52 protein-coding genes and 6 pseudogenes (2 of these 58 only partly in view) are annotated in these 56,768 nt (G+C 57.8%); 28 read left to right on the top strand and 30 right to left on the bottom strand.

What is annotated here, in order from left to right; genetic code table 11:
- The 6 genes from ACYQ1P_RS04115 to ACYQ1P_RS04140 form a co-directional block, all read left to right on the top strand.
- Positions 1-4,293 carry the 3' portion of a FecR domain-containing protein gene (locus ACYQ1P_RS04115; RefSeq protein ID WP_460019101.1) on the top strand. 1,581 nt of this gene lie to the left of the window's left edge, so only the last 4,293 of its 5,874 coding nucleotides appear in the window; the start codon falls outside the window, past its left edge; it ends in the stop codon at positions 4,291-4,293.
- Positions 4,294-4,481: 188 nt separating this feature from the next.
- A complete protein-coding gene (rplU, locus tag ACYQ1P_RS04120) occupies positions 4,482-4,799 on the top strand; it encodes a 50S ribosomal protein L21 (protein WP_460019102.1) in 318 nt (105 codons plus the stop codon).
- A 26-nt stretch (positions 4,800-4,825) separates the two neighbouring features.
- A complete protein-coding gene (rpmA, locus tag ACYQ1P_RS04125; RefSeq protein ID WP_460019103.1) occupies positions 4,826-5,089 on the top strand; it encodes a 50S ribosomal protein L27 in 264 nt (87 codons plus the stop codon).
- An 81-nt stretch (positions 5,090-5,170) separates the two neighbouring features.
- Entirely contained in the window at positions 5,171-6,208 is a 1,038-nt protein-coding gene (gene obgE, locus ACYQ1P_RS04130; protein ID WP_460019104.1) for a GTPase ObgE, read from the top strand.
- Positions 6,205-7,338: a glutamate 5-kinase gene (gene proB / locus ACYQ1P_RS04135; protein ID WP_460019105.1), complete on the top strand. Its 1,134-nt coding sequence runs from the start codon at positions 6,205-6,207 to the stop codon at positions 7,336-7,338. The genes obgE and proB overlap by 4 nt, the downstream gene beginning before the upstream one ends.
- A gap of 80 nt (positions 7,339-7,418) precedes the next feature.
- A complete protein-coding gene (locus ACYQ1P_RS04140; protein ID WP_460019106.1) occupies positions 7,419-8,144 on the top strand; it encodes an MlaC/ttg2D family ABC transporter substrate-binding protein in 726 nt (241 codons plus the stop codon).
- A gap of 50 nt (positions 8,145-8,194) precedes the next feature.
- Here the strand turns inward: ACYQ1P_RS04140 and ACYQ1P_RS04145 are convergent, their stop codons facing one another.
- The 4 genes from ACYQ1P_RS04145 to ACYQ1P_RS04160 all read right to left on the bottom strand — a co-directional run bounded on the left by ACYQ1P_RS04145 (position 8,195) and on the right by ACYQ1P_RS04160 (position 13,451).
- Complete coding sequence (locus ACYQ1P_RS04145; RefSeq protein WP_460019107.1) at positions 8,195-9,022, bottom strand: lysophospholipid acyltransferase family protein; 828 nt, start codon at positions 9,020-9,022, stop codon at positions 8,195-8,197.
- The gene (locus tag ACYQ1P_RS04150; RefSeq protein ID WP_460019108.1) at positions 9,019-9,801 is read right to left on the bottom strand and encodes a GNAT family N-acetyltransferase; all 783 of its coding nucleotides are present in this window, start codon (positions 9,799-9,801) and stop codon (positions 9,019-9,021) included. Before ACYQ1P_RS04150 ends, ACYQ1P_RS04145 begins: the two co-directional genes overlap by 4 nt.
- A 186-nt stretch (positions 9,802-9,987) precedes the next feature.
- Positions 9,988-10,461 (bottom strand): thioredoxin-dependent thiol peroxidase, encoded by a 474-nt coding sequence (gene bcp, locus ACYQ1P_RS04155; protein WP_460019109.1) that lies wholly within the window; start codon positions 10,459-10,461, stop codon positions 9,988-9,990.
- Positions 10,458-13,451, bottom strand: a complete 2,994-nt coding sequence (locus ACYQ1P_RS04160) for a bifunctional [glutamine synthetase] adenylyltransferase/[glutamine synthetase]-adenylyl-L-tyrosine phosphorylase (RefSeq protein ID WP_460019110.1) — start codon at positions 13,449-13,451, stop codon at positions 10,458-10,460. The genes bcp and ACYQ1P_RS04160 overlap by 4 nt, the downstream gene beginning before the upstream one ends.
- 76 nt (positions 13,452-13,527) lie before the next feature.
- Between ACYQ1P_RS04160 and ACYQ1P_RS04165 the strand changes: the two genes are divergently transcribed.
- The gene (locus ACYQ1P_RS04165) at positions 13,528-16,809 is read left to right on the top strand and encodes a YhdP family protein (RefSeq protein WP_460019111.1); all 3,282 of its coding nucleotides are present in this window, start codon (positions 13,528-13,530) and stop codon (positions 16,807-16,809) included.
- A gap of 3 nt (positions 16,810-16,812) precedes the next feature.
- On the opposite strand, the gene paaK is transcribed toward ACYQ1P_RS04165, so the two are convergent.
- Positions 16,813-18,123 carry a phenylacetate--CoA ligase PaaK gene (gene paaK / locus ACYQ1P_RS04170; protein ID WP_460019112.1) on the bottom strand — a complete coding sequence of 437 codons (1,311 nt, stop codon included), beginning with the start codon at positions 18,121-18,123 and terminating at the stop codon, positions 16,813-16,815.
- A gap of 73 nt (positions 18,124-18,196) precedes the next feature.
- A complete protein-coding gene (locus tag ACYQ1P_RS04175) occupies positions 18,197-18,625 on the bottom strand; it encodes a BLUF domain-containing protein (protein WP_460019113.1) in 429 nt (142 codons plus the stop codon).
- A 157-nt stretch (positions 18,626-18,782) separates the two neighbouring features.
- Between ACYQ1P_RS04175 and ACYQ1P_RS04180 the strand changes: the two genes are divergently transcribed.
- Positions 18,783-20,732, top strand: coding sequence for an acetoacetate--CoA ligase (locus ACYQ1P_RS04180; RefSeq protein WP_460019114.1), 1,950 nt, complete (start codon positions 18,783-18,785; stop codon positions 20,730-20,732).
- An 88-nt stretch (positions 20,733-20,820) separates the two neighbouring features.
- On the opposite strand, the gene ACYQ1P_RS04185 is transcribed toward ACYQ1P_RS04180, so the two are convergent.
- On the bottom strand, positions 20,821-21,240 hold the full coding sequence (locus ACYQ1P_RS04185) for a hypothetical protein (RefSeq protein WP_460019115.1): 420 nt from the start codon (positions 21,238-21,240) through the stop codon (positions 20,821-20,823).
- Positions 21,241-21,296: 56 nt separating this feature from the next.
- On the opposite strand from ACYQ1P_RS04185, the gene ACYQ1P_RS04190 reads away from it, so the two are divergent.
- A complete protein-coding gene (locus ACYQ1P_RS04190) occupies positions 21,297-22,187 on the top strand; it encodes a hypothetical protein (RefSeq protein WP_460019116.1) in 891 nt (296 codons plus the stop codon).
- Positions 22,188-22,189: 2 nt separating this feature from the next.
- On the opposite strand, the gene ACYQ1P_RS04195 is transcribed toward ACYQ1P_RS04190, so the two are convergent.
- A protein-coding gene (locus tag ACYQ1P_RS04195) for an IS630 family transposase (protein ID WP_460018340.1) occupies positions 22,190-23,135 on the bottom strand; the annotation gives its coding sequence in 2 pieces (ribosomal slippage) (positions 22,190-22,795 and positions 22,797-23,135; 945 coding nt in all).
- A 444-nt stretch (positions 23,136-23,579) separates the two neighbouring features.
- Entirely contained in the window at positions 23,580-24,926 is a 1,347-nt protein-coding gene (locus ACYQ1P_RS04200) for a glycosyl hydrolase 108 family protein (RefSeq protein ID WP_460019117.1), read from the bottom strand.
- Here ACYQ1P_RS04200 and ACYQ1P_RS04205 point away from each other — a divergent pair, their 5' ends adjacent.
- From ACYQ1P_RS04205 to istB (ACYQ1P_RS04230), 6 genes are all read left to right on the top strand, one after another.
- Positions 24,927-25,082 carry a hypothetical protein gene (locus ACYQ1P_RS04205; RefSeq protein ID WP_460019118.1) on the top strand — a complete coding sequence of 52 codons (156 nt, stop codon included), beginning with the start codon at positions 24,927-24,929 and terminating at the stop codon, positions 25,080-25,082.
- 163 nt (positions 25,083-25,245) lie between these two features.
- Positions 25,246-25,410, top strand: a complete 165-nt coding sequence (locus ACYQ1P_RS04210) for a helix-turn-helix domain-containing protein (protein WP_460019119.1) — start codon at positions 25,246-25,248, stop codon at positions 25,408-25,410.
- Between the two features lie 83 nt (positions 25,411-25,493).
- The gene (locus ACYQ1P_RS04215) at positions 25,494-26,909 is read left to right on the top strand and encodes an IS4 family transposase (RefSeq protein WP_460018917.1); all 1,416 of its coding nucleotides are present in this window, start codon (positions 25,494-25,496) and stop codon (positions 26,907-26,909) included.
- A 55-nt stretch (positions 26,910-26,964) separates the two neighbouring features.
- Entirely contained in the window at positions 26,965-27,324 is a 360-nt protein-coding gene (locus ACYQ1P_RS04220) for a hypothetical protein (RefSeq protein ID WP_460019120.1), read from the top strand.
- Between the two features lie 15 nt (positions 27,325-27,339).
- Positions 27,340-28,302, top strand: a complete 963-nt coding sequence (gene istA / locus ACYQ1P_RS04225) for an IS21 family transposase (RefSeq protein WP_460020130.1) — start codon at positions 27,340-27,342, stop codon at positions 28,300-28,302.
- 14 nt (positions 28,303-28,316) lie between these two features.
- Entirely contained in the window at positions 28,317-29,069 is a 753-nt protein-coding gene (gene istB / locus ACYQ1P_RS04230; RefSeq protein WP_460019056.1) for an IS21-like element helper ATPase IstB, read from the top strand.
- A gap of 174 nt (positions 29,070-29,243) precedes the next feature.
- On the opposite strand, the gene ACYQ1P_RS04235 is transcribed toward istB (ACYQ1P_RS04230), so the two are convergent.
- Together ACYQ1P_RS04235 and ACYQ1P_RS04240 are read right to left on the bottom strand one after the other, a co-directional pair.
- Positions 29,244-29,453 carry a hypothetical protein gene (locus tag ACYQ1P_RS04235; RefSeq protein ID WP_460019121.1) on the bottom strand — a complete coding sequence of 70 codons (210 nt, stop codon included), beginning with the start codon at positions 29,451-29,453 and terminating at the stop codon, positions 29,244-29,246.
- A gap of 158 nt (positions 29,454-29,611) precedes the next feature.
- Positions 29,612-29,851: pseudogene (locus ACYQ1P_RS04240) on the bottom strand (ATP-binding protein); the annotation flags it as partial.
- A 39-nt stretch (positions 29,852-29,890) separates the two neighbouring features.
- Between ACYQ1P_RS04240 and ACYQ1P_RS04245 the strand changes: the two are divergent.
- Positions 29,891-30,022 carry a hypothetical protein gene (locus ACYQ1P_RS04245; RefSeq protein ID WP_460019122.1) on the top strand — a complete coding sequence of 44 codons (132 nt, stop codon included), beginning with the start codon at positions 29,891-29,893 and terminating at the stop codon, positions 30,020-30,022.
- Between the two features lie 398 nt (positions 30,023-30,420).
- Here the strand turns inward: ACYQ1P_RS04245 and ACYQ1P_RS04250 are convergent, their stop codons facing one another.
- From ACYQ1P_RS04250 to ACYQ1P_RS04265, 4 genes are all read right to left on the bottom strand, one after another.
- Complete coding sequence (locus ACYQ1P_RS04250) at positions 30,421-31,077, bottom strand: nucleotidyltransferase family protein (RefSeq protein WP_460019123.1); 657 nt, start codon at positions 31,075-31,077, stop codon at positions 30,421-30,423.
- Positions 31,078-31,825: 748 nt separating this feature from the next.
- Positions 31,826-32,176: a type II toxin-antitoxin system HicB family antitoxin gene (locus tag ACYQ1P_RS04255; protein ID WP_460019124.1), complete on the bottom strand. Its 351-nt coding sequence runs from the start codon at positions 32,174-32,176 to the stop codon at positions 31,826-31,828.
- Entirely contained in the window at positions 32,173-32,427 is a 255-nt protein-coding gene (locus tag ACYQ1P_RS04260) for a type II toxin-antitoxin system HicA family toxin (protein WP_460019125.1), read from the bottom strand. Before ACYQ1P_RS04260 ends, ACYQ1P_RS04255 begins: the two co-directional genes overlap by 4 nt.
- Complete coding sequence (locus ACYQ1P_RS04265; protein WP_460020151.1) at positions 32,424-32,594, bottom strand: hypothetical protein; 171 nt, start codon at positions 32,592-32,594, stop codon at positions 32,424-32,426. The genes ACYQ1P_RS04260 and ACYQ1P_RS04265 overlap by 4 nt, the downstream gene beginning before the upstream one ends.
- Here ACYQ1P_RS04265 and ACYQ1P_RS04270 point away from each other — a divergent pair.
- From ACYQ1P_RS04270 to tnpC (ACYQ1P_RS04280), 3 genes and pseudogenes are all read left to right on the top strand, one after another.
- Positions 32,529-32,738: pseudogene (locus ACYQ1P_RS04270) on the top strand (hypothetical protein); the annotation flags it as partial. The gene ACYQ1P_RS04265 and the pseudogene ACYQ1P_RS04270 sit on opposite strands and share 66 nt — an antisense overlap.
- A gap of 364 nt (positions 32,739-33,102) precedes the next feature.
- The gene (gene tnpB / locus ACYQ1P_RS04275) at positions 33,103-33,453 is read left to right on the top strand and encodes an IS66 family insertion sequence element accessory protein TnpB (RefSeq protein WP_460019126.1); all 351 of its coding nucleotides are present in this window, start codon (positions 33,103-33,105) and stop codon (positions 33,451-33,453) included.
- 57 nt (positions 33,454-33,510) lie between these two features.
- A complete protein-coding gene (tnpC, locus tag ACYQ1P_RS04280; protein WP_460019127.1) occupies positions 33,511-35,067 on the top strand; it encodes an IS66 family transposase in 1,557 nt (518 codons plus the stop codon).
- 393 nt (positions 35,068-35,460) lie between these two features.
- On the opposite strand, the gene istB (ACYQ1P_RS04285) is transcribed toward tnpC (ACYQ1P_RS04280), so the two are convergent.
- The 8 genes and pseudogenes from istB (ACYQ1P_RS04285) to tnpA (ACYQ1P_RS04320) all read right to left on the bottom strand — a co-directional run bounded on the left by istB (ACYQ1P_RS04285) (position 35,461) and on the right by tnpA (ACYQ1P_RS04320) (position 43,014).
- Entirely contained in the window at positions 35,461-36,213 is a 753-nt protein-coding gene (istB, locus tag ACYQ1P_RS04285) for an IS21-like element helper ATPase IstB (RefSeq protein ID WP_460019056.1), read from the bottom strand.
- Positions 36,214-36,227: 14 nt separating this feature from the next.
- Positions 36,228-37,742, bottom strand: a pseudogene (gene istA, locus ACYQ1P_RS04290) (IS21 family transposase).
- Positions 37,743-37,941: 199 nt separating this feature from the next.
- Positions 37,942-39,498 carry an IS66 family transposase gene (gene tnpC / locus ACYQ1P_RS04295; RefSeq protein WP_460019128.1) on the bottom strand — a complete coding sequence of 519 codons (1,557 nt, stop codon included), beginning with the start codon at positions 39,496-39,498 and terminating at the stop codon, positions 37,942-37,944.
- A 57-nt stretch (positions 39,499-39,555) separates the two neighbouring features.
- Positions 39,556-39,906, bottom strand: a complete 351-nt coding sequence (gene tnpB, locus ACYQ1P_RS04300; protein ID WP_460019126.1) for an IS66 family insertion sequence element accessory protein TnpB — start codon at positions 39,904-39,906, stop codon at positions 39,556-39,558.
- Positions 39,903-40,325: an IS66-like element accessory protein TnpA gene (tnpA, locus tag ACYQ1P_RS04305; protein ID WP_460019129.1), complete on the bottom strand. Its 423-nt coding sequence runs from the start codon at positions 40,323-40,325 to the stop codon at positions 39,903-39,905. The genes tnpB (ACYQ1P_RS04300) and tnpA (ACYQ1P_RS04305) overlap by 4 nt, the downstream gene beginning before the upstream one ends.
- A gap of 305 nt (positions 40,326-40,630) precedes the next feature.
- Positions 40,631-42,187: an IS66 family transposase gene (gene tnpC, locus ACYQ1P_RS04310; RefSeq protein WP_460019128.1), complete on the bottom strand. Its 1,557-nt coding sequence runs from the start codon at positions 42,185-42,187 to the stop codon at positions 40,631-40,633.
- A 57-nt stretch (positions 42,188-42,244) separates the two neighbouring features.
- Entirely contained in the window at positions 42,245-42,595 is a 351-nt protein-coding gene (tnpB, locus tag ACYQ1P_RS04315; RefSeq protein WP_460019126.1) for an IS66 family insertion sequence element accessory protein TnpB, read from the bottom strand.
- The gene (gene tnpA / locus ACYQ1P_RS04320; protein ID WP_460019129.1) at positions 42,592-43,014 is read right to left on the bottom strand and encodes an IS66-like element accessory protein TnpA; all 423 of its coding nucleotides are present in this window, start codon (positions 43,012-43,014) and stop codon (positions 42,592-42,594) included. Before tnpA (ACYQ1P_RS04320) ends, tnpB (ACYQ1P_RS04315) begins: the two co-directional genes overlap by 4 nt.
- A 294-nt stretch (positions 43,015-43,308) precedes the next feature.
- Here tnpA (ACYQ1P_RS04320) and ACYQ1P_RS04325 point away from each other — a divergent pair, with 294 nt between their 5' ends.
- Positions 43,309-44,592: a site-specific integrase gene (locus ACYQ1P_RS04325; protein WP_460019130.1), complete on the top strand. Its 1,284-nt coding sequence runs from the start codon at positions 43,309-43,311 to the stop codon at positions 44,590-44,592.
- Between the two features lie 399 nt (positions 44,593-44,991).
- Here ACYQ1P_RS04325 and ACYQ1P_RS04330 read toward each other — a convergent pair whose 3' ends face one another.
- A complete protein-coding gene (locus ACYQ1P_RS04330) occupies positions 44,992-45,969 on the bottom strand; it encodes a GSU2403 family nucleotidyltransferase fold protein (protein ID WP_460019131.1) in 978 nt (325 codons plus the stop codon).
- 464 nt (positions 45,970-46,433) lie between these two features.
- Between ACYQ1P_RS04330 and ACYQ1P_RS04335 the strand changes: the two genes are divergently transcribed.
- Positions 46,434-46,868, top strand: a complete 435-nt coding sequence (locus ACYQ1P_RS04335) for a hypothetical protein (protein WP_460019132.1) — start codon at positions 46,434-46,436, stop codon at positions 46,866-46,868.
- 217 nt (positions 46,869-47,085) lie between these two features.
- Here the strand turns inward: ACYQ1P_RS04335 and ACYQ1P_RS04340 are convergent, their stop codons facing one another.
- Complete coding sequence (locus ACYQ1P_RS04340) at positions 47,086-47,784, bottom strand: hypothetical protein (RefSeq protein WP_460019133.1); 699 nt, start codon at positions 47,782-47,784, stop codon at positions 47,086-47,088.
- 126 nt (positions 47,785-47,910) lie between these two features.
- Between ACYQ1P_RS04340 and ACYQ1P_RS04345 the strand changes: the two genes are divergently transcribed.
- Positions 47,911-48,861 carry a helix-turn-helix transcriptional regulator gene (locus ACYQ1P_RS04345; protein ID WP_460019134.1) on the top strand — a complete coding sequence of 317 codons (951 nt, stop codon included), beginning with the start codon at positions 47,911-47,913 and terminating at the stop codon, positions 48,859-48,861.
- Positions 48,862-48,934: 73 nt separating this feature from the next.
- On the opposite strand, the gene ACYQ1P_RS04350 is transcribed toward ACYQ1P_RS04345, so the two are convergent.
- Positions 48,935-49,432: a DUF1643 domain-containing protein gene (locus ACYQ1P_RS04350; RefSeq protein ID WP_460019135.1), complete on the bottom strand. Its 498-nt coding sequence runs from the start codon at positions 49,430-49,432 to the stop codon at positions 48,935-48,937.
- A 127-nt stretch (positions 49,433-49,559) separates the two neighbouring features.
- Entirely contained in the window at positions 49,560-49,934 is a 375-nt protein-coding gene (locus ACYQ1P_RS04355) for a hypothetical protein (RefSeq protein ID WP_460019003.1), read from the bottom strand.
- 157 nt (positions 49,935-50,091) lie between these two features.
- Between ACYQ1P_RS04355 and ACYQ1P_RS04360 the strand changes: the two genes are divergently transcribed.
- From ACYQ1P_RS04360 to ACYQ1P_RS04385, 6 genes and pseudogenes are all read left to right on the top strand, one after another.
- A complete protein-coding gene (locus ACYQ1P_RS04360) occupies positions 50,092-50,802 on the top strand; it encodes a hypothetical protein (RefSeq protein ID WP_460019136.1) in 711 nt (236 codons plus the stop codon).
- A gap of 81 nt (positions 50,803-50,883) precedes the next feature.
- Positions 50,884-51,049, top strand: a pseudogene (locus ACYQ1P_RS04365) (transposase); the annotation flags it as partial.
- Positions 51,050-51,065: 16 nt separating this feature from the next.
- Positions 51,066-51,251 (top strand): annotated as a pseudogene (locus ACYQ1P_RS04370) (IS5/IS1182 family transposase); the annotation flags it as partial.
- 363 nt (positions 51,252-51,614) lie between these two features.
- Complete coding sequence (locus ACYQ1P_RS04375) at positions 51,615-52,622, top strand: DnaB-like helicase C-terminal domain-containing protein (protein ID WP_460019005.1); 1,008 nt, start codon at positions 51,615-51,617, stop codon at positions 52,620-52,622.
- Between the two features lie 117 nt (positions 52,623-52,739).
- Positions 52,740-53,551 (top strand): annotated as a pseudogene (locus ACYQ1P_RS04380) (IS1380 family transposase); the annotation flags it as partial.
- Positions 53,552-53,731: 180 nt separating this feature from the next.
- The gene (locus ACYQ1P_RS04385) at positions 53,732-54,640 is read left to right on the top strand and encodes a hypothetical protein (RefSeq protein ID WP_460019137.1); all 909 of its coding nucleotides are present in this window, start codon (positions 53,732-53,734) and stop codon (positions 54,638-54,640) included.
- On the opposite strand, the gene ACYQ1P_RS04390 is transcribed toward ACYQ1P_RS04385, so the two are convergent.
- The 3 genes from ACYQ1P_RS04390 to tnpB (ACYQ1P_RS04400) form a co-directional block, all read right to left on the bottom strand.
- The gene (locus ACYQ1P_RS04390; protein ID WP_460020131.1) at positions 54,623-54,952 is read right to left on the bottom strand and encodes an ATP-binding protein; all 330 of its coding nucleotides are present in this window, start codon (positions 54,950-54,952) and stop codon (positions 54,623-54,625) included. The two genes, ACYQ1P_RS04385 and ACYQ1P_RS04390, sit on opposite strands and share 18 nt — an antisense overlap.
- Before the next feature lie 67 nt (positions 54,953-55,019).
- Positions 55,020-56,576, bottom strand: coding sequence for an IS66 family transposase (gene tnpC, locus ACYQ1P_RS04395; RefSeq protein WP_460019127.1), 1,557 nt, complete (start codon positions 56,574-56,576; stop codon positions 55,020-55,022).
- A gap of 57 nt (positions 56,577-56,633) precedes the next feature.
- Positions 56,634-56,768, bottom strand: the final stretch of a protein-coding gene (gene tnpB, locus ACYQ1P_RS04400) for an IS66 family insertion sequence element accessory protein TnpB (protein ID WP_460019126.1). The gene runs 216 nt beyond the window's last position; the window shows 135 of its 351 coding nt (coding positions 217-351); its start codon lies beyond the right edge, outside the window; the stop codon is at positions 56,634-56,636.

The raw sequence follows: 56,768 nt of genomic DNA on the forward strand, positions 1-56,768 counted from the left end.
TCCGGAAATTTCAATCTGTCCACGACCCAGACAGGCGTGCTGACCACCTCCGGCGGCACCGATATCGAAACCGGGCTTGATTTCACCGGGACCCTGACCGCGCCCTCGGGCTCGACGGTCATCACCCCGCTGACCACCCTGATCCAGAATCAGGTGGCGGCCGGTGCCGATGCGGCCACCGCCGAGGCCAATGTGGCGGCCTCCCTGGGGCTGGAGGGTTATGACCTGCTGAACGCCGACCCGCAGGCGCTGGCCGAGGCGGGTGATGTGGAACTGATGCGGCAATCGGTGATGGTCGCCAATATGGTGACCCAGGTGGCCGGGGCCTTGCAGGGGCAGGGCGTCAGCACCGCCGAGGCCATGGCGCAGGCGTTCGAGGCCCTTACCGGTCTGACCGATGGCGGCACGTTGGACTTGACCGATGCGGCCAACATGGAAACCCTGGTCAGCGATGCGGCCGCCGGGGCCGGGGTCCAGGTGGACGCCCAGGCCATCGGCGGCGTGCTGGCCAATGCCAACCAGGCCATCGAGAACATCGATCTGAGCGGTGGCGCGGCGGCCTTCATGGATTCCCTGGCCGCCACCTCCTCCTACATCCAAGGCGAACTGGCGCAGGCCATTCAGGATGTGTCGAGCGGCGCGTCGCAGGTGGATCTGTCCGCCCTGTCCAATCCGACCGCCATGGCCGATGCGGCCGGCCGTACCGGCACCGGCGGGGACGATGTGCTGAACGGCACTTCGGGCGACGACGTAATGAGCGGCAAAGCTGGCGATGATGAAATCTACGGCAACGACGGCAACGACACCCTGAACGGCGGGGCCGACAACGACCATCTGTTCGGCGGGGCCGGGAACGATACCCTGACCGGCGGCACCGGCGAGAACGACATCGACGGCGGCGACGGCGACGATACGGCGGTGTTCAGCGGCCAACTCTCCGACTACACCATCACGGCCACGGAGGACGGCCTGTCGGTGGTCCGCAACGACGGCACCAGCAGCGATCTCCTCACCAACGTGGAGAATTTCACCTTCGAAGGCGACGAGGCGACCTACACCCTCGACCAGTTGATTTCCGATGACCTGATCGGCAGCAGTGGCGATGACGTGATCTATGGCACCGTCGATGATGACGTGATCATGGGAATGGGCGGCAGCGACACCCTGTACGGCTCCGAGGGCGACGACACCATCTACGGAGACGGTTTCAGTGAGGACGGCAACCCGACCCTTCTGGAAGCGGGCGGCAACAATTCCCTGGGCACGGCGCAGAATATCGATGGGGCCTTTGGCCTGTTCAGCGATGAGTTGGTCGATGGCTCCGACACGCTGGCCCATGCCTCCATCTACGGCACCGGCGACGGCAATACCCGTGACTGGTACAGCTTCACCGTGGCCGACGGCGGCGTGACGATGAATTTCGACATCGATTTCGGTCGCGACGACCTGAACACCCTGGGCGAAAATGATGACTTCGATCCCTACATCTACCTCTATGACGCCAATGGCAACCTATTGGCTTCCGACGATGATGCGGACTATGACCCGGGAACTTACGACAGCTATGACAGCAACCTGACCTATACCTTCAGCTCCGGCGGTACCTATTACATTGAGATCGAGGACTATTACGACGATCCGATTCCCGCCAATTCCGATTACCTGATGCAGGTGACGACCACCGGCGCGGTGGCGGGGGCCTTGCTGGACAGTGCACTCGACGGCAACAACTCTGGCAACGACACCCTCGACGGCGGCGCGGGCAGCGACACCCTGTACGGCGGGGCTGGCGATGACGACCTGTTCGGCGGCGACGGCGGATATTCCGAGGAATGGTCGGAAGAGAATGTTTGGGGCGAGGATTCGGAAACGGATTATGGCCAGGAATTCAATAATTTCACCGAAAGCTGGAACGAGAACACCCTGTACGGTGGCTCTGGAAACGATACGTTGACGGGCGGAACGGGCGACAACAGCCTGTTCGGCGGCGACGGAGACGACGCCATTTTCGGTGGCACGGATATGAATACCTACACCGAATACAATACCGGCGACGTCGATCAGGAAAGGTTCTCTCACCAGGAGGGCTCTGATGACGGATACACCTATGTCTACGAAAGCAACTGGCTGAACTGGGATTATGCCTACAGCTTTGCCAATCAAATTATTGATGGCGGGGCCGGAAACGATGTGGTGACCGGCGGGGCCGGTGAAGTGGTCATCTTTGGCGGCGATGGTGCCGATACCCTGACCGGTGCGTCGGAGAGCAACCAGTACAGCGAACTCAATGAGTGGTGGGATTACTCCGCCGGGATCTATGACAACAACGCCTATCAAGGATATGAAAACCTCAGTTATCATTTGGATGACTGGACAGCCACCTATCCCGTGGACCTGTATGGGACCTCCTATGACAGCGGGGATTTCTCCGGTTTCGGCAGCGTCATCTACGGTGACTCGGTCTATTCCTCCGGCGAAGGTGGCTACGACTACGGCTACTATAACGGCGAGGGCGAGGGTGGCTACGGCTACTATATCGGCGAGGGCGAAGGTGGTGATAATGACGTCATCTTCGGCGGCGTGGGCGACAATCTCGTCTACGGCGAAGGCGGCGACGATCAGATCACCATGGGCACCGAAGCCAATACCGGTTCATGGAGCGAGATCGACCTGGACGTTGACGCTGAAGGCGATGGGGAATCCGGTGCCTGGATCAGCATGAGCCTTTCCTTCGCGGGCGAACTCACACAGGAATTCACTGGGGAATTTATCGCCCCCAACGAAGTGGGCTGGGCCTATCAGGAAGCCTGGGGCGGCGACGGAAATGATGTGATCACTGGCGGAATCGGTGACAATCGTCTGTACGGCGATTGGGGCGATGATGTCATCAGCGGTTCCCTGGGCTTCAATTGGAATATCGAGAGCGGCGCGGAACTTCGTGCCGATGTCTACGTGGACGGTTATCAGATGGCCGGTCCGCCCAGTGGGTTCGAAGGCACTTATGAGGAATACAGCGGTCTGTTGCTCGGCGATATTTTCAGCTTCGTAGGTGAAAGCGGGTCCGCCACACTCTACAGCATGGAGGAGTATTTCGCCTACAATCAGTTGGATGGCGGATACGGCGATGACACCCTTTACGGCGGTGTTGGCGACAACGAGATCTACGGTGGTGACGGCAATGACCAACTTTTCGGGTCCACGGCCCTGAATACCATCGAGGCTCATCAGATGGTCACCGACATCTACGGGGACTACACCTCTGATTACACCATCGAACATGCCTACTCCGCCCTGGATGGCGGGTATGGGGATGACACCCTGACCGGCGGCGTGGGCGACAACATTCTGTACGGCGGCGATGGGGACGACATCCTGACCGGCGGCAGCGAGGGCTACAACTACGCCAATCTCTCCGACTCCGATTGGTGGTGGTATGAGGGCGGCGAAGCTTCGGTCGAAACCTCCTGGGCCTACAACTACATGGATGGCGGCTCTGGGGATGACACCCTGACCGGCGGCGACGGCTTCAACCTGCTGATGGGCGGCGACGGGGCCGACACTCTCATCGCGGGCAATAGCAATGACTCCTCGCTGGACGGCGACTTCGACTACCTGATGTACCAAGCCTATAATCTGGGCGAAGACTTCGGCGGCAACAATGGTTACAATGGCGAAGGCGAAGGTTTCGACGGCCTGGACATTGGCAACGACAACATGGGTGGCCCGGACTACACCTCTTTCAGCGAAAACTTCTTCGACAATTACACTCAGTTTGTCTCAGGCAGTGGCGACTTCGCCAGTGGCGAGGGGGTTTACGACAACGTGCTCTACGGCGGAGCCGGGGCCGACACCATGACCGGCGGGTCGGGCGACGACCTGTTCCGTTATGTGTTGGACGACCTGGACTTTGAGGGCGGTAGTCACGATACCATCTTTGACTTCGACGCCTTCAACGACATGCTTCAGTTCGGGGCGAGCTTCTCCTTCCTGAGCTACTCCTCCAGCAGCAGCTCAGGCTTTGGCAGCGGTGCCATGTTCTACAACGCCGGGGCCAGCGTGACCAACGTGGGCAGCGCCTTCAACCAGGCAACGGGCTATGGAGACTTTTCGGGGCAGGTCTTCCTGTTCTTCAGCACCGACGAATCCGGGGATCAGGGACAGCTCTATTACGGCGACTCCAACTCCTATTCCCAGGTCGCGACCATCAACTTCGCCGACGGTTCCTCGGCCAGTGATTTCAGCGGCTCGAATATGGAGGTGGACGGCAGCACTCTGGGAAGGGATGTCGTGTAATACCGACCCGTTTTGCACTCTCTGCGGCGGCCTTTCGGGGTCGCCGTTTTTTTAGGGGCGATTTGGTCGATTGGCGGCCCGAAAGCGGGGATTTGGCGTTGACATCCGCCTTGGTGCGGTTATAGTGCCGCCTCTTCGCGACGCCTTGAAGTGTCGCGTGTTTTTTTCGTTTGATACGGTGAGAAAAAATGTTCGCAGTCATCCAGACCGGCGGTAAGCAATATAAAGTCGCTGAAGGTGATAAGATCACCGTCGAAAAGCTCGAAGGGGAAGCCGGTGGCGCCGTCGAGATCGACAAGGTATTGATGATCGGCCAGGACGGCCAGGCCCCGACCGTCGGGTCGCCGCTCCTGGAGAGCGCCAAGGTCTCCGCCGAAGTGGTCGAGCAGACCCGTGGCCCCAAGATCATTGTTTTCAAGAAGCAGCGTCGGCAGAACCACCGTCGCAAGAAAGGCCACCGCCAGGACCTGACCGTCCTGCGCATCACCGGCATCACCGCTGGCTGAACCGGCCTTGCTGAGGAGAGACAGAAATGGCACATAAAAAAGCAGGCGGCAGCTCCCGCAACGGTCGCGATACCGAAGGCAAGCGCCTCGGGCTGAAGAAGTTCGGCGGCGAAAAGGTCATCCCGGGCAACATCCTGGTCCGTCAACGCGGCACCAAGTGGCATCCCGGCGAGAACGTCGGCATGGGTCGCGACTACACCATCTTCGCCAAGGTCGAAGGCGAGGTGTCGTTCAAGCGGCGCGCCAACAACAAGGTTTTCGTGAGTGTGGACCCGGCGAACCAGGCCTGAGCCCGGTCGCACCCACTGACGTGACAGTTTGGAAAAGGGAGTGGCCGGGCCATTCCCTTTTTTTCGTTCGGAGAGTCGGACATGAAGTTTCTGGATCAGGCCAAGATCTTTCTCAAATCCGGTGACGGCGGCTCCGGCTGCGTCAGTTTCCGGCGCGAGAAATTCATCGAGTTCGGCGGCCCCGACGGCGGTAACGGCGGGCGCGGCGGCCATGTGATCTTCGAGGCGGTGGCCAATCTCAACACCTTGATCGACTTCCGCTATCAGCAGCATTTCAAGGCCAAGACCGGCGGCCATGGCATGGGCCGGGACCGCTCTGGAAAATCCGCCCCCGATATCCTGATCAAGGTGCCCATCGGCACCCAGATCCTGGACGAGGACAAGGAAACCGTGCTCGCCGACATGATGACGCCGGGGCAAAAGGTCGTGCTCTGCCGGGGCGGCGACGGCGGCCAGGGCAACGCCAATTTCAAGACCTCGACCAATCAGGCCCCGCGCAAGTCCACCCCCGGATGGCCGGGCGAGGAACGCTGGGTCTGGCTTCGGCTCAAGCTGATTGCCGACGCCGGACTGGTTGGCCTGCCCAATGCGGGCAAGTCCACCTTTCTCGCTGCGGTCACCCATGCCCGCCCGAAGATCGCCGATTATCCGTTCACCACCCTGCATCCCAATCTGGGCGTGGCGCAGGTCGGCGACGAGGAATTCGTGCTGGCCGACGTGCCGGGGCTGATCGAGGGGGCGCATGAAGGCCACGGCATCGGCGACCGCTTTCTGGGCCATATCGAACGCTGCGGCGTGTTGCTGCATCTGGTCGACGGCACCGAGGAGGACGTGGCCGGCGCCTATCGCACCGTGCGTGGCGAATTGGATGCCTATGGTCAGGGGCTGGTCGGCAAGCGCGAACTGGTGGCGCTGAACAAATGCGACGCCCTGAGCGCCGATCAGGTGAGCGAACGCCAGGCCGCCCTGGCCGCCGCCTGCGGTCATCCGGTCCATGTGATTTCCGCCGTCTCCGGACGCGGGGTCAAGGCGGTTCTGGGCTTGCTGATGGACGCCGTTCATGCGGCGCGCGCGCAAGCGGAAGAAGCCGAAAATCCGGCCAAGGACTGGCAACCATGAACGCCGCCCAACGGGCCAAGAGCGGGCTCGACAGTGCCCAGCGGATCGTCGTCAAGATCGGCTCGGCGTTGCTGGTGGATGAATCCAAGGGCGTACTTCGCCGTCGCTGGCTGGAGGCTCTGGCCGAGGATTTGGTAGCCCTGCACAAGCAAGGGCGCGACGTGATCATCGTGTCGTCCGGCTCCATCGCCGTCGGACGACGCTATCTCTCCCTGGGTTCCCGCGCCCTGCGCCTGGACGAGAAACAGGCCGCCGCCGCCGCCGGCATGATTCGCCTCGCCCATGCCTATCAGGAGACCCTGGGGCATCACGATCTGATTGTGGCCCAGGTGCTGCTGACCCTGGACGACACCGAAAGCCGCCGCCGCTACATCAACGCCCGCAATACCCTCGGCACCCTGCTCGACATGCGCGCCGTGCCGCTGATCAACGAAAACGACACTGTGGCTACCGACGAAATCCGCTTTGGCGACAACGACCGTCTGGCGGCCCGGGTCGCCGCCATGATCAGCGCCGATACCCTGGTGCTGCTGTCCGATATCGACGGCCTCTATACCGCCGACCCGCACCATGACGACAAGGCCCAATTGCTGACCGAAGTGCATGAGATCACCCCGGAGATCGAGGCCATGGCCGGGGACCCGGTGACCGCCCATGGCTCCGGCGGCATGGTGACCAAACTGGCGGCGGCGCGCATCTGCCTCGGGGCGGGCTGTCGCATGGTCATCACCAAGGGGCACGACGACCATCCGCTGAAACGCCTTGCCGAGGGCGCACGGGCCACCTGGTTCCTGCCCCAGGCCACACCGGCCCGCGCCCGCAAGCAATGGATCGCCGGCAGCCTCAAGCCGGTCGGCACCTTGTGGCTCGACCCCGGCGCGGTCAAGGCGCTGCACCAGGGAAAAAGCCTGCTCCCGGCGGGGGTGACCAAGGTGGAGGGCACTTTCGAGCGCGGGGCCGCCGTCATCATCCGCTCGCCGGAGGGGCATGAAATGGCCCGGGGTTTGATGACCTATCCTTCTGCCGACGCCCGCAGGATCGCCGGGCACAAAACGGCCCAGATTGAGCAACTCCTCGGCTACCGGGGTCCCGATGAAATGATCCATCGGGATGATTTGGTTCTGCTGTAGGAGATCTATCGTTTCATGCCTGCTCGAGAGCGTTTAAACTGCGCCCGAGACTCACAATCGTCCATGGGAGGACCGTTCAAATGATCAAGACCCTCGCCGCCGCTCTGGCTGTTCTGACCCTGACCGCCGCTGCCGCGCAGGCCCAATACCCCGGCCCGACCGGCCCCTATGGGCCGCAGGGAGCCCCCGGCAGCTACGCCGGAAAATATCCCGGCACCTATGCGCCGCGCACCATGGGGCCGCGCATGCCGCAACGCCCGCAACGGCCGCAACGGCCGGCCAGAGCTGAGACCGAAACCCTTGTCGAGGAGGGTATCGGCAAACTGCGCAGCTTCGTGATGCAGAACCGGGAAGCCGACAAGACCGCCATGCTCGGTTTCGTGACCTCCGAAATCGCCCCCTATTTCGACTTCAATCACATGACCAAATGGGCCATGGGCCCGCGCTGGTCGGAAATGAACGAGGCCGAACGGGCCAAGGCCGGAGGCTGGCTGACCGAGAATTTTCTCGAAGCCCTGGTCCGCCATATGGGCGTTTACCAAGGGGCCCGGACGCAAATTCAGCGGGCCTACGAAGGCCGCGACGGTCGCGCCACCACCTCCACCGTGCCGGTCACCGTGGAAACCCGGAACGGCAACGTCACCAATCTGGAATTCCGTTTCTACAAGAGCAAGGACGGCTGGAAAGTCTACGACGTGAAGGCCAACGGCCAGAGCGCGCTGATGTTCTACCGCAACGCCTTCAACAGCCGTCAGGGCAACAACCGCCCCCTGCCCCGCCCGATGCCGCAGCAGTTGCGGCGCTAATCCAAATTACCATAGACATGGAAACGGCGGCTCTCGGGCCGCCGTTTTTGTTATGCCGCGCGGGAACGGGCCAGACCCGCCGCGACCTGTTGCTGACATTGAGCGGCCAGCGCCTTGCGGTCGCCCGCCGCCGACGCCGACAGCGGCGGATGGAAGGTCACCTCCACCCGGGCCCCGGGCAGGCCCATCACCGCCTTCAGGTGTGGCCCCAGATCCATGTCCCCGTACCAGCCATAGAGGGCCTGCAACACGCCCTCCAGGGGCCGACCGTCGGCCAGACTCACATAGGCGATGGTCACCGGCTGAATCAGCAGGTCGGCAGACTCCGGCAGCACCTGGGCGACGCCGAACAGCGCCGACTTGAAGGGCAGCACCTCGGCTCCCCGGGAACTAGTGCCCTCGGGAAACAGGATCAACGGTTCACCGCCGAGCAGCCGGTCCGCCAGTTGCTGACGCTGCACCTTGGCCCGTGCCGGATTGCGTTCGATGAACACGGTGTCGGCAATGCGGGCCAGAAACCCGAACACCGGCCACCCGGCCACATCGGCCTTGGAGATGAAACTGGCATCGGTGACCGCACCGAGCAGCGGGATATCCAGATAGGATACGTGGTTGGACACCAGCAGCAGCGGTCGCCCGCTCGCCTGTTGCCCCCGCACCACCAATCGCAGGCGGCAGATGCGACAGGCCAAACCGAACCAGAACCGGCTGAACGGTCGCCGGACCCGTCGTCCGAAAGGATAGAGCAGCAGATAAACCGGCAGACAAACCGCCAGCGACAGGGCGAACAGGCCCATGCGCAGCCGGGAACCGTTCCCGGACGGCGGCAGATCCGTCAAGGCCTGGGCATGTTCGGCCATCGCCGAGGCAGGGGTCATGCGGCTACCAGCATATCCTTGTAATGGCGGCGGTACTTTTCAGTCACCAGATCGGTTTTTACCACAACACAGATGTCCGTGGTATTGAACTGATGATCGACCACCGCGCCGTCGCCGACAAAGCCGCCCAACCGGAGATAGCCCTTGATCAGCGGCGGCAGGCCGCTCATGGCCATGGGCGGACCGGCCTCGACGCCAGAAGCCTGTCGCATGTCCACATACAACCCGTCCAGGGCGCGCGGACGCAGGCCCTCGGGAGCCAGGTGATTTTGATACAGGTAGGACAGGGCATCGGTCAGCACCTCGGGCTGGGTGCCGGGGAAGCTGGCGCAGCCGAACAGCAGGCCGATGTCATGGCGATAGATATATTCGGCGATGCCGCCCCACAGCAACTGCATGACCGCGCCGCTGCGGCTGTGCGGATCGACGCAGGACCGCCCCACTTCGACGATTTCGCCGGGATAATCGGCCAGATTGGCCAGATCGTATTCCTGCTCCGAGTAGAACCCGAAATTGGCCTCGGCAACGCTTTTGCGCAACAGCCGATAGGTCCCGACGACCCACGGCTTGCCGTTTGATTTTTCCTTGTCGATGACCAGAAGATGGTCGCAAACATCGTCGAAAGCGTCGAAATCCAATTTCAGGCGCGCCATGGCAGACGTCGGCTGGGCTCCCATCTCGTCGTAAAACACCCGGTAGCGCAAGGCCTGCGCCGCCTCGATATCGAGGTTGTTTTCCGCCAGCCGCACCTGAAAATTGCTTGCTCTGGACTTACTCACGTTTCCTCCCGCGGCCCCGCAAGGGACTCCCGCATGTTGATCCGAACCCCCGCCCACAATGGGCAGGCGTTCTATCGGTATGGATGACAGGCGGGAGAATCTCAAATAACCGTTTGGTAACGGTTGGGTTTCATTCCGGTGACAAGGAGTATAACAATATGAATTTGCAAAGGGAATGATGCCCCGTCACTGTCCAGATAGCTCCTGCACCGCCGCCAGGACCTCGGCTACGTGGCCGGTGACCTTGACCTTGCGCCAGACGCGGACGATCTTGCCTGTGCCGTCGAGCAGGAAGGTGGAGCGCTCAATACCCATATATTTGCGCCCATACATGCTCTTCTCTTTCCACACGCCGAAAGGTTCGCACAGGGCGCCTTCCTCGTCGGCGATCAAGGTGAAGGGCAAGTCGTGCTTGGCCTTGAAGGTGTCATGCCGCTTGGCCGAATCCTTGGAGACTCCGACCACCACCGCGCCCGCCGCCTCGAAATCGGCGATGGCATCGCGAAAGCCCTCGGCCTGGGTGGTGCAGCCCGAGGTCATGTCCTTGGGGTAAAAGTAGAGCACGACGGTCTTGCCGTTCAGGTCGGTCAACGACAGGGTTTTACCCCCGTCGGTGGGCAGGGTGAAAGGGGGGGCGCTATCGCCGATGTCGAGCGTCATGAGGGGTCCTCCTCGCTGTCCAGGGGGGGCAAGGCCCGGGCCGGGCCGTCGATGATCTCCATATAGTGTGCATGGGCGGTGGCCGCCAGGGCGCGGATCTTTTCTTCCAGCAGATCGAACCGCGCCACCTTCCCGGCGGCGGCCAGCGTCTCCTTCAGCCCCTCATGCAGTCGTCCGGGCTCGAACGGACCGGTGACCACCAACCGCAGAATTCCCTGCAAGGCCTGCCACAGATCCACGGCCTGACAAAGATCGTCTTTCACCTGATCGCGCAACAGCCCGGCCCGGTGCAACTGGTCCAGGGCACCGCGCGTATTCTGACAGAGAATGGTCGGATGCTGCCCGGCGTGACGCAATTGCAGGTATTGGACCAAAAATTCAATATCGACCAGCCCTCCCCGATAATGCTTGATCTCCCAAGGCGAGTCGGTGCCGTGCTCGGCCGCCATGCGCCGCCGCATGGAAGCCACATCGCGCAGCAGGGCCTCCGGGTCGCGGTCCCGGGTCAGGGTCCGATGGACGATTTCCATGATCCTCTCGGACAGTTCAGGGGAACCGCTGACCGGTCGGGCGCGGGTCAAAGCCAGATGCTCCCAGGTCCAGGCGGATTCCTTTTGGTATTTCTCGAAGGCCTGAAGCGACGTGGCGATCGGCCCGGCATTGCCCGACGGGCGTAGCCGCATGTCCACCTCGTAGAGGATTCCTTCGCCGGTCGGTGCGGTGAAGGCATTGATCAGCCGCTGGCTCAGACGGGCATAGTACTGGCTGGGTCCGAGCGGACGGCGGCCCAGGGATTGACCCATCGGGTCCGGTGAATCGTAAATGAAGATCAGGTCCAGGTCCGAGGTCGGGGTCATTTCCTGGCCGCCCATCTTGCCCATGCCGAGCACCACCATGTCGGCCCCCGGGATATGGCCGTGGGTTTGGCGGAACTCCTCCTCGACCCAGGGACTGAGGCGACGGATGGTGCTTTCGGCGATGTTGGTCAGGGTCAGCGCCGCCTCGACCGGGGCGATCAGGTTATGCAGCACCTGGAGGCCGCATTGGAAGCGCCGGTCGTTGGCCCAGCGCCTTGCATTGTTGAGGCGCTCCTCGAAATGGCTGGCCTGCACCAGTTGACCGTCCAGTTCCTGGTCCAGTTCGGCGCTGTCCGGTTGGGCTTCGAAAAATCCCGGGGTCAGCACGTTGTCCAGCAACACCGGGTTGCGGGCCAGATGGTCGGCCAGACGCGGCGCGCCGCCGAGGATGCGGGCCACCATGTCGAGCAGATTGGGATTGACCTGGATGAGCGAAAAGAATTGCACCCCGGTCGGCAGACGGGACAGGAAGGTATCCAGCCGCTGAAAGGCCGGGTCGGGGTCCGGCGTGCGGGCCAGCGATCCGAGCAGGGCCGGCATCAGTTCGGTCAACAACTCCCGGGCCCGCACCGAACGGGTGCAATTGTAGCGTCCATGGTGCCATCCCCGCACCGTCGCCGCCACGGCGGAGGGATTGTCAAACCCCATCTGGCGCAGGTTTTTCAGGGTTTCCGGGTCGTCCTCGCTGCCGGTGAAAACCAGATTTCCGGAGGCCTCCTGCATGGGGTCGGGAGCACACTCGAACAGCGCCGCGTAATGGGCCTCCACCCGGCGCAGATGATACAGCAGAGCGGCAGCGAAATCGTCACGGCCCGCGTAGCCCAGAAAGACCGCCAGATGATGCAAATCCGCCTCGTCTTCGGGCAGACTGTGGGTCTGCTGGTCATCAATCATTTGCAGCCGGTGTTCGACCCGGCGCAGGAAATGATAGGACTCGATCAGTTCATCGGCGGTCGCGCGCTCGACTTGCTGGAGATCGACCAGAACCTCCAAGGCCTGTAGTGTGGGACGGATGCGCAAATCCGGCAACCGCCCGCCCCAGATCAACTGCTGGGTCTGTACGAAAAACTCGATCTCGCGAATGCCGCCCCGCCCCAGCTTCACATTATGCCCGGCCACGGTGATCTTGGCGCCGCCCTTGTGGGCGTGAATCTGCCGCTTGATGGCATGAATGTCCTGCAACGAGGCGAAGTCCAGATTTTTACGCCAGACATAGGGGCGCAACCGGGACAAAAAGTCGTTGCCGGCATCGATGTCCCCCGCCACCGGCCGGGCCTTGATCATCGCCGCCCGCTCCCAGTTCTGACCGATGCTTTCGTAATAGGTCTCGGCGGCCAGCACCGACAGGGCGACCGGCGTTGACCCCGGATCGGGACGCAGCCGCAGGTCGGTCCGAAAGACATATCCGTCGGAAGTCCGCTCATCCATCAGTTTGACCAGATTGCGGGTCAGGCGCACCATATGGGTTTGCAGCTCTTCCGGCTGATCGGTCCGTATCCGGGCCGTGTCGTAGAGCACGATCAGGTCGATATCGCTGGAATAGTTGAGTTCCCGCCCGCCCAGCTTGCCCATCCCCAGAATGACCAGCCCCGAGCCCTTTTGCGGATCGTCCGGATGGGCGAGGGTGAAGGCCCCGCGCGCGGCGGTATCCGTCAAAACCCGGGCGCAGGCCAGCCCGAGGGTCATCTCGGCCAGCGCGCTCAAGGCCCCGGTCACCTGCTCCAGCGTCCAGACCCCGGCCACGTCGGCCAGGCCGGTCAGCAGGGCGATACGCCGCTTGGCAAGCCGTATGTGTCGCGACAGACCCGCGAAGTCAGGCAAGTCAAGCGCCAAAGCCGCCAGCTCCGCCAGGATCCGGTCGAGGGTCGCCTGCGGTCCGTCAGACAGCAGGTCATGCAGAAAAACCGGCTCGATCACCGCGCATTGGGTCAAATAAGGACTGTTCCCGAACAGCGAATCAAGCAATACCCTGCCTTCAGGCGCGGCGTGCAGGGACTCGGCCCACGCCGCCAGATCGGCATCCTTGGCGAAACCGACGGCATCGTGCAGACGCTCCCAGCCCAAAGCCGCATCGTTCGGACGGGCGGGCTTGGGGAGCGATTCCGTCGCTATTCGCAGGGAAGGATTAATCATTTAAGGTACACCATGTTTGTCGAAGACTGCGCGAAGGGATATGTTCGGTCAAGCGCGTCGTAACGGAAAAGCAAGCGTGATCAAGAAAACACTTCGGGGTGCCATACAAATACTGGGCGGATTGGGCGCGGGTCTGACCATCGTGATGATCCTGCTTGCCTGGCGCTTGAGTTCCGGCCCCATCCAATTGGGGTTTCTCACGCCCTATCTGGAAGACGCCCTCAACGGCCCGCATCAGGCCCTGACCCTGCGGCTGGAGGATACGGTCCTGACCTGGGCCGGATGGCGGCGCACCCTGGATATTCGTCTCATCAACGCCCGACTGATGACCGCCGACGATCAATTGGTGGCCCGTGCTCCGGAACTGTCCCTGTCGCTGAGCGGCTATGCTCTGGTCAAGGGCGTACTGGCCCCGCGCCGCATCGAACTGTTCGGCCCCACCCTGCGGGTTGTCCGCCGCCCCACGGGGGCCTGGGAACTGGATATGGGCAAGGCGGAGACCAGCCCCGAGGGGATCGACCTGCGCGCCCTGCTCGCCGACATGCAGATGGCCCCGGACCCGCTGCGCCCGCTGAGCTACCTGACCCGGATCAATATCCATGACGGTCATCTGAGCGTCATTGATCAGGTGCGAAACCTGACCTGGACGGCACCCCAAGTGGACGCGGCGGTACAGCGCGACCGGCAGACCCTGGAGGCCAACCTGGAAGCCCATCTGTCCCTTGGCGACATGATGGCCCGGGTGGAGATGAACAGCACCCTCAATTGGGCCGAAGAAAGCTATGCCAGCGACTTGGAGATTCACGATCTGCCGCTCAATGCCCTGGCTCCCATGCATGAGGACCTGGCACCGCTGGAGGGACAGGCGTTGCCGGTCGCCGGGACGATCACCGTGATCGGCACTTTCGAAAGTGGCGTCGAGGCGATGGATTTCGATCTGTCCGCCGAGGGCGGCGTCCTGCAACTGCCGACTCCCCTGTCACAGCATCTGGAACTGTCCGCCGCCACCCTGCGCGGCGGCTACCTGCGCCAGGAGCAACGGCTGACCATAGCCGAACTGGTCACCGAATTCCCGGCCGGCACCCAATTGATCCTGCCGCCGGAGAACCACCCCGCGCCGCTGCGTGCCTTGCGTGGCTCGGGGCGCATCTGGCTGGCCGATGGACGGGTCGAAATCCCGGGTTTAAGTCTGGATCTGGACGGTCCCACCTTGTTGCTCAAGGGTCAAGCCGAACGGCTGGGCACGGCGACCCATGTGACCGCCGATGCCAAACTGCTCGACGCGCCGGTGGACCGATGGCAGGAGATCTGGCCTGCGGGACTGGCCAACGATGCGCGCGACTGGTGCCTGAATCATCTTTCCGGAGGCCGGGCCGCTGAAGGCGATGTGCATCTGGCCCTGAAGATTTCCGATGACGGGGCCGTTGACGTGGAGCGGGTCGATGGCACGCTCAGCGCCGAGGCGGTCGATGTGGATTATCTGCCGCCCATGCCGCCGGTGCATAACGTCTGGGGGACGGCGACCTTCAACGGATCGCGTTTCGATATTACCCTGAAACCGGTACGCGAGGGAAAACTGACCATCAATCGCGGCACCATCGGCCTGTTCGATCTGGACACGGCGGTCGAAAAGGCCGAAATCGACCTGGATATCAGCGGCCCCGCCCCCGCCGCCCTGGCCCTCATCGACAATGAACCGTTCCGTTTCGCCTCGGCGCTCGACCTGAACCCGGCCAGCGTCCGCGGCCAATCCCGCACCCGGGTTCATCTGAAATTCGCCCTGGCCAAGGACCTGAGGACCGAAGACGTTGAGGTCAAGGCGGAATCCGATCTGACCGACGTACATATGTCCAAGATCGTCCTCGACATGGATCTGTCTCAGGGCAAGCTGCATTTGACGGCCGACAACAAGGGCATGGAACTGCGCGGCGAGGCGCTGATGGGCAGCATCCCCGCCTCGCTGTCCTGGCGGGAGCATTTCAGCCTGCCGCGTCCGTTCATTCGGCGCTATCATGTGCAGGGCACCCTGTCTGACAGCCAGCGGACCGACGAGATCGGCCTGCAATTCGCTCCCTTTACCCGTGATTTCATGACCGGCCCGGCGGCGGCGGAAGTGCGCTACACGGTGCAGGACAACCATGACAGCCTGCTTCAGGCGCGTCTGGATTTGCGCGACATGGCGCTGTCCCTCTCCGGGCTCGGCTGGTCCAAGCCTCCCGGTCGCGACGGGCAGGCGGAGGCGGTGCTGCATCTGCGCGATGATCAATTGATCGAAGTACCGAGCTTCCATGTGCGCGCCGGAGACCTCTCCATCCAGGGCCAGGCCAAGTTCGGCCCCGGCGAAACCACCCTGCGCAGCGTGCAATTCGACAAGTTCGCTTATGGCCACACCAACCTGTCGGGCCTCGTGGTGCCGCGCGACGGGGGCGGCTGGGACGCCAATTTCGAAGGCGAGAGCTTCGACATGGCGAGCCTGTTGGACAATCTGTCCAACCCGCACCCCGAGGGTGAAACGGAAAACCGCGACTTGCCGCCGGTGACCCTCTCGACCACCGTCGAACACCTGTGGCTTGGCGAGGGACGGGAACTGACCCGGATTGCCGGAGCCATGAACTTCGATGGTGAGAAGTGGCGCGGCATCCGCATGCAGGGCAAGGTCGGTGGGGATCAGGACATCACCCTGGTTATCAAGCCGGAGGGGGAAAAGCGTCTGCTGGAAGTCCAGTCCACCGACGCCGGCGCGGCCTTGCGGGCCTTTGATCTCTATGACCGCATGGTCGGCGGCAGCCTGGACCTGGACGGCGAATTTCACGACCGCTTTTTGGATTCTCCGTTGTCCGGGACGCTGAATGTCAGCGATTTTCGTCTGCTCAAGGCCCCGACCATCGCCAAACTGGTCAGCTACATGTCCATCACCGGGGTTCTGGAAGCCCTGGACGGGGAAGAAGGGCTGAAATTCAGCACCCTCGAACTGCCTTTCCTCTATCGCGAGGGCAGCATCGAGGTCAAAGACGGCAAGGCCACCGGCCTCAGCCTGGGCGGCACCCTGTCCGGCAAGTACAATCTGCGCGAAGGGTTGGTGGATTTTTCGGGCACACTGGTTCCGGCCTATGCCCTCAACGCCGCCTTGGGCAAAATCCCGGTGCTGGGCGATCTGTTTACCGGCGGCGAGAAAGGCAGCGGCGTATTCGCGGCCACTTATAAGGTCAAAGGGGGCATCGAAGACCCAGAGGTGAACGTCAATGCCCTGTCGGCCCTGGCTCCCGGCTTTCTGCGCAATCTGTTCGGCGTGCTCGACGGGGCGACCGAGGAGGCCAAGACCCCCGATGACGGCCTGCGCCCCCCCAAAGCCAATTGACGTTTAATCATTCGGGCGCAGGTCAATGACCCGCTTGGCCTTTCCCATGGAGCGCTCAATGGCCCCGGCCCGACCGATACGGACCTTGGTGGTGACCCCGATCATGGCCTTGATGTGCTGTTGCAGGGCCTTTCCGGCGGCCTCTTTCTGGGATTCATCATCGCCCTGGCGCAATTCGCCGAGCACCGTCAGTTGATCGAGGCGGCCGTCGCGGCGGAGTTCGAGCTGATAGTGCGGCCCCAACAAATCATTCTTCAGGATCAGTTCCTCGATCTGGCTGGGGAACACGTTGACCCCGCGCAGGATCAGCATGTCGTCGGAACGGCCGGTGATCTTGTCCATGCGGCGCATGGTTCGGGCGCTGCCGGGACGCAACCGGGTTAAATCTCGGGTCCGGTAGCGGATGATCGGCATGGCCTCCTTGGTCAGCGAGGTGAACACCAGTTCGCCGATTTCGCCATCGGGCAACACCTCGCCGGTCACCGGGTCGATGATCTCCGGATAGAAATGATCCTCCCAGATATGCAGCCCGTCCTTGGTTTCGATGCATTCATTGGCGACGCCGGGGCCGATGACCTCGGACAGGCCGTAAATGTCGATGGCATCAATGCCGACCCGGGTTTCCAACTCCGTCCGCATGTTCTGGGTCCAGGGTTCGGCCCCGAAGATGCCGATGCGCAGGGAACAAAGGGCCGGGTCCATTTTCTGCCGCTCCATCTCGTCAAGAATGACCAGCATGTAGGACGGCGTGACCATGATGATGTCGGGCTTGAAGTCGCGGATCAATTGGACCTGTTTTTCCGTCTGGCCGCCGGACATGGGAATCACCGTGCAGCCCAGCCGCTCGGCCCCGTAATGGGCACCCAGGCCGCCGGTGAACAGGCCATAGCCATAGGTCACCTGCACCTTGTCCGTCCTTCGCCCGCCGGAAGCACGGATGGAACGGGCCATCACATCGGCCCACATATGAATGTCCTTTTGCGTATAGCCGACCACCGTCGGCTGGCCGGTGGTGCCCGACGAGGCATGGATGCGCACCACCTGATCCATGGGCACGGCGAACCAGTCGTAAGGATAGTTCTGGCGCAGATCTTCCTTGGCGGTGAAGGGAAATTTGGCCAGATCTTCCAGGGTGGTCAGATCGTCCGGGGTGACCCCGCTGGCAACGCATTTGGCGCGGTAATGGGCCACATTGTCATAGGTATGGCGGACGCTCCATTTCAGGCGCTGGAGCTGCAAGGCGGCGATTTCGTCGCGGCTGGCAATTTCGATGGCATCCAGCTCTTCGCGGCGCGGCGGCTCGGTGCGTTTCATGACGGCGTCTCCCCTAATCGTCAGTCAAATCTGGGCCGATTGTAGGAGGTTGCGACCGCCCTGACAAACAGAGTCACGCCGGTTTATTGGATTGATCGAGCAGTTTGAGGCAGGCCCGCACCAGGGCGTCTTCGGCTTCCGCGCCCGGCTCCAGAATCTCCCGCACTTCGGCCACCGAGCGCAGGCCCTGCCACTGCGGCAACCGGCCATCGGGGAGGATCAGGCTCATGGACCAATCGGCGAAGGCGCGCTTTTGGATCTCCCGCACATTGATCACCTGCAAATCGTGATGCCGAAAATCCCGGCGAATTTGCGCCACCAGACTTTCCACGTCGGGTTTTTGCCCTTCGAGTATTTGCGTAAAACAGCCGTTCACATAGACCAGAACCCCGGTAATCCGCTTGGTTTTATTTTTTTCCTGAGCCCGCAGCAGGATGGCTTGCAGATCCTCATCATTCAGGGAGTCGGCGGCAAACGAGGAATAGATGAGTCGGACGAGCATGGAGGCTGACCTGTGGTTTGAGATATTTAACACTCTAACGATTTACGTTTTGGCGGACAAGCGGAGGCTCATCGCAGTGGTGGGAAAAGCCTTCGAGACCCGCAACATTGCTCCTATACTCGATGGGAACGGAAACAACCCCACAGGACCGGCACCCATGACAGTCCCCCTCTGGCAGCCTTCCGCCGACCGCATTGCCGCCACCGCCCTCGCCCGCTTCATGGAAGGTGCCGAAGGCTTCCAGGGCCAAACTTATGACGACCTTTGGGCTTGGTCGGTCGATCAGCCGGACCTGTTCTGGCGCGCCGTATGGAACTTCTGCGATATACGCGGCGCGGCGGGAGCGTTGGAGCCGGTGCTGGAGCATCGCGACGACCTCGTCCAGTCGCGGTTTTTTCCCCAGGTCACCTTGAATTTCGCTGAGAATCTATTGCGACGGCGCGGACCGGAGGCGGCCATGATCTCCCATGGGGAGGACGGCGGGCGGCGGGAACTGTCCTGGGACGACCTGCACGACCGGGTGGCGCGCCTGAGCCGGGCCTTACAAGCCCATGGGGTCGCCCGGGGCGACCGGGTAGCCGGTTTTTTACCGAATATTCCTGAAACGATCATTTCTTTTCTCGCCACCGCCAGCATCGGCGCCATCTGGTCTTCCTGCTCGCCGGATTTCGGAGTCAATGGGGTTTTTGACCGTTTCGGCCAAATCGAGCCCAAGGTGTTGATCTGTGCCGATGGCTATCACTACAACGGCAAGCGGTTCGATAGTCTGCCCACCGTATCCAGGCTCATTCCGCAACTGCCCAGCCTGCGGGCGGTGCTGGTGGTGCCCTTTACCGATCCCCGGGCCGACCTATCGTCCCTGGGCCCTATGGCGCAACACTGGGAAGACACCCTGGCCCGACAATCGGGCGATCCCATTTCGTTTGTTCCGGTGCCCTTCAATGATCCGCTGGTGATCATGTTTTCTTCCGGCACCACCGGGGTTCCCAAATGTATCGTCCATCGCACCGGCGGGGTGCTGTTGCAACATCTGAAAGAACATCGCCTTCAATGCGACATCGGCCCCGGGGATCTTTTTTTCTATTTTACCACCTGTGGCTGGATGATGTGGAACTGGCTGGTTTCGGGGCTCGCCTCCGAGGCGACGCTGGTGCTGTTCGATGGCTCGCCTTTCTTTCCCGATGGCAATCGTCTGGCCGACATCGCCGCCCGGGAACAGGTCACCCATTTCGGCACCTCGGCCAAATATTTGGACGCCTGCGCCAAAGAGGGCGTCGCCCCGGCACGCAGCCACGACCTCACGGCCTTGCGGGTACTGCTGTCCACCGGCTCGCCCCTGTCGCCCGAGGGATTCGATTATGTCTATCGCGACTGGAAGCCCGATGTTTGCCTGTCCTCCATCGCCGGAGGCACCGATATCGTCGGCTGTTTTGTCGGCGGCAACCCCATCGGGCCGGTCTATCGCGGTCAGTGCCAGAAGCGCCATTTGGGCATGAACGTCAAAGTATTCGACGAACACGGCCAGCCCCTCACCGGAGAACCCGGGGAACTGGTCTGCCTTTCGCCCCACCCCTCCATGCCCTGGGGGTTTTGGAACGACTCAGAAAGAACTAAATACCGGACCGCCTATTTCGAAAAATTCCCCGGCGTTTGGCATCACGGCGACCGGGTGGAACTGACGCCCGAAGGCGGCATGATCTTCCATGGCCGCTCCGACGCCACCCTCAACCCGGGCGGCGTGCGCATTGGCACGGCGGAAATCTACCGGCAGGTGGAGCGCATTCCCGAAGTCTTGGAATCGTTGGTGGTCGGTCAGGACTGGCAGGATGATGTGCGGGTGATTTTGTTCGTCCGCCTGCGCGACGGTGTCCCTTTGGACGACGCCCTCATCCAACGCATCCGCACCGAAATCCGCACCAACACCACCCCCCGCCACGTCCCGGCCAAGGTCCTGGCCGTTACCGATATCCCGCGCACCAAGTCCGGCAAGATCGTCGAACTGGCCGTCCGCGACATCATCCACAACCGCCCAGTCAAAAACATCCACGCGCTCGCCAACCCGCAGGCGTTGGATCTGTTTCGTGATAGAGTGGAATTGATGGAGTGAGGGAGGAACATTCAGGGGTAAACTGTCGCTGCAACTGCATAATTAATGCACCGTCACCGTAATCCAAACCGTATCACTGAGCACCTCCTCAAGGGGCGATGTAGTGTTGTCCCAGGTCGTGATATTCCGTTCCGTCGCGTAACGCCTTCAAACGATAATACTCCCGTTCAACCGCATCGCCATAGTCTTGGCATTGGCGCGTGAATGTGTTGTAGTCCTTAGCGTTCGGGTTGGTCTTTTTATCCCACTCGGGGCGAAGATTTTCCGCCGCTTGCTTGAGTAAATCGTCTTCGAGGTGGGACTCTTCATATGCCAGATCCACTGTGCTCAGAATATTGCTTTGGAAGCTTTGATCCAGCTTGGGCCGGGCGGTGGCGTTGCCGGGGTGGCCGGACTGGAATGAACTGGGCGAGGTCTTGACCTTGAGAGCCTGGGTGGAGGACCAATCCTCCACCGGCACGTCGCGCAGGATCTGGTCGGTCCCATGCTGCGGGGTGTCTGGAGGCATCAATCACGGCACAACTTTGCCTTTTGTAGTGCACAGTAATGCCCTATACTCCATACATGCGATACATAATTACTGTTATCACAATCATTATTGCTCTTGGGGCACCTGGGGTCCTGGCTGCAAACGCCCATGAACCCGCGCAGCCTGACTCCTACGGCTGGCACTATATCAAGGCGAATGCCGAACTTGATACCGACCAATGTGCATTCGGCATACCGGGCAGCCCATTGTGTGTCGCAGAGAATCTCCTGGCCTGCGAATTGCGTGGTGATCCGACACTCTGCTCGGCGGCTCGGGGCGAACCGGGTGCGTTCAATGGACCGGCCCCAGTCAAAGGAGACGACTTGCGGGCCATCGGCTACCGCTTTGTTTCGCTGAGGAAGTTTGCCGAACCTTTCGAGCGGGAACCATCCAATCCACTTGGCGTACACCAGTGGGACGTGGCCCTGACCCTCGAGACCATATCCTGCCGACAATCCAAAGAGAAAAGCACGCCGCCAATCTGTAGCGGTCCGATACGAGACAGGAGTTTTCTGACTCGGCGCAACCCCACTGAGGACGATTTATGGTACCTGGTGGTCGATGATCAAGGTCTCGGAATTCCAATCTATCTGACGTCGGAATGCGAACTTGGATTTGGCCAGGACGTACATCCTCCCTGCACGACCACGCATCCAAATCTGGTGCAATTGAGCGAGGCCTACGTTCCGCCGCGGGTCAAACAGAGACTCATTCCCGAACCGACGAGCGAGCCCGCCTGGCGCTATCTTTCCGGCAACCCCGCAGCCTCAAACACGGTCTGCCTGGGACAAACCCGGACGCCTGAATGCTGGGTGGAGAACAAGTTGGCGCTTCAATGGCTTGGTCAGGATATTCTCTCTGACGTGGTTTGGGAAAACGTCCAAATACCTGATTTCACTCTCCACGAGGCATTTAGAGCGGGATGAATTTAGGTTGGTCCATATCCGGCGTTTCTGACGAGGTTGGCGCATTCCTGCGGCGGGAAGGCATCGAGTAGCCTTCCGATGGCCTCGCAGAGCGCATCGACGGTGCGCGCGGCCTCCTTGCGCAGCAGATGCTTGAGTTTGGCAAAGACCTGCTCGATGGGGTTCAGGTCGGGGGAGTATTTCGGCAGGAAGAACAGCTTGGCACCCGCGCCTCGGATGAGGCGGCGGATGGCTTCGCCCTTGTGGCTGCCGAGATTGTCCATGACCACGATATCGCCGGGCTTGAGGGTGGGGATGAGCACCTTCTCGACATAGACCCGGAAGCGTTCGCCATTGATCGGCCCGTCGAGAACCCAGGGCGCCTCAATGCGGTCGTGGCGGAGCGCGGCGAGGAAGGTCATGGTTTTCCAGTGGCCATACGGCACCTTGGCGTCGAGCCTTTGGCCGACCGGCGCCCATCCCCGGAGCGGCGCCATGTTGGTCTTGGTCCAGGTTTCGTCGATGAAGACTAGGCGATCAATGGCCACCCGGTCCTGATACGCCTTCCACTGTTCACGCTTACGCGCCACGTCGGGCCGATCCTGTTCCCTGGGAAGGACGCTTTTTTTTGAAACTCAGTTTTTCGGCATGCACGAATTCCCAGACGCTGCGGTAGTCGACCATCACCTTGCGCTCGGCCAGTTCCGCCACCAACCCACGCAACGTGAAGTCCTTCTCCTTGCACCGCTGGATAAGCCAATCACGGTGTTCTCCTCGGATTGTCTTCGGCCGGTTCCCTCCCATCTTGTCGGGCGCAACACTGCCCGTCTCGCGGAAACGGGTCACCCAGCGGATGACCGAACTGACACCAACGGCAAACCGCGCCGCGGCCTGGTGCCGAGAGAGGCCGCCTTCCTCAACGGCGGCGACCACACGCTCGCGGAGATCGTTCGAATAGGGTTTCGTCATCCATACTGGCCTCCTTTTCCAGCCAGTATGTTGAATCAGAATTGCGAGACTTTGGGAATCCCCTTTCGATTCACTCCGGCTTCATCCCGCTCTAGAAGCAATCGAGTTGTTGGGTACCGCTTGGTCGCAAAACGCCGTTTTCGACGCAAAGATATCGAGGATGGAATCAATAATTTCTTAGATATTCAGCCGGGAGATGTAGCAATCCACTACGAAAAAACATTCTGTGACTTTGATCTCTTCGACTACGGATCATTCATATGCTCTTCCCGTTTTGGCACTGAGGGAGCGCTTGTCCGCAAGGACCCAGTTTCAGGCACTTGGTTTCAATTCTATCATTACTGTCGGCAGGATTTCTGTGACGATTTGACACAGGATCTGCGTGTTGGATTCGCCGAGCAACTACCCAAATAAAAGGCAAGGCCTGAGGCTGACCTTGAGTGTTTACGGTCTGAAATTTCCGTGCCGGTTCTTTTCACCGGGTTCTCTCGCGTCTCTCTCGTCTGCAACGGCGTTGAGAAGACGATCCCGGGTATTGGGATCGGCAAGTAGCCGCTTGAATTCTCTCAACGTGGTCTTCCCAACGACCGCATTTTCTCCCGGATGCCTAGGAGGGATTGCCCCTGGGACGACGCGATTGATGGCTTTCTGGATGACCTCGGCGCCACCGCTTCTTCCTTGGCGATATAGCGTATCAGCCAAGGCGTTTCGCCCTTTCGCGTCAGGTATCGAAGCCAACGCGTTGGGCTGCTTTGTTTCACGCAGTGCGTCATCAAAATAATCATTGTAAAACTGCGCGACTTGATCAGGCGTAAGGGATTCTGGCAGAGGTGTAGGGGAACCAGAGGAAACGACCTGGGTTTTTCCATTTCTGCTAAATTCGTCCAACGTCCCAAAGGTAATTCCAGCATAGGTATTAGATTTCCCGCCCTGATGTTTCACCAACCCGCCTTCCTGATCGAGAACGGCCAGATAGGCCTCTCTTTCCTGTTGTGTCACGTTGTTCAACTTTCCTGTCGAAGCGTAGAAGTCGGCCCTTCCTTGGGCTTTGACCGGGTCGGCGAACCAGGATTTCTTGTTCGCAGGTGGCGGTGGGGTCTGGGATGAGGTCTGGCTTGCCGCTGGTTGTGTTGACTGCGCAACTTGAATCGTCGAGGAAGGATTCTTCGTACTCCGTTCAGAATCCGATGATCCTGTTCTTTGAAAACGGTGATCGAATGCTTGCGTATCTTCGGCATTGGCCGGTTGAAAGCCACGCTTCGAAAGCGCCGCACCCCTTATCCGAGCCTGCAAGGCCGCCAAGGCGATCCTCTGGTCCTCTGGAGAGGCATGGCTGGTGGGTTTGGCGAAATGGTCCTGCACGTCGCTCCGCTGCGTTTTGTCCAAGCCCTCATCCGTGGCGATTTTGTCGATCAATGCCTGGGCTTCGGGAGCTTTTTGATCAGTCAAGGTATCGTTTCCTGAGCCACCTGTCAGGACGGTGTCCCCTGCATCGCCAGTCAGTGTCTCCGGCATCCCCGCCTTGGCCCGCGCGCCCAATCCGGCGTTGATTCCTGCGTCGATTTGCTTGCGGTCGTCGGGGTGGAAGAAGCTGGTGCCGCTGGCCGATTGCCCGGAGGCGAGGTCCACCGTGCCCGGGAAGGTGTTCTTGAACCATTGATCCAGCTTGGGGCGGGCGGTGGCGTTGCCGGGGTGGCCGGACTGGAATGAACTGGGCGAGGTCTTGACCTTGAGGGCCTGGGTGGAGGACCAATCCTCCACCGGCACATGGCGCAGGATCTGGTCAGCCACATGTTGCGGGGTGTCCGGGTGCTTCTGGAAATCGTGCTTGTAGTCTTCTTCGTGACCCACCGGGGGCGGGCCTTTGGGAGCCGTTTTTTGGGCCAGGGCCTGTCGTTGCTGCTGCTGCTTTTGCTCTTGCGCATTCCGACGCAAAGCGGCCACTGATTCCGATCCAAAGCGGCCACTGATTCCGATTTAATCCGGCCACCGATTCCGACGCAAAGCGGCCACTTTTGTCTGGCCTGTGATCGACCTCGTTGGGTGATCTTTTGAGGGTTACCTTCGCACCTTTTGGGAAGGAGCGGAGATGCCCAGGGAGAGGTTGCCCATGCGCAAGATTAGCGACGTTTTGAGGCTGCATGCCGAGGGCCTGTCGAGGCGGCGGATCGCCGTCAGTTTGAATATTGGCCGTACAACGGTCGGGGATTATATCGCCCGGGCCAAACAAGCGGGGTTGAATTGCTTGAAATTACCCACAGTTTGTGGGTCTTGATGGATGATGGGCCACATTTAGGCTTGACTCTCAGGAATCGGCCATGATTCGTTGTTGGGCACCTCACAGTATAGGGTGCAAACATGGGATCGTGGGTGGATGACGAAACGGCAAGCTGTGATCTGGGTGATGCGCGGCTGAACCGGCGGATGGGAGCGATGCTGGCTGCCATGGGAGAGCGACCGGGTGGATCGCTGCCCACCGCGTTCCAGGACTGGGCGAATACGAAGGCGGCTTACCGCTTCTTTGCAAATGAGAATGTCAGCGAGGACAAGATCCTGGCGGGACACTTCGCGGCCACCGCGTTGCGGGTACAGGCCATAGACGGACCAATTCTCGTGCTGCAGGACACCACCGAATTCTCGTTCAAACGGAGCAAGCCCGAGAAAGTCGGTTTCACGAAGACCTCCTGCGGCCATAAAACCAAGGAAGGGCGCCATCATCAGCATACGATCTGCGGCATGCTCATGCACGTAAGCCTGGCCGTTACACCCGACGGCCTGCCGCTCGGGCTGGCCGCCGCGCGGTTTTGGTCGCGAGACAAGTTCAAAGGCACGAAGGCTCTGAAACGCAAGATCAATCCCACACGGGTTCCGATCGAACAGAAGGAGAGCATGCGCTGGCTCGACAATCTTCGACTTTCGACCGAGTTGATCGGCGCGCCCGAGCGGTGCATCCATATCGGTGACCGGGAGAGCGATATCTATGAGCTCTTCAGCCTCGCCCGGGAACTCGGCACCCATTTCCTGGTGCGCTCCTGCGTCAACCGGCTTGCCCAAGACGGGGCGACGACGATCGCGCAGGTAATGGAGGGGATCGAGCCCAGCGGTACGCATTTCATCCGCTTCCGGGATGCCACCGGCCAGCCACAGGAAGCCCAGCTGGCTATCAAGTTCTCCACCATGACCGTGTGTCCACCAATTGGGAAACAGAAAAAGTACGAACATCAACGGCTCCAGATCATCCATGCCATCGAGGTCGATCCTCCCATCCACCGGGAACCGCTGCTGTGGAAACTGATCACCAACCTTGCCGTAACCTCCTTCGAGGAGGCCGTCCACAAGCTCGATTGGTACGCTCGGCGCTGGAGTATCGAAACCTTCTTCAAGACCCTCAAGACCGGATGCCGGATCGAAGACATCCGTCTCAGCACTGCCGACCGATTGGCCAATTGCATCGCGCTTGCCAGCGTGACGGCCTGGAGGATCTCCTGGATGACGTGGCTTCGCCGTACCGAACCGGCGAGCACGCCGCGGGCCGTCTTCACAGACACGGAATTGGCGCTCCTGGATCGCACCGCGCCCGCCACTCGCCCCGGCCAAGCGCGTAACCTCGATTTCTATATCGTCGCCGTCGCCCGCCTTGGCGGCTACCTCGCCCGACGACACGACCCTCCGCCTGGAACCACCGTCCTGTGGCGGGGATTCTCCCGCCTCGCCGACCTCGTTATGGGCTTCGAAGCCGCATATGGTAATGGAAAAACACTTGTGGGTAATTGAAAGGTTGAATTGGCCCTTACCCGGGGACCTTTCGGAGGAAGGGCTGGAGCAGCTATTGTTTCCGCCCTTGCGGGTTCGAACGAGGGAACGCCCACTTCCGCCCGATTGGCCGTCGCTGCACCGGGAGAAAAAGAAGCCCGGCGTGACCCTGGCCCTTTTGTGGGAGGAATACCGGGCGCGGCATCCAGAGGGTTACGGTTACAGCCGGTTCTGTGATCTTTACCGGGACTGGCGGGGTAAGCTGAACCCGACCATGCGCCAGAACCATGTGGCCGGTGAGAAGCTGTTTGTCGATTACGCCGGTCAAACCGTGGAAGTGATTGACGGCTTGACCGGCGAGGTCCACGAGGCCCAGATCTTCGTCGCCACCCTGGGAGCCTCCAGTTACACCTACGCCGAGGCCACTTGGAGCTAGGCGCTGCCTGATTGGATCGGTTCGCACAGCCGCGCCTTCAGTTTTTTCGGCGGCGTTCCCAAGCAGATCGTTCCCGACAACCTCAAGTCCGGTGTCATCAAATCCTGCATTTATGATCCCGAGGTTAATCGGACCTACGCCGATCTGGCGAACCATTACGGTACGGCGGTCATTCCCGCCAGGCCCTACAAACCAAGGGATAAGGCGAAGGTGGAAGTCGGCGTTCAGGTGGTCGAGCGCTGGGTTCTGGCCCGCCTGCGCAATCGCCGTTTCTTCTCCCTGGCCGAACTCAATCAGGCAATCCGTGAACAGCTTGAGGTTCTGAATAGGCGGGTCAGCAAGCATCTGGATGCGTCCCGGCGGCAACTGTTCGAAGAACTGGACCGCCCGGCCCTCAAAGCCTTGCCCGCCGAGCCCTTCGAATACGCCGAATGGAAACAGCGACGCGCCGGCATCGATTACCATGTGGAAGTGGGCAAGCATTTTTACTCGGTCCCGCATGCGTTGGTCAAACAAACCCTGTGGGCTCGCATCACGGAACGCAGTGTCGAGATATTCCATAAAGGCAAGCGTGTCGCCGTCCATATGCGCGGCCCCGGCAATCGGCGTCATACCACGGTCCCGGAACACATGCCGTCATCACACCGACGATACGCCAGTTGGACGCCGGAGAAAATCCGCCGCATGGCTACCGCCCAAGGGGCCAACACGGAAGCCCTCGTTGACATTATTCTGCGCCGCAAGCCACACCCGGAACAGGGCTTTCGTTCCGCTATCGGCATCCTCCGCCTGGCCAAGGCTCATGGGCCGGAACGCCTGGAGGCGGCTTGCGAAAGAGCGCTTGAGATCGGCGCCCATTCCTATTCTTCCGTCAATTCCATCCTCAAGAACAGGCTTGAGGATTGCAAAACGAAACAGGCTGAGAACGGTCCCGCCATCGATCATCCCAACATCCGGGGTTCCGGATATTTTCATTAAGGAGGAAAACAACCATGTTGCAACACCCCACTCACGACCAACTGAAGCTCCTCAAGCTGACCGGTATGGCTCAGGCCTTCGCCGACCTCAGAGACAACCCCCAAGCCGAAGATCTGGCTCATGATCAATGGCTGGCTCTGCTTCTTGATCGTGAAGAAGCCGTCCGTGACGACCGCCGATTGACCTACCGTTTAAGAAACGCCCGCCTGCGCCACGCCGGGGCCTCAGTCGAGAACGTCGATTACCGCAGCCCCAGGCGTCTCGATAAATCCCTGTTCCAGCAACTGGCCCAGGGGAAATGGATCGCCCAAAAACAGAACCTGATCATTACGGGTCCATGCGGTATCGGCAAATCATGGCTCGCTTGCGCCTTGGGTCAAAAAGCTTGCAGAGATGATTATTCCGTCCTCTACAAACGCCTGCCCCGAATGTTCTCCGAATTGGAAATGGGTCGCGCCGATGGCCGTTACCCGCGTTTGTTTCGCGCCCTGACAAAACCAAACGTGCTGATCCTCGACGATTGGGGCCCGGAAAAACTCAACGCTGATCAGCGCCGCGATCTTATGGAAATCGTCGAAGAGCGTTACCAAAATGCCTCGATCCTGATCACCAGCCAACTGCCCGTCGATAAGTGGCACGACGTCATCGGCGAGCCCACCTTCGCCGACGCCATCCTCGATCGTATCGTCCACAACGCCCACAGGCTCGATCTCGACGGACCCTCAATGCGAAAGACCATGGCCGCCAAAACCATTGACCAGACCTAAGGAAAATGACATCAACAAATTACCCAACGGCGTCGATCACGCCGCCAAAAACGAGCCCAGGATAAAGTGGCCGTTTTGGATCGGAATGGGTGGCCGCTTTCCGTCGGAATCAGTGGCCGGTTTCATCGGAATGCGCACTTAAAGAACATGAAGCTGCTGAGCGTGCTTGTGGCATCAGATCGCTTTAATCTTCTTCTGGCGCTCTTCACGGTGCGTTGAACGCAACAGATCCAACGTAGCGTGCAGGTCCGAAAGCTCGTCGGCGCTAATACCGATATGGCGCCCCAACACGCCAGGGGGAATGCGCCACCGCTTGACGCGCTTGCCAGTCTCCACTTCCTCGGCCTGGGGAAAATTGCGCAACACGGCGTCGCGCATGCGCATGGCGGTTCGTCTGCCGACGCCGTAGCGATATTGAATGTCAACGGCGGAGTAAAAAACCGGCCACGGGGCGGCGTAAAAGTCGGCCACCTTTGGCCAGCGGATGAGATCGCCGGGAGGGCGTAGCCCGAGCGGGGGTCTCATACGCTGGCAAGCCGCTTCTACGGGTTTGTGGGTGCCTTTCGGGCTCGGCTTTGGGCTAGCCTGTAGCTCTCACCGTTCATCTCGAGGATGTTGACGTGGTGTGTCAACCTGTCGAGCAGTGCCCCGGTGAGGCGCTCGGTCCCGAAGGTCTCGGTCCACTCGTCGAATGGCAGATTGCTGGCGATCAGCGTAGATCCGCGCTCATACCGCTGGGAGATCATCTCGAACAGCAACTCGGCACCGGTCTTGGACACACCTTCGCGTCCGGCGCGGTCATGATGGGCGAGAGTCTGCCGATGATCGGCAAGCTGCTGGGGCATACCCAGCCCCAGACCACCGCCCGCTATGCCCATCTGGCCGACGATCCGCTCCGCTCCGCCGTGCAGCGGATTGATGCCTTGCTGGACCGAACGATGTCGGGAGGGTGATCCATTCCTATCCGTGGGGGGGCGATGATCTCCCCCCGTCGCCAAATTACTTAAACCCGCCGACCAAAATATTGATTTTAAAATATATTCCCCGAATTTCTCCAAAATTCCCCGAGTTTCTCCGAGTTTCTCCGACTTTCCCCATTTTTCTCCGTCGTGAGGGAGGCAGGATAGGCAATGTGGGCCCACGGCTCCCACATTGCGTCCTGCCTTATTCGCACGCCGGGGGCGCGCTTAACGGGTTTTTTTCGATAAACGTTCTTGCGCCTCTCAGAAAGCCTGTTGTGGAATTCAGTGATGCGCCTGGATCAAAATCATGTCCGGGTTTCCGTGCCTCCCGCTTGATGATCCTGGCGCGGATTCTGGCGATCGCCTGCGGCGACGAGGATTGCGACGATCTACGCCAGGGAACGCAACGCAGCCGGTAGGGCGTTCAATGTTGGGTCATCCATCACCATCCCGAAATAATCCTGTGCCAGTGCAGCGGCAACTTCACCCTGTCCATGGTCTCGGGCTTTCTTCAGTGGGTCACGGTCGGGGCGGCTGGCAAGCCACTTTTTATGCAGGGCGAACGCGCGGGGATCGACGGCAACAATAGGCACCGGCATGCCGTCCTCACCAACCGCGATCTGTGTGAATTTTGGCACGTTCAATAGCCAATCGAGACCCGCCACGGGAGCGGCGGCAAGGTCATCATCCGCGATACGGTCAACCGGATGGGTTGTGATTTTGTTCCGCACCTGGGGGCGCACCAAATCAACATAGAAGCCTTTATCATTCGAAGCCTGATAGCCGCTGCCCTGGAAAGACCGGTCTACCCGTTGCAAGGCGCGCAACAGTCCTTCACGTTTCATTTCCGCCGAACAGAACTTCAAGCCGCGCCGTGCATCGAATAACAAATCAACATCTTTGGTGGCGACGAAATCTCCACCAATATGGACGCCCGCGCGGGCTTCATAGGCATACAATGATGTGGTGCCGATAACGATCAAATCCCGGCCTAAAATACCCTCGCGCGCCAACCGCCGAAGTATCCTTGCGGTAATGGTCGGCACCCTCCCCAAATTCGAAGCCCGCATAATCGGAGCCATGCGGTCAAGCTGTTCCTTCAGGCTGGACTCGCGGGCCTTGGTTTGGGTACGGCCTTCCCGGAAAGCTCTCTCCATTTCTTAGGTTTCTGATGAACGGGGGCCTAGGGATTTCTCAGAAGCTTTAATTTTGCGGTACAGATAATCGCTCCCACCACGAGACGCCCACCGTATGGAACCGGGGAAGCGATGATCAAGGTCTGCCTGTGCCTGAGTGAGGGCGTCATAGGCTTGCACCATGTCAATGATACGGCGACGACCATCCAAATCTATCTCATTGAATTTCATGGTTTTGCCACTCAAATAACTGTTTTGAGTATAATAGTGGCAATAGATTTAAAATCAAATTGTTATATCAAAAGTTCAAGATCTACCGGTTTGCAAGGACCAACCTATCAATCTTCATAGGCTGTATTCCGAATCATGATTCCCTAAAATACACATTTGTTAAGGGGATATTTGTGCTTATGCCAATTTACTATCCATATTGTAGAATCTTCTAAAGTGCCAGGGATCGTCACCGGATGGCGGAGACGGCAGCCCGGCTCCGGGCGCAAACGCGCCTAGAGCCCGGTCCGCTTGCCATAGCGGAGGCACCACACCCGACTCCAGTCCCTTGCCAGCTACCCATGGATAACGAAAGTCAGTTCATAGGCGAAACGGTATCCCCTGCTTTGCTGATCATTCTCGCAAGTTCGTCTTCCATAATCGACCGTCACGCCGCATGTTCATCGCGTTCGAGATATCGGCGGAGCGCATCGCTGACGACGGTGTTGAGGTTGATGCCCTGGCGCTTGGCATAGAGCATGGCGCGGCGGTGCAGATCGCGTCCGGGACGAACGTTGAAGCTGCCCTTCAGGGGAACATCAGGCTTGCGACCTTCGGCCTCGCACAGCTCAAGATAATCGTCCACGGCCTCCTGGAACGCCGCCTTGATGCCTTTGGCGTCTTCGCCTTCATAGGTCACCAGGTCGCGAATGAACTCCAGGCGACCGTGCAGCACCTCGTCCTCGTCGTTGTATTCGACCGATCCAAGATACCCTTTGTATTCCAGCATCGTGCTCATATCAGACCCTCCTCGGTCAGCACCCGCAGCACATTATCAATGACGTACATCTTGACGATGTTGCCGGGGTGCGGCTTGTGCAACGCTATGGCGGGCGCGGTGGCATGGACGAAACGCCGCCGGGAGCCGCCCGTCTTGCCCGTTGTGGCCTCGGCATAGTCGAGACCTTCCAGCATCCTGACGAGTTCATCCCAGGTAAAGTCTTTCGGCCTGCCCTTCAGTCGGGCAACCAGCTTGTCGCGCCGACTCATGCCGCCTCGCCACTCCCATTTTGCTTCTCAGGAATAGTATGGGCATTCGGGCGGGACATTGCAACCGTTTTCAGTCGCAACAAACTGGCGTGCCAGCGCATGAGCACTGGTTTCTGACCACGATCCGGGAGAAACTGGTCAAAATCGGAGCCAAGGTCGTCGCTCATGGCCGCTACGTCACGTTCCAGATGGCGGAGGTCGCCGTACCTCGTGGTCTGCTCCAAGGACATCCTGCTGCTGACCGACCGACTGCGACGACCATCCCTGGCGGTGGGTTGAACGAAAGCAGGACCGCGATGATGGAGGGATAAGTGTGTCCAAATGAGATGAAATCTGACCAAAACAGGTTGCCAAACGCCGTCCGGTGGTCGAAAGCCTGGTCCAGCCTGCGCATTCCGATGAAACCGGCCACCGATTCCGACGGAAAGCGGCCACCCATTCCGATCCAAAACGGCCACTTTATCCTGTTGGATGCGGGAAAATTCCTGGTGACGGATCCGGGATGGTGGTGCCTGCACTCACCCCGGCATTTGCCTCTGTCATTGTGCGTGCAGAAAGCCCGCCGGCACCGGCATCAACTTTGGATATGATTGTCGGCCCGGTGACGATCCGGATTGACGCTTCGACCTCGGCGGATCGCTTGGCGGAGATCGTTACAGCCTTGGGACGGGAGCGATGATGTTTTCTTCCGAGGGCGTGCGGATCGTGGTGGCGACCCGTCCCGTGGACTTCCGTAAAGGCCATGATGGGCTGGCGGCCTATGTCTTCAACGCCATGAGACGCGATCCGTTCACCGGCATGGTTTTCGTGTTCCGGGCCAAGCGGGCGGACCGTTTGAAACTTCTCCACTTCGACGGCAGCGGCCTGGTGATGACCTACAAGCGGCTTGAGGATCAAACCTTTGTCTGGCCCGGGATAAAAGACGGGGTGATGGCCCTGTCTGCGGTGCAATTCGAGGCCCTTTTTGCGGGCTTGGATTGGCGCAAGGTTCGGCCCCTGGAAGGGTCTTCGCCGACGGTGGCCTGACCCAGAAAATGCATGTTTTATAATGCATAAGGCCATGGTTTCTGCTAGATTCCAGCCATGTTGAACGCGCCTGAAAGCGAGCCGGAAAGCGGCCTATCCGAAGCGGACCTGCCCGACGATGTCGAGGCCTTGAAGGCCATCATCCGTTCCCAGCACGTCATCAATACGCGGCTGGAGAAGCTGGTCAAGGCGTTCAAACATGCCCTGTTCGGCGCCAAGTCGGAAAGAATAGCCCGGGATCAACTGGAACTGGCGCTGGAGGATATCGAGACCGGAATTGCCGAGGTTCAGGCTGCGGGCGAGGCTTCGAACACGCCCTCATCAAAGTCAACGAAGAAACCACGCCAGACCAATCGGGGCAATCTGCCCAAACATCTGGAGCGGATTGAGGAAGTCATCAAACCCGATGATGTGACCTGCGCGTGCTGCGGCACCGAGCGCCACGTCATCGGCGAGGATGTGTCCGAACGGCTCGATGTCATTCCGGCGCAGTTCCGTGTGATCATCACCCGGCGTCCCAAATATGCCTGCCGGGTCTGCGAGGAAGGGATCGTCCAGGCCCCCGCTCCGGCACGTCTGATCGAGGGTGGGTTGCCGACGGAAAGTCTGGTGGCCCATGTCATCGTTTCCAAGTACGCGGATCACGCGCCGCTCTATCGCCAGGCCCAGATTTATGCCCGGCAAGGGATCGATCTGGATCGTTCGACCCTGGCGGGCTGGGTGGGCAAGGCGGCTTTCGTTCTTAAACCCGTGGTCGATGCTCTGCTGACGGACTTGAAGGGTTCGACGAAACTGTTCATGGACGAAACCCCGGCACCGGTCCTGGACCCGGGAAGGGGCAAGACCAAAACCGGTTACTTCTGGGCCCTGGCCCGTGATGATCGGCCTTGGGGTGGTGACGATCCTCCTGGCGTGGTGTTTACCTATGCGCCGGGGCGCGGTGGCAAACATGCCGAGGATATCCTGGACGGGTTCGGCGGCATTCTCCAGGTGGACGGCTATACCGGCTATAACCGGTTGATCAAGCCCGGACGGCTCGATCCGGCGATCTGGCTGGCCTATTGCTGGGCCCACGCCCGGCGCAAACTCTATAAACTGGTTAAAACGGGAACATCGCCCATCGCCGGGGAGGGCCTGAAACAGATTGCGGCACTCTACAAAATCGAAGATGAAATCCGCGGTCGGTCGCCCGAAGACCGGCTCGCCGTTCGCCAGGAACGCTCCGCACCCTTGGTCAAAGCCTTTGAAACCTGGATCGCCGAACAGCGCAGCCGGGTCTCGGCAAAATCACTGCTTGGCGAAGCCTTGACGTATATTGCCAAGCACTTCGAAGGGCTCTGCCGGTTCCTATCCGACGGTCGCGTCGAAATGGATTCCAATACCGTCGAGCGGACGATCCGGCCCATCACCCTTAATCGCAAGAATGCTCTCTTCGCCGGTCACGACGCGGGCGCCGAAAACTGGGCGGCGATCGCCTCGCTCATCGAAACCTGCAAGCTGAACGGCATCAACCCCTTCGCCTACATCGAGCATACGCTGAAAGCCATCGTCAACGGCCATAAGCAAAATCACATCAAGGAATTGCTGCCCTGGAATTATCAGGCCGGCGTGTAAGCGGGACACCGCTTACTGTAAGCGGGACACCGCTTACGGTAGATGGACACCTCGAAGAACCGTTTTTTGGTAAGCGGTGTCCCGCTCACAAAATATCCCAGATCCGCTCAGAGCAGAACAGGCGGCCTACACCGTGGGAATACAAATAGGTGGGGTCAAAATGGCGTTTACAGGGCAACGGTGTTGACTCGGTGTTGACTTTTGCAAACCGCCTACAATGGCGCAGCATCAAGAAAGCCGTAAGCGGTGTCCCGCTTGCGCATTCCGATGAAACCGGCCACTGATTCCGACGGAAAGCGGCCACCCATTCCGATCCAAAACGGCCACTTTATCCTGGGCTCGTTTTTGGCGGCGTGATCGACGCCGTTGGGTAATTTGTTGATGTCATTTTCCTTAGGTCTGGTCAATGGTTTTGGCGGCCATGGTCTTTCGCATTGAGGGTCCGTCGAGATCGAGCCTGTGGGCGTTGTGGACGATACGATCGAGGATGGCGTCGGCGAAGGTGGGCTCGCCGATGACGTCGTGCCACTTATCGACGGGCAGTTGGCTGGTGATCAGGATCGAGGCGTTTTGGTAACGCTCTTCGACGATTTCCATAAGATCGCGGCGCTGATCAGCGTTGAGTTTTTCCGGGCCCCAATCGTCGAGGATCAGCACGTTTGGTTTTGTCAGGGCGCGAAACAAACGCGGGTAACGGCCATCGGCGCGACCCATTTCCAATTCGGAGAACATTCGGGGCAGGCGTTTGTAGAGGACGGAATAATCATCTCTGCAAGCTTTTTGACCCAAGGCGCAAGCGAGCCATGATTTGCCGATACCGCATGGACCCGTAATGATCAGGTTCTGTTTTTGGGCGATCCATTTCCCCTGGGCCAGTTGCTGGAACAGGGATTTATCGAGACGCCTGGGGCTGCGGTAATCGACGTTCTCGACTGAGGCCCCGGCGTGGCGCAGGCGGGCGTTTCTTAAACGGTAGGTCAATCGGCGGTCGTCACGGACGGCTTCTTCACGATCAAGAAGCAGAGCCAGCCATTGATCATGAGCCAGATCTTCGGCTTGGGGGTTGTCTCTGAGGTCGGCGAAGGCCTGAGCCATACCGGTCAGCTTGAGGAGCTTCAGTTGGTCGTGAGTGGGGTGTTGCAACATGGTTGTTTTCCTCCTTAATGAAAATATCCGGAACCCCGGATGTTGGGATGATCGATGGCGGGACCGTTCTCAGCCTGTTTCGTTTTGCAATCCTCAAGCCTGTTCTTGAGGATGGAATTGACGGAAGAATAGGAATGGGCGCCGATCTCAAGCGCTCTTTCGCAAGCCGCCTCCAGGCGTTCCGGCCCATGAACCTTGGCCAGGCGGAGGATGCCGATAGCGGAACGAAAGCCCTGTTCCGGGTGTGGCTTGCGGCGCAGAATAATGTCAACGAGGGCTTCCGTGTTGGCCCCTTGGGCGGTAGCCATGCGGCGGATTTTCTCCGGCGTCCAACTGGCGTATCGTCGGTGTGATGACGGCATGTGTTCCGGGACCGTGGTATGACGCCGATTGCCGGGGCCGCGCATATGGACGGCGACACGCTTGCCTTTATGGAATATCTCGACACTGCGTTCCGTGATGCGAGCCCACAGGGTTTGTTTGACCAACGCATGCGGGACCGAGTAAAAATGCTTGCCCACTTCCACATGGTAATCGATGCCGGCGCGTCGCTGTTTCCATTCGGCGTATTCGAAGGGCTCGGCGGGCAAGGCTTTGAGGGCCGGGCGGTCCAGTTCTTCGAACAGTTGCCGCCGGGACGCATCCAGATGCTTGCTGACCCGCCTATTCAGAACCTCAAGCTGTTCACGGATTGCCTGATTGAGTTCGGCCAGGGAGAAGAAACGGCGATTGCGCAGGCGGGCCAGAACCCAGCGCTCGACCACCTGAACGCCGACTTCCACCTTCGCCTTATCCCTTGGTTTTTAGGGCCTGGCGGGAATGACCGCCGTACCGTAATGGTTCGCCAGATCGGCGTAGGTCCGATTAACCTCGGGATCATAAATGCAGGATTTGATGACACCGGACTTGAGGTTGTCGGGAACGATCTGCTTGGGAACGCCGCCGAAAAAACTGAAGGCGCGGCTGTGCGAACCGATCCAATCAGGCAGCGCCTGGCTCCAAGTGGCCTCGGCGTAGGTGTAACTGGAGGCTCCCAGGGTGGCGACGAAGATCTGGGCCTCGTGGACCTCGCCGGTCAAGCCGTCAATCACTTCCACGGTTTGACCGGCGTAATCGACAAACAGCTTCTCACCGGCCACATGGTTCTGGCGCATGGTCGGGTTCAGCTTACCCCGCCAGTCCCGGTAAAGATCACAGAACCGGCTGTAACCGTAACCCTCTGGATGCCGCGCCCGGTATTCCTCCCACAAAAGGGCCAGGGTCACGCCGGGCTTCTTTTTCTCCCGGTGCAGCGACGGCCAATCGGGCGGAAGTGGGCGTTCCCTCGTTCGAACCCGCAAGGGCGGAAACAATAGCTGCTCCAGCCCTTCCTCCGAAAGGTCCCCGGGTAAGGGCCAATTCAACCCCGCTTGTTTGGCCCGGGCGATATAATCCCCGACCGTTGTACGGCCAATATTCAAACTGACGGCGATCCGCCGCCTCGACAGGCCCTCGGCATGCAGCCTCAAAACGTCGCTAATCTTGCGCATGGGCAACCTCTCCCTGGGCATCTCCGCTCCTTCCCAAAAGGTGCGAAGGTAACCCTCAAAAGATCACCCAACGAGGTCGATCACAGGCCAGACAAAAGTGGCCGCTTTGCGTCGGAATCGGTGGCCGGATTAAATCGGAATCAGTGGCCGCTTTGGATCGGAATCAGTGGCCGCTTTGCGTCGGAATGCGCAGTCCCGCTCACACGCCGGCCTGATAATTCCAGGGGAGCAAGTCCTTGATGTGATTTTGCTTATGGCCGTTGACGATGGCTTTCAGCGTATGCTCGATGTAGGCGAAGGGGTTGATGCCGTTCAGCTTACAGGTTTCGATGAGCGAGGCGATCGCCGCCCAGTTTTCGGCGCCCGCGTCATGACCGGCGAAGAGAGCATTCTTGCGATTAAGGGTGATGGGCCGGATTGTCCGCTCGACGGTATTGGAATCCATTTCGACGCGACCGTCGGATAGGAACCGGCAGAGCCCTTCGAAGTGCTTGGCAATATACGTCAAGGCTTCGCCAAGCAGTGATTTTGCCGAGACCCGGCTGCGCTGTTCGGCGATCCAGGTTTCAAAGGCTTTGACCAAGGGTGCGGAGCGTTCCTGGCGAACGGCGAGCCGGTCTTCGGGCGACCGACCGCGGATTTCATCTTCGATTTTGTAGAGTGCCGCAATCTGTTTCAGGCCCTCCCCGGCGATGGGCGATGTTCCCGTTTTAACCAGTTTATAGAGTTTGCGCCGGGCGTGGGCCCAGCAATAGGCCAGCCAGATCGCCGGATCGAGCCGTCCGGGCTTGATCAACCGGTTATAGCCGGTATAGCCGTCCACCTGGAGAATGCCGCCGAACCCGTCCAGGATATCCTCGGCATGTTTGCCACCGCGCCCCGGCGCATAGGTAAACACCACGCCAGGAGGATCGTCACCGCCCCAAGGCCGATCATCACGGGCCAGGGCCCAGAAGTAACCGGTTTTGGTCTTGCCCCTTCCCGGGTCCAGGACCGGTGCCGGGGTTTCGTCCATGAACAGTTTCGTCGAACCCTTCAAGTCCGTCAGCAGAGCATCGACCACGGGTTTAAGAACGAAAGCCGCCTTGCCCACCCAGCCCGCCAGGGTCGAACGATCCAGATCGATCCCTTGCCGGGCATAAATCTGGGCCTGGCGATAGAGCGGCGCGTGATCCGCGTACTTGGAAACGATGACATGGGCCACCAGGCTTTCCGTCGGCAACCCACCCTCAATCAGACGTGCCGGAGCGGGGGCCTGGACGATCCCTTCCTCGCAGACCCGGCAGGCATATTTGGGACGCCGGGTGATGATCACACGGAACTGCGCCGGAATGACATCGAGCCGTTCGGACACATCCTCGCCGATGACGTGGCGCTCGGTGCCGCAGCACGCGCAGGTCACATCATCGGGTTTGATGACTTCCTCAATCCGCTCCAGATGTTTGGGCAGATTGCCCCGATTGGTCTGGCGTGGTTTCTTCGTTGACTTTGATGAGGGCGTGTTCGAAGCCTCGCCCGCAGCCTGAACCTCGGCAATTCCGGTCTCGATATCCTCCAGCGCCAGTTCCAGTTGATCCCGGGCTATTCTTTCCGACTTGGCGCCGAACAGGGCATGTTTGAACGCCTTGACCAGCTTCTCCAGCCGCGTATTGATGACGTGCTGGGAACGGATGATGGCCTTCAAGGCCTCGACATCGTCGGGCAGGTCCGCTTCGGATAGGCCGCTTTCCGGCTCGCTTTCAGGCGCGTTCAACATGGCTGGAATCTAGCAGAAACCATGGCCTTATGCATTATAAAACATGCATTTTCTGGGTCAGGCCACCGTCGGCGAAGACCCTTCCAGGGGCCGAACCTTGCGCCAATCCAAGCCCGCAAAAAGGGCCTCGAATTGCACCGCAGACAGGGCCATCACCCCGTCTTTTATCCCGGGCCAGACAAAGGTTTGATCCTCAAGCCGCTTGTAGGTCATCACCAGGCCGCTGCCGTCGAAGTGGAGAAGTTTCAAACGGTCCGCCCGCTTGGCCCGGAACACGAAAACCATGCCGGTGAACGGATCGCGTCTCATGGCGTTGAAGACATAGGCCGCCAGCCCATCATGGCCTTTACGGAAGTCCACGGGACGGGTCGCCACCACGATCCGCACGCCCTCGGAAGAAAACATCATCGCTCCCGTCCCAAGGCTGTAACGATCTCCGCCAAGCGATCCGCCGAGGTCGAAGCGTCAATCCGGATCGTCACCGGGCCGACAATCATATCCAAAGTCGATGCCGGTTCCGGCGGGCTTTCTTCACGCACAATGACAGAGGCAAATGCCGGGGTGAGTGCAGGCGCCACCATGGCCATATCACCTTCGGCCGCCGGCAGAACCAGACGACCCTCCCGCGCCCGCCGCCGCCAATCCGAAAGGTGATTGGCTCTCAGACCATGGCGTTTGGCAACGCCATTTACGCTCGCGCCAGAAACCAAGGTCTGTGCAACAATCCGTGCCTTCACGTCGTCGGGCCACCGGCGCCGACCACCCGGCTCCGTAACAAACTGAGAAACGACAGTGGACTCCGTATGTAGCGCCGAACCTTCCGGCATAGAAAACCTCCCTCGAAAAATACGAGGCAAGATTATCGCCGCTTCTCATTGGAAAAAATAGGTGGGGTCAAAATGGCGCTTACGGAATGCGCACAAAGTCGTGGCAATTTGGATGCGGGAAAATTCCTGGTGACGGATCCGGGGTGACGGATCCGGGCTGGTGACGGATCCGGGTTACAGTGCAACGGTGTTGACTCGGTGTTGACTCGGTGTTGACTTTTGCAAACCGCCTGCAATGGGCGAGCAGTAAAAAATGCCGCCAACCAATTGGGTTGACGGCATTTTTTATGAATGCGCAGTCCCGCTCACACGCCGGCCTGATAATTCCAGGGGAGCAAGTCCTTGATGTGATTTTGCTTATGGCCGTTGACGATGGCTTTCAGCGTATGCTCGATGTAGGCGAAGGGGTTGATGCCGTTCAGCTTACAGGTTTCGATGAGCGAGGCGATCGCCGCCCAGTTTTCGGCGCCCGCGTCATGACCGGCGAAGAGAGCATTCTTGCGATTAAGGGTGATGGGCCGGATTGTCCGCTCGACGGTATTGGAATCCATTTCGACGCGACCGTCGGATAGGAACCGGCAGAGCCCTTCGAAGTGCTTGGCAATATACGTCAAGGCTTCGCCAAGCAGTGATTTTGCCGAGACCCGGCTGCGCTGTTCGGCGATCCAGGTTTCAAAGGCTTTGACCAAGGGTGCGGAGCGTTCCTGGCGAACGGCGAGCCGGTCTTCGGGCGACCGACCGCGGATTTCATCTTCGATTTTGTAGAGTGCCGCAATCTGTTTCAGGCCCTCCCCGGCGATGGGCGATGTTCCCGTTTTAACCAGTTTATAGAGTTTGCGCCGGGCGTGGGCCCAGCAATAGGCCAGCCAGATCGCCGGATCGAGCCGTCCGGGCTTGATCAACCGGTTATAGCCGGTATAGCCGTCCACCTGGAGAATGCCGCCGAACCCGTCCAGGATATCCTCGGCATGTTTGCCACCGCGCCCCGGCGCATAGGTAAACACCACGCCAGGAGGATCGTCACCGCCCCAAGGCCGATCATCACGGGCCAGGGCCCAGAAGTAACCGGTTTTGGTCTTGCCCCTTCCCGGGTCCAGGACCGGTGCCGGGGTTTCGTCCATGAACAGTTTCGTCGAACCCTTCAAGTCCGTCAGCAGAGCATCGACCACGGGTTTAAGAACGAAAGCCGCCTTGCCCACCCAGCCCGCCAGGGTCGAACGATCCAGATCGATCCCTTGCCGGGCATAAATCTGGGCCTGGCGATAGAGCGGCGCGTGATCCGCGTACTTGGAAACGATGACATGGGCCACCAGGCTTTCCGTCGGCAACCCACCCTCAATCAGACGTGCCGGAGCGGGGGCCTGGACGATCCCTTCCTCGCAGACCCGGCAGGCATATTTGGGACGCCGGGTGATGATCACACGGAACTGCGCCGGAATGACATCGAGCCGTTCGGACACATCCTCGCCGATGACGTGGCGCTCGGTGCCGCAGCACGCGCAGGTCACATCATCGGGTTTGATGACTTCCTCAATCCGCTCCAGATGTTTGGGCAGATTGCCCCGATTGGTCTGGCGTGGTTTCTTCGTTGACTTTGATGAGGGCGTGTTCGAAGCCTCGCCCGCAGCCTGAACCTCGGCAATTCCGGTCTCGATATCCTCCAGCGCCAGTTCCAGTTGATCCCGGGCTATTCTTTCCGACTTGGCGCCGAACAGGGCATGTTTGAACGCCTTGACCAGCTTCTCCAGCCGCGTATTGATGACGTGCTGGGAACGGATGATGGCCTTCAAGGCCTCGACATCGTCGGGCAGGTCCGCTTCGGATAGGCCGCTTTCCGGCTCGCTTTCAGGCGCGTTCAACATGGCTGGAATCTAGCAGAAACCATGGCCTTATGCATTATAAAACATGCATTTTCTGGGTCAGGCCACCGTCGGCGAAGACCCTTCCAGGGGCCGAACCTTGCGCCAATCCAAGCCCGCAAAAAGGGCCTCGAATTGCACCGCAGACAGGGCCATCACCCCGTCTTTTATCCCGGGCCAGACAAAGGTTTGATCCTCAAGCCGCTTGTAGGTCATCACCAGGCCGCTGCCGTCGAAGTGGAGAAGTTTCAAACGGTCCGCCCGCTTGGCCCGGAACACGAAAACCATGCCGGTGAACGGATCGCGTCTCATGGCGTTGAAGACATAGGCCGCCAGCCCATCATGGCCTTTACGGAAGTCCACGGGACGGGTCGCCACCACGATCCGCACGCCCTCGGAAGAAAACATCATCGCTCCCGTCCCAAGGCTGTAACGATCTCCGCCAAGCGATCCGCCGAGGTCGAAGCGTCAATCCGGATCGTCACCGGGCCGACAATCATATCCAAAGTCGATGCCGGTTCCGGCGGGCTTTCTTCACGCACAATGACAGAGGCAAATGCCGGGGTGAGTGCAGGCGCCACCATGGCCATATCACCTTCGGCCGCCGGCAGAACCAGACGACCCTCCCGCGCCCGCCGCCGCCAATCCGAAAGGTGATTGGCTCTCAGACCATGGCGTTTGGCAACGCCATTTACGCTCGCGCCAGAAACCAAGGTCTGTGCAACAATCCGTGCCTTCACGTCGTCGGGCCACCGGCGCCGACCACCCGGCTCCGTAACAAACTGAGAAACGACAGTGGACTCCGTATGTAGCGCCGAACCTTCCGGCATAGAAAACCTCCCTCGAAAAATACGAGGCAAGATTATCGCCGCTTCTCATTGGAAAAAATAGGTGGGGTCAAAATGGCGCTTACTTTTTTATGGTTGCGGGGAGAGGATTTGAACCTCTGACCTTCAGGTTATGAGTTTGTTATTTATATATCTTCATATATTATCTCACATCGCCTTATCTTATCAGTATATTGTTTTTACGTGATAATTATCATATTATTGATGTCACGGGATATCCTGTATAGGCTTGTTTGGCTTTCCAATAAATTCCGAATGAATTCCGAAAGGCTTTCCATGCCCCATTTAACCAAGAAGTTCATTGATGCCCTGCCAGTGAAGGAGAAGGAATATTTTGTCTGGGATGATCAGACCAAAGGCTTCGGGGTTCGGGTGTATCCCAACGGCGGCAAGCGCTATGTGGCGCAGGCGTTTCGTCAGGGAAAAACAACCCGGGTACAGATTGGTCGGCAGGGTGCCCTGCCCTTCGAGGAGGCCCGCAAACGGGCGGTGCGGATCATCGGCGATATCGACGACGGCAAAAACCCGAACGACGAAAAACGTGAAGAGCGTCGCTCCCCGAACCTGCAACAGCTCGCCGAGCGGTTCCTAACCGAATATGTCACCTCACACTGTAAGCCGCGCACCCAGGTCGAATACAGACATGCCCTGAACAGCTATATTCTTCCGGCACTCGGCTCCCTTAGCGTTCTGAAGATCAGCCGTGATGATGTCTCCGACCTTCATCACGCCATGCGCGATACCCCCTACCAAGCCAATCGGACACTCGGGGTGCTCTCGAAGATGATGAACCAAGCCGAGGCCTGGGATTACCGGCCGGATCGTTCCAACCCCTGTTACCATGTCAAAAAGTACAAGGAACAAAAACGCGAACGCTATCTTTCGCCGGAACAACTGATCAGCTTGCGCAAGGCCCTGGATGCGGAGGAGTCCTTTGCGCCTTCTGCCGTCGCCGCCTTTCGTCTGCTGATCTTCACCGGGGCTCGGCTGTCGGAAATCCAGACTCTGCAATGGAGCTATATCCGAGGGGACCGGATATTTTTGCCGGATTCAAAGACCGGCGCCAAAGTGCTGCATCTTGGCAAAGCCGCCCTGACCCTACTGGGCTCCATTGCGCGGGTGGACGGCAATCCCTACGTCATCACTGGGTCGCAGGCGGGCGCGCATTTGACCGACTTGCAAAAACCCTGGCGACGGGTGCGCAAACTGGCCACCGTTCACTATTGGCTGGATTACGGCGATGCCGGGACAAGCGGCATTGTGCGGGCCTTGCAGGAAAAGCTGGGGGCGCTCCCCTCGTGGGAGGCCTGCCGGAAAGCGGCGGCGGACGACGCACAGCCCTTGCCGGTGGGGCTGGCCGATGTACGCATTCACGATCTGCGCCACACCTTTGCCTCCAACGCCGTGATGATGGGGGAAACCTTGCCGATGATCGGCAAACTGCTCGGCCACACCCAGCCCCAAACAACCGCCCGCTATGCCCATCTGGCCGACGACCCGCTCCGCTCCGCCGTGCAGAGGATTGATGCCATGCTGGACCGGACGATGCTGGGAGAGTGATCCGTTCCTATCCGTGGGGGGGGCGGTGATCTCCCCCTGTTGCCAAATCACTTAAACCTGCCGACCAACATATTGATTCTAAGTTCTATTCCCCAACTTTCCCCAAGATTCCCCGAGTTTCTCCGACTTTCTCCGACTTTCCCCATTTTTCTCCGTGGTAAGGGAGGCAGGATAGGCAATGTGGGCCCACGGCTCCCACATTGCGTCCTGCCTTATTCGCACGCCGGGGGCGCGCTTAACGGGTTTTTTTCGATAAACGTTCTTGCGCCTCTCAGAAAGCCTGTTGTGGAATTCAGTGATGAGCCTGGATCAAAATCATGTCCGGGTTTCCGTGCCTCCCGCTTGATGATCCTGGCGCGGATTCTGGCGATCGCCTGCGGCGACGAGGATTGCGACGATCTACGCCAGGGAACGCAACGCAGCCGGTAGGGCGTTCAATGTTGGGTCATCCATCACCATCCCGAAATAATCCTGTGCCAGTGCAGCGGCAACTTCACCCTGTCCATGGTCTCGGGCTTTCTTCAGTGGGTCACGGTCGGGGCGGCTGGCAAGCCACTTTTTATGCAGGGCGAACGCGCGGGGATCGACGGCAACAATAGGCACCGGCAGGCCATCCTCACCAACCGCGATCTGTGTGAATTTTGGCACGTTCAATAGCCAGTCGAGACCCGCCACGGGAGCGGCGGCAAGGTCATCATCCGCGATACGGTCAACCGGATGGGTTGTGATTTCGTTCCGCGCCTGGGGGCGCACCAAATCAACATAGAAGCCTTTATCATTCGAAGCCTGATAGCCGCTGCCCTGGAAAGACCGGTCTACCCGTTGCAAGGCGCGCAACAGTCCTTCACGTTTCATTTCCGCCGAACAGAACTTCAAGCCGCGCCGTGCATCGAATAGCAAATCAACATCTTTGGTGGCGACGAAATCCCCACCAATATGGACGCCCGCGCGGGCTTCATAGGCATACAATGATGTGGTGCCGATAACGATCAAATCCCGGCCTAAAATACCCTCGCGCGCCAACCGCCGAAGTATCCTTGCGGTAATGGTCGGCACCCTCCCCAAATTTGAGGCCCGCATAATCGGAGCCATGCGGTCAAGCTGTTCCTTCAGGCTGGACTCGCGGGCCTTGGTTTGGGTACGGCCTTCCCGGAAAGCTCTCTCCATATCTTCGGTTTCTGATGAACGGGGGCCTAGGGATTTCTCAGAGGCTTTAATTTTGCGGTACAGATAATCGCTCCCGCCACGAGATGCCCACCGCATGGAACCGGGGAAGCGATGATCAAGGTCTGCCTGTGCCTGAGTGAGGGCGTCATAGGCTTGCACCATGTCAATGATACGGCGACGACCATCCAAATCTATCTCATTGAATTTCATGGTTTTGCCACTCAAATAACTGTTTTGTGTATAATAGTGGCAATAGATTTAAAATCAAATTGTTATATCAAAAGTTCAAGATCTACCGGTTTGCAAGGACCAACCTATCAATCTTCATAGGCTGTATTCCGAATCATGATTCCCTAAAATACCCCGTGTGGATGGCAGGGGAGAAATCTGATGGGTATCTCGTACAATTGCGTGGGTTGTGTTTTCCAAGTCAACAACCTCTGTTGCCTGGAGCGGCGTCGGCCCACGGCGAAGATCCCCTGCACCCGCTTCATGCCGCGGGAGACGATCTCATCGGACGACGACACGGCTTCTCCGCCTGATACCGAGAGGGAAGCCAAACTGCTTCTGGTGGCCCAGGGGCGCAGACAGATTCATTCCATGGGTTAAAGCCAGGGCATATTCAGGGATCGATCAGCCGCAATTGGATGGCTCGTGCCAGGGCCTGCTCACGGGTGGAACGCGACCTGACCCCAAGCGAGAAGAAGGAACTCACCGCCGAGGAGAAGGAATACAAATCGAAGCGCAAACTCGTTCAGGAAAAGCTGATCAAGTTCGCGACCCGCATTCCGGCGTTCATGTACCTGACCGATTTCCGGGAAAACACACTGCAGGATGTGATCACCAAACTTGAGCCCGATCTCTTCCTGGCTGTCACGGGATTGACGGTGGCCGATTTCCACCTGCTTGTGCGTCTGAAGGTCTTCAATACCGAGCAAATGAATCAGACCGTGTTTGCGTTTCTCAGAGGCTTTAATTTTGCGGTACAGATAATCGCTCCCGCCACGAGATGCCAACTGCATGGAACAGGGGAATCGATGATCAAGGTCTGCCTGCGCCTGAGTGAGGGCGTCAGCACCCCCTCGCCGAGCACCGCCTTCCCATCTTGATCGATATCCATGATCCTGCCCATGCGGACGATAGATGTCCGTTTAAGGATAGATGGACATCAATGGCATGACGGATTGGCGGTCAGGCAAGCGGCGTCGTTACAGTGACGCGTTCAAGCGACAGGTTGTGGCGGAGGCTTCGGCTGGCCGGATTTTACTCCGCCGTTGACATTCAGATCGGGCTCTTATGTCGACAATGATGACTATGAGTTGATTTTTATTCAAAAATTATCGATAGCACCCCAGAGTTACTTGATCCTTTCCATGAATTAGATCCCATAAGAACAACCTCAAAAGACTTATCATATGGATTCACACTCCACAAAATCTCGACATCATCTCCTGGAATCCAGTATTTCTCCTTTAAATACATTAATAATATTATTTCTTTAGCTTTTTTTATATTCGAATTGTCCTCACTATCAGATAGCACCCCATTTCTGTTGCAAGAAATATTGTGTTCTTCAACCGAACAACCGATATGTGAGATGAGACTTGAGGAGCGATCAACTCCAAAATAATTGATTGCTTTATTTCTTAACTCTACCGCAAAAGCCAGTCCAATTGGTGTTTCAAGGGACTTTATAGTAGATTTAATGGCCTTGCTTTGAAGTTTTTTCGAAATCCGTCCGCGAAACAGGACAAAAGGCCTGCCATTCGGTTTTTTATAAGTTGTCCATGTACCTTCATCAAAAGCAGCATCAAAGACTTTACCAATGGGAGTTGTTCCGTATGATGCCAATTTTCCGCTACGGATAAGTTCGACATTGGAATCACTGCAACCAGTTATGAAAAACACCAGCATGAAAGGAACAATGATCATACACAGCTTTTGTGCCCTTAATAGCTTCTCGCTCGCCATTCTAGTTTTGAATTGGGCAGCCCCCGAAACAGGGTGATGAAAGTGACTGATCATGTTGCCTCCTACAGATGTTTTAACGAGAATAGATAATTTTTGGTGATGTAAGTCATACCTACATACAAACCACGTCATAAATTGACGTTTCTTGGTTTGTCTATTAAATGCTTGGGAGAGTGGAAATTGTCAGAGAAAGCCGAAACCATTTTCAATCTGGCATTGCGTATGCAGAGCACCAGCGAAGGCTTAAGCCTGGAAGAAATCATGCGGGAATATGATGTTTCACGCCGAACTTCCGAACGCATGCGAGATGCCATTGAACGGATTTTCCCACAAATGGAAGAAGCGCCTTCGGTCGGTCGCATAAAGAAATGGCGCTTACCCTCGGGCACGCTGAATCGTTTAACCGCGTTCAGTGTTGTAGAGGTGCTGTCTTTAGAGAATGCGATCAGGCAAGCGGAAAGGGATGGGTATTTAGATCAAGCCGAGAACCTGATGACCTTGCTTAACAAAATCCAGTCGCTTCAGACAAAACAACAAAAGCTTGTGGCAGAGCCAGACCTCGAAGCATTGATGGCCGCAGAAGGTTACGCGCTGAGACCTGGCCCTCGCCCCGTTTCAAGCCCGGAGACACTGAAAAAAATCCGCCATGGAATTTTAGCCAGCAGCAAGATCAGGATCAAATATCTATCTAGAGAGACGGGAAAAGTTACAACGCAGAAAATCTGCCCCTACGGTATTATTTATGGAAATAGAAATTATTTGGTGGCATTCAGCCTGAATCCCAACGTTTTTGACTATCGATTATACAGCTTATCAAACATTCAGCACATTGAGATTCTAGCGGATAGTTTTGTCCGTGATCCAGATTTTTCTTTAGAACAATATATGATGAATTCTTTTGGCGTTTTTCAGGAATCCCCCTTCAATGTTGTCTGGAAATTTTCGCCTCAAGCTGCAACGGATGCAAAAGAGTGGCGCTTTCATCCCACCCAAACCTTTGAGCATATGGCAGATGGTTCTCTGATCGTACGTTTCAAAGCGGGAGGCCGAAGAGAGATGGAGTGGCATCTTTACACCTGGGGGGATCAGGTTGAAAACCTGACCAATTACGATGCCCCCCTTCAAAGTTAAGTGAACGCCACAGGGTGATGATCAATTAATTCCGCAACCACTGGATCAGCAATCAGGCCAAGGATGGACTTCGCTACGAAGCCGGAGGAAAAGGAATTGGGGTCAGGTCCGCTTTCAAGTAAAGGGGGTGTCTGGGTTGCCCACAGTTCGTGACCGCCAACGCCATGGGCACGACACCCACCTCCTCGAACCATTGCCGGACAACTTTGTCCTGTCCTTTGTACGTGCCATCGTTCCCCCACGCGCAGACCATAGGCCCACCACAGGCGGAAACAAGCTTGGCAACAGATTGAACATGTTCCTTGTTGTCAGGGCCAACTGGATCAATGGCTGCCTTCATCGACTCCGGATCGGTTGCCCGATAGGCAAATATGTTGACGACGATCAATCCCCCAAATCCCCAAGAGCGTGCATAATTGATGCAGCGTCGAATGGTCGGATCATCTTCGATAGAGTCCGCCGTCGAAGGATTGAGCATCACGAATCCACATGTTTTTCCTTCCCCCCATTTTCGGGTAAGGCGGTAACGATATTGTTCGCAGTTGGACATTACAGCGTCGGAGTGAATCATCTTTGTAATCTCCCTTGGCGTTGCATGAGTTATCTCTAATATAAATATGTGTAATTATTCGAATGAGATCCTTATAGAGCGTGTTTTATTTTTTTTACGACTTATCCATAATGATCTTAGGCTTCTTCTAATCAAGGTTATCAATGATCGGAGTTGCCTTCTCATAATGAGAGTCGGCAACAAAGCGAAATCGCCCTGGAGGAAGATCGAAAGCACGAACGATTTGCGCTTTTTTCTCCTCATGCCTGAGCAGGTTCCTGGATCCGTAAATCACAAAAGTTTTCGATGGCTCGTGATAGAGAACCCGCCCTCTTTCAAAATCGGTGAACTCGTGCGGCAAAAGCTCTGGCCTTGTTCTTTGGAGATTCCGCCAGTGCTGGAAATGACCATTTGGAGTGTCCCTCCAACCTTCTATGGCCGCACAGGTGTCAAACGGTATGGACGAAGGCACGACAATACCGTCAATGATCCACCAAAGCCCAATCTGTGACCGCAAGGCCATGAATGCCTCCATCTGCTCTTTTCGCAACGCGGGTGCCTTCGAAGTTAAAGTTATATCATCATAGCACGTCATAAATTGACGTTATTATGGATTAAATTAAGAAGTGACTGCTAAGTAGTTCCGTTATAGATTAAAAAATATCTTGGAGGGCTGTGAAATGATTCAATCATTAGAAAGCATTCAGTGTGCGATTTACGACTTTTTAGAAACTGCCAATGGTGCCTTGGAAGCCAAAGATCGGATGTTCTATGGTGGCCATTTCTTGACTGGTCGCATTGAGCAACCGAAGTTTTTGTTTCTTGGGATTAACCCCGGATTTGGGGCGAACGATTGGCCCCAACGTCCTCTCTCCATCCCGCGCAATTCGTTTTCGCCGATTCCGTGCAAATTCGTTGATGAACACAAAGACGGTGCGCGTTTGGCCCAGAAAATCGTCGATGTCGCACTGCAAGGCTATGCGGATAAGTTGGAAACTTGCGCAGAATCCAGCCTGCGCTCTTTTTTTGCCACACCTGACGAACCCACACTGAATGGGCAGTTGGCTGCTCTTGCTGCCAAAGACCTGCATAAGGAACATGACCGGCTGATGACAGATGCAGTGAAGACCATTGTGGAGACGACAAATCCGAAGCATATCGTCTGCATAGGCATGACGGCCTTCAAGCGTTTCATGAACGTATTCGGCGGCAATCCGGCGGATGTCAAGATGAAGAGCGCCAAATCAGCTTCCGGTAAGTCTGATCCCGTGTACTACAAGCACACCATGATTAATGACCGACCAGTGCATGGCCTACTCCACTTGTCCGGAGGTCATCCATCGAAAGTGATGATTGAAGACCTGAAGAAAATATTTTCAGCTCTGGGGTAGGCACCGCTTCCCTCGCCCCCCCCCGGACAACGGGGTACTCGTAAAGCCTCCTGTCAATGTGGAGATAACCGCCGCCTGCCGAAGAATGTCACTCTCGATATGGATTCCAGCGTCAGCCCAACCCATGGCGACCAGGGGGGCACCTCCTACAACGGCCACTTAGGCTGCACCTCCTTATCACCCGCTATTCCTTGTTCATCACAAGGACGACCCGGAACGGTGCTCTCTGTGTCTCGGCAACGTGCACGAATGCGGACCGACTCCCGCAGATGAAGCGGAAGCTCAAACGAAGATCGGCCATCGTCGCCACCATCGGCCACATGAACACTGAAGGCAGGCTTGCTCGACGCCACCTCCTGGGACAGGCCGTCGACGCCCTCAGCGCGCTGCTGGCCGCCGCCGGGCACAGCCTGCGCCTCATACTCAGCTCCATCGCGCATTTTTTTAGCATAAATCCTGGCCGCAGCCTCCGTGCAATCCGCATAAAGAGATACTTCCCTGAAACCTGACCGCATCGCAACATCAAGCGAATAGACTTTTTTCAGGACGAACAAAATACTGAGGCTGAAAACGTCAAAATATGACGCATGCCTCCGTTAATCATGTATGTCGTTCCAAACTTGTCACGTCACCTTCGAGAAATTGCAGGGGAATGCATGAACACCCAATTGAACAAAATTATTCCAAGGATTGCAGCATTTTATATCCAATATAATGATTTGGTCAAATTCATGTATTAACTAAATAAACTATCACATCAATGAAGTTTGTATATAATATACAACAATTTGAATTAATAATAGTTGGATAATATGGAAACAAATAATACGAATAACCCTAAAGAAACAACAGCACCATTTAAGTCAATTGATAAATTGATGCATAATATTATAAAGTCTTCTGCCATAGCATTTGACTCAAAATCAGAAAATTCTGGGTTTTTGAGTGGAATAAATTCTCTAGATAAGGTGCTACATGGTTTTAGAAAATCTGATTTTATAGTTATTGCGGGACAGTCACATGAATCGCACTCGGTGCTTGCTTATCAAGTTGGGCTGAAAGCTGCTCAAGAACATCAAGGGGAGAAATATAATAAAGAAGGAGCAGAAGTTGCAATTTTTTCATTGGCAAAAAACGCAGACAGTGTTCTTAGAAGATTTATTGCACTACAATCTGGGGTGTCGGAATTTAGGTATAGAGACGGCAATGTTTCTGCTATTGAGTATAATCAGGCTTTGCAAGCTGCATATTCCATACAAAACTTACCTATATTCATTAACGATGCCCCTAACCTAAGTGTTCATGATTTATGTGCGCAAGCCCGTAATATGAAAAAAGACAGGGATATTGGACTAATAATAATCGATCACTTAGATAGATTAATTGCGAATAATTGTGCCAATATTACATCTAAGGATCGGGAAACACATTTTGTTGCATGTGAATTAAAAGCTTTAGCGATTGATCTAAACTGTGCGGTTTTATCATTATTTAATACTACAACAACATTAGGAGCGATGTGCAATGAATGCTCAAAGAAAGAGAATGAAGAAAATATTACACATCTAATAGATACTGCTGATGTTCTATTGGTATTTCATTCTGCATATGAGCATTATAAACATTCTGGTCCAACACAAGATAGTTTGAATATGCGATACGAACGGTGGCATAACGGGTTGCAGAGCTTTGATGGCATAATAGAAGTAGATATTATAAAAAATAAACATGGGCAGATTGGTGGCATTGATGTTATGAGCAAAACAGGAATGGGACTTCACGATTTTAACCCATTTTCCCCAGATGGTACCGCATATTAGTAACCTGAAGTCGTTATTATGATATAAGAATCAAAGTATTATTTTCTATTTAGAGGTAATTCTATGGCCCACCTAATGGGTGAAAGCAAAAGCGGGGCTTTGCGGTTCGATTTTAACCGCCGCTCGCCTAAGGACGTAGTCCTCGATATGGATTCCAGCGTAAGCCCAACTTATGGCGACCAAGAGGACTCTGCTTATAACGGGCACTTCGGCTGTAGCTGCTATCCCCCGCTGTTCCCGTTCAACCACATGGGCGATCTAGAACGATGCCGCGTCCGCGGTGCCGACGGCTGGCGGGATGTCCTGGTGCAGGTGGTCGAACGCTACAAGGATCGGCAGGTTCGAATTTACGTTCGTGGCGACGCGGCGTTCGATTCGAGTAATTTGTACGAACACCTTGAATCTGAGGGTATTCTCTGCGCGATCTACCTGCCCGCCAACAAGGCTCTCCAGGAAAGCATCGCCCACCTTCTGATCCAACCGGTCGGCCGCCCGCCCAATCTTGTCCTCCGCTACTACGCCAGCTTCAGCTATCAGACGGGATCTAGGGACAGGAAACGCCGTGAGGTCCCAAGGTCGAATGGCATTTCGGCGACCTGTATCTTCGTGTCGGCTTCATCTTGACCAACCTGAGCCGTCCAGCCGAACGGGTCGTCGCCCTCTATAATCAGCGGGGCACGGCGGAACAGTGGATCAAGGAAGGCAAGAACGCCAACAGGTGGACCCGGCTGTCGTGCCGCAGGTTCCGCAACAACGAGGTCCGGCTCCAGTTTTATGCTCTGCCGTGCAATCTGTCCAATTTCATGCGTACCCTGGCCCTGCCTCAGGAAGTCGAACACTGGTCGCTGACGAAGTTGCGGGAGAAGTTTGTCAAGATTGGGGCCAAGCTCGTCTCTCACGGTAGGTACGTCACCTTCCAGAAGGCGGATGGCGAAGTGTGCCTGGGGCTAAGGAAATGGGGCGAATGGCTTGTCAAAGCCGAACCGGCGGTTGGAAACGTGTTTGGCCTGACCGAGTGACTATGCACACTTCCGGGATGGGCCACCCTTTTGAACAATCATGACTAGATTCAGGGCTTTTGGGGAATATTGTATGAAAAGTGTTTCATCATGAGTAACAAAACATTGCTGAACCGTCGAAAATTTCTATCCCTTGCGCTCGGCGGGGTGACCATGGCACCTTTTTCCGTTGTAGTAACATGGGGATGCAGCCGGGCAGCAAGGAAAATGGTGACTGGTTATCATGTCTGTGATGGCATACAGCTTTACGCAGTTGGACAAGGCGGCGACGATTTAGTTCAAAATCATCGGTTGGCCACAGAATCTAGCGGCTACAAGGGCCATACAAATATTGATGGGACCGCGTACGATATTTCGCTGGATCTGATTGTGATGGATGGGGAGGACGAGGATACAATTTCCACTGTGCGTACTTTGGTCGCGCATTTGAACAGCGAACGCCTCCACATCTTATTTGTGTCCGGAATGATGGGCAATATAGCTTTCGGTGATCTGAGCAAGCACGTTGATGCCGTTATCCAATGCCCTGTTGTGGAGCAGGGCCTTAATTGTCTTTCCATATCCTCTAGACGTGAACCCAACTTCCCAACCCTTGATGCGGCCTTTAGTCTAGTGGCACCGTTACTTTGGCCAGGTCTTATCGCCTACGATTTTGAAGACATGAAGCATGTCTTTGCGAGTCACAAGCTCTATACTGCTTTGCCAGTGCGGATAGATGCGCCGCATTTGAATTCAAGGCTCAACAAGCAAAATACAGGAGAGTGCATGCCGACAGTGTCACGACGCGGGCGTGCAGAAGGCATTCTGTCGATTCTGTCTGGCATGCATGACTGCAATGCCCTCTATCTAATTGATGCAGCGGCTTCTAACATTCAAAGACTCTTGAATATCGACTTGCGTTTTCCGCATGCCTTCATCAAAGAACAAGTGGGGTGGGGCGGTAGTTACTTGTTTAAACCCACCGACGCTGCAAGTTTGAGGTCAACTTACACTGTATGATGAGATGATAGCGGCCATTATTTTTCGCATTGACGGTCCGTCGAGTTCCAATCTTTGAGCGTTATGGACGATGCGATCAAGGATAGCGTCGGCGAAAGTGGGCTCACTGATGACGTCATGCCACTTGTCGACCGGAAGTTGGCTGGTCATAAGGGTCGAAGCATCCTGGTATTGTTCCTCGACGATTTCCCTGAGATCGCGGCGCTGGTCGGCATTGAGTTTTTCCGGCTCCCAATTGTCGAGGATCAGTAAGTTTGGTTTTGTCAGGGCACGGAACAGGCGTGAGTAGGAACGCGCGTGCCCTTGTGAAATATTTCGACACTACGTTCCGTGATCAGCACCCAAAGGGTTTGTTTGATTAACGTAAGCGGTGTCCCGCTTACACACCGGCCTGATAATTCCAGGGCAGCAATTCCTTGATGTGATTTTGCTTATGGCCGTTGACGATGGCTTTCAGCGTATGCTCGATGTAGGCGAAGGGGTTGATGCCGTTCAGCTTGCAGGTTTCGATGAGCGAGGCGATCGCCGCCCAGTTTTCGGCGCCCGCGTCGTGACCGGCGAAGAGAGCATTCTTGCGATTAAGGGTGATGGGCCGGATCGTCCGCTCGACGGTATTGGAATCCATTTCGACGCGACCGTCGGATAGGAACCGGCAGAGCCCTTCGAAGTGCTTGGCAATATACGTCAAGGCTTCGCCAAGCAGTGATTTTGCCGAGACCCGGCTGCGCTGTTCGGCGATCCAGGTTTCAAAGGCTTTGACCAAGGGTGCGGAGCGTTCCTGGCGAACGGCGAGCCGGTCTTCGGGCGACCGACCGCGGATTTCATCTTCGATTTTGTAGAGTGCCGCAATCTGTTTCAGGCCCTCCCCGGCGATGGGCGATGTTCCCGTTTTAACCAGTTTATAGAGTTTGCGCCGGGCGTGGGCCCAGCAATAGGCCAGCCAGATCGCCGGATCGAGCCGTCCGGGCTTGATCAACCGGTTATAGCCGGTATAGCCGTCCACCTGAAGAATGCCGCCGAACCCGTCCAGGATATCCTCGGCATGTTTGCCACCGCGCCCCGGCGCATAGGTAAACACCACGCCAGGAGGATCGTCACCACCCCAAGGCCGATCATCACGGGCCAGGGCCCAGAAGTAACCGGTTTTGGTCTTGCCCCTTCCCGGGTCCAGGACCGGTGCCGGGGTTTCGTCCATGAACAGTTTTGTCGAACCCTTCAAGTCCGTCAGCAGAGCATCGACCACGGGTTTAAGAACGAAAGCCGCCTTGCCCACCCAGCCCGCCAGGGTCGAACGATCCAGATCGATCCCTTGCCGGGCATAAATCTGGGCTTGGCGATAGAGCGGCGCGTGATCCGCGTACTTGGAAACGATGACATGGGCCACCAGGCTTTCCGTCGGCAACCCACCCTCGATCAGACGTGCCGGAGCGGGGGCCTGGACGATCCCTTCCTCGCAGACCCGGCAGGCATATTTGGGACGCCGGGTGATGATCACACGGAACTGCGCCGGAATGACATCAAGCCGTTCGGACACATCCTCGCCGATGACATGGCGCTCGGTGCCGCAGCACGCGCAGGTCACATCATCGGGTTTGATGACTTCCTCAATCCGCTCCAGATGTTTGGGCAGATTGCCCCGATTGGTCTGGCGTGGTTTCTTCGTTGACTTTGATGAGGGCGTGTTCGAAGCCTCGCCCGCGGCCTGAACCTCGGCAATTCCGGTCTCGATATCCTCCAGCGCCAGTTCCAGTTGATCCCGGGCTATTCTTTCCGACTTGGCGCCGAACAGGGCATGTTTGAACGCCTTGACCAGCTTCTCCAGCCGCGTATTGATGACGTGCTGGGAACGGATGATGGCCTTCAATGCCTCGACATCGTCGGGCAGGTCCGCTTCGGATAGGCCGCTTTCCGGCTCGCTTTCAGGCGCGTTCAACATGGCTGGAATCTAGCAGAAACCATGGCCTTATGCATTATAAAACATGCATTTTCTGGGTCAGGCCACCGTCGGCGAAGACCCTTCCAGGGGCCGAACCTTGCGCCAATCCAAGCCCGCAAAAAGGGCCTCGAATTGCACCGCAGACAGGGCCATCACCCCGTCTTTTATCCCGGGCCAGACAAAGGTTTGATC

It is taken from the genome of Magnetospira thiophila, assembly GCF_054657015.1.

Coding starts and splice junctions, on each gene's coding strand:
- rplU (WP_460019102.1), top strand. CDS start 4,482: ATGTTCGCAGTCATCCAGACCGGCGGTAAGCAATATAAAGTCGCTGAA.
- rpmA (WP_460019103.1), top strand. CDS start 4,826: ATGGCACATAAAAAAGCAGGCGGCAGCTCCCGCAACGGTCGCGATACC.
- obgE (WP_460019104.1), top strand. CDS start 5,171: ATGAAGTTTCTGGATCAGGCCAAGATCTTTCTCAAATCCGGTGACGGC.
- proB (WP_460019105.1), top strand. CDS start 6,205: ATGAACGCCGCCCAACGGGCCAAGAGCGGGCTCGACAGTGCCCAGCGG.
- ACYQ1P_RS04140 (WP_460019106.1), top strand. CDS start 7,419: ATGATCAAGACCCTCGCCGCCGCTCTGGCTGTTCTGACCCTGACCGCC.
- ACYQ1P_RS04145 (WP_460019107.1), bottom strand. CDS start 9,022: ATGACCCCTGCCTCGGCGATGGCCGAACATGCCCAGGCCTTGACGGAT.
- bcp (WP_460019109.1), bottom strand. CDS start 10,461: ATGACGCTCGACATCGGCGATAGCGCCCCCCCTTTCACCCTGCCCACC.
- ACYQ1P_RS04160 (WP_460019110.1), bottom strand. CDS start 13,451: ATGATTAATCCTTCCCTGCGAATAGCGACGGAATCGCTCCCCAAGCCC.
- paaK (WP_460019112.1), bottom strand. CDS start 18,123: ATGAAACGCACCGAGCCGCCGCGCCGCGAAGAGCTGGATGCCATCGAA.
- ACYQ1P_RS04175 (WP_460019113.1), bottom strand. CDS start 18,625: ATGCTCGTCCGACTCATCTATTCCTCGTTTGCCGCCGACTCCCTGAAT.
- ACYQ1P_RS04180 (WP_460019114.1), top strand. CDS start 18,783: ATGACAGTCCCCCTCTGGCAGCCTTCCGCCGACCGCATTGCCGCCACC.
- ACYQ1P_RS04185 (WP_460019115.1), bottom strand. CDS start 21,240: ATGCCTCCAGACACCCCGCAGCATGGGACCGACCAGATCCTGCGCGAC.
- ACYQ1P_RS04190 (WP_460019116.1), top strand. CDS start 21,297: ATGCGATACATAATTACTGTTATCACAATCATTATTGCTCTTGGGGCA.
- ACYQ1P_RS04205 (WP_460019118.1), top strand. CDS start 24,927: ATGTTGCGGGGTGTCCGGGTGCTTCTGGAAATCGTGCTTGTAGTCTTC.
- ACYQ1P_RS04210 (WP_460019119.1), top strand. CDS start 25,246: ATGCGCAAGATTAGCGACGTTTTGAGGCTGCATGCCGAGGGCCTGTCG.
- ACYQ1P_RS04215 (WP_460018917.1), top strand. CDS start 25,494: ATGGGATCGTGGGTGGATGACGAAACGGCAAGCTGTGATCTGGGTGAT.
- istB (WP_460019056.1), top strand. CDS start 28,317: ATGTTGCAACACCCCACTCACGACCAACTGAAGCTCCTCAAGCTGACC.
- ACYQ1P_RS04235 (WP_460019121.1), bottom strand. CDS start 29,453: ATGCGCATGCGCGACGCCGTGTTGCGCAATTTTCCCCAGGCCGAGGAA.
- ACYQ1P_RS04245 (WP_460019122.1), top strand. CDS start 29,891: ATGATCGGCAAGCTGCTGGGGCATACCCAGCCCCAGACCACCGCCCGC.
- ACYQ1P_RS04255 (WP_460019124.1), bottom strand. CDS start 32,176: ATGAGCACGATGCTGGAATACAAAGGGTATCTTGGATCGGTCGAATAC.
- ACYQ1P_RS04260 (WP_460019125.1), bottom strand. CDS start 32,427: ATGAGTCGGCGCGACAAGCTGGTTGCCCGACTGAAGGGCAGGCCGAAA.
- ACYQ1P_RS04265 (WP_460020151.1), bottom strand. CDS start 32,594: ATGAGCGACGACCTTGGCTCCGATTTTGACCAGTTTCTCCCGGATCGT.
- tnpB (WP_460019126.1), top strand. CDS start 33,103: ATGATGTTTTCTTCCGAGGGCGTGCGGATCGTGGTGGCGACCCGTCCC.
- tnpC (WP_460019127.1), top strand. CDS start 33,511: ATGTTGAACGCGCCTGAAAGCGAGCCGGAAAGCGGCCTATCCGAAGCG.
- istB (WP_460019056.1), bottom strand. CDS start 36,213: ATGTTGCAACACCCCACTCACGACCAACTGAAGCTCCTCAAGCTGACC.
- tnpC (WP_460019128.1), bottom strand. CDS start 39,498: ATGTTGAACGCGCCTGAAAGCGAGCCGGAAAGCGGCCTATCCGAAGCG.
- tnpB (WP_460019126.1), bottom strand. CDS start 39,906: ATGATGTTTTCTTCCGAGGGCGTGCGGATCGTGGTGGCGACCCGTCCC.
- tnpA (WP_460019129.1), bottom strand. CDS start 40,325: ATGCCGGAAGGTTCGGCGCTACATACGGAGTCCACTGTCGTTTCTCAG.
- tnpC (WP_460019128.1), bottom strand. CDS start 42,187: ATGTTGAACGCGCCTGAAAGCGAGCCGGAAAGCGGCCTATCCGAAGCG.
- tnpB (WP_460019126.1), bottom strand. CDS start 42,595: ATGATGTTTTCTTCCGAGGGCGTGCGGATCGTGGTGGCGACCCGTCCC.
- tnpA (WP_460019129.1), bottom strand. CDS start 43,014: ATGCCGGAAGGTTCGGCGCTACATACGGAGTCCACTGTCGTTTCTCAG.
- ACYQ1P_RS04325 (WP_460019130.1), top strand. CDS start 43,309: ATGCCCCATTTAACCAAGAAGTTCATTGATGCCCTGCCAGTGAAGGAG.
- ACYQ1P_RS04330 (WP_460019131.1), bottom strand. CDS start 45,969: ATGAAATTCAATGAGATAGATTTGGATGGTCGTCGCCGTATCATTGAC.
- ACYQ1P_RS04340 (WP_460019133.1), bottom strand. CDS start 47,784: ATGATCAGTCACTTTCATCACCCTGTTTCGGGGGCTGCCCAATTCAAA.
- ACYQ1P_RS04350 (WP_460019135.1), bottom strand. CDS start 49,432: ATGATTCACTCCGACGCTGTAATGTCCAACTGCGAACAATATCGTTAC.
- ACYQ1P_RS04355 (WP_460019003.1), bottom strand. CDS start 49,934: ATGGCCTTGCGGTCACAGATTGGGCTTTGGTGGATCATTGACGGTATT.
- ACYQ1P_RS04360 (WP_460019136.1), top strand. CDS start 50,092: ATGATTCAATCATTAGAAAGCATTCAGTGTGCGATTTACGACTTTTTA.
- ACYQ1P_RS04375 (WP_460019005.1), top strand. CDS start 51,615: ATGGAAACAAATAATACGAATAACCCTAAAGAAACAACAGCACCATTT.
- ACYQ1P_RS04385 (WP_460019137.1), top strand. CDS start 53,732: ATGAGTAACAAAACATTGCTGAACCGTCGAAAATTTCTATCCCTTGCG.
- tnpC (WP_460019127.1), bottom strand. CDS start 56,576: ATGTTGAACGCGCCTGAAAGCGAGCCGGAAAGCGGCCTATCCGAAGCG.